Origin of the sequence: Streptomyces sediminimaris (genome assembly GCF_047049295.1) — a bacterium.
GTDB lineage: Bacteria > Actinomycetota > Actinomycetes > Streptomycetales > Streptomycetaceae > Streptomyces > Streptomyces sediminimaris.
Window position 1 is genome coordinate 1 of record NZ_JBJWOT010000005.1, and the last position, 40,467, is coordinate 40,467.

Annotated in this window: 13 protein-coding genes and 1 pseudogene; 5 read left to right on the forward strand and 9 right to left on the reverse strand. The window is 74.6% G+C overall.

Translation table 11 applies throughout. From position 1 onward, the window contains the following. The 5 genes and pseudogenes from ACJ9NR_RS41630 to ACJ9NR_RS41650 form a co-directional block, all read right to left on the reverse strand. On the reverse strand, positions 1-1,506 hold a 1,506-nt coding region (locus ACJ9NR_RS41630), incomplete at its 3' end, for a beta-ketoacyl synthase N-terminal-like domain-containing protein (protein ID WP_412513011.1). Between the two features lie 271 nt (positions 1,507-1,777). Then, a pseudogene (locus ACJ9NR_RS41635) lies at positions 1,778-24,433 on the reverse strand (type I polyketide synthase); the annotation flags it as partial. 104 nt (positions 24,434-24,537) lie between these two features. Beyond that, entirely contained in the window at positions 24,538-25,176 is a 639-nt protein-coding gene (locus ACJ9NR_RS41640) for a 4'-phosphopantetheinyl transferase family protein (RefSeq protein WP_412494779.1), read from the reverse strand. A 76-nt stretch (positions 25,177-25,252) separates the two neighbouring features. Beyond that, positions 25,253-25,843: a malonic semialdehyde reductase gene (locus tag ACJ9NR_RS41645; RefSeq protein WP_412494778.1), complete on the reverse strand. Its 591-nt coding sequence runs from the start codon at positions 25,841-25,843 to the stop codon at positions 25,253-25,255. 369 nt (positions 25,844-26,212) lie between these two features. Further along, positions 26,213-29,065 (reverse strand): helix-turn-helix transcriptional regulator, encoded by a 2,853-nt coding sequence (locus ACJ9NR_RS41650; protein ID WP_412494777.1) that lies wholly within the window; start codon positions 29,063-29,065, stop codon positions 26,213-26,215. A gap of 159 nt (positions 29,066-29,224) precedes the next feature. On the opposite strand from ACJ9NR_RS41650, the gene ACJ9NR_RS41655 reads away from it, so the two are divergent. Further along, positions 29,225-30,751, forward strand: a complete 1,527-nt coding sequence (locus tag ACJ9NR_RS41655; RefSeq protein WP_412494776.1) for a 4-hydroxyphenylacetate 3-hydroxylase family protein — start codon at positions 29,225-29,227, stop codon at positions 30,749-30,751. Positions 30,752-30,783: 32 nt separating this feature from the next. Here ACJ9NR_RS41655 and ACJ9NR_RS41660 read toward each other — a convergent pair whose 3' ends face one another. From ACJ9NR_RS41660 to ACJ9NR_RS41675, 4 genes are all read right to left on the reverse strand, one after another. Next, positions 30,784-33,003, reverse strand: coding sequence for a winged helix-turn-helix domain-containing protein (locus tag ACJ9NR_RS41660; RefSeq protein ID WP_412494775.1), 2,220 nt, complete (start codon positions 33,001-33,003; stop codon positions 30,784-30,786). Positions 33,004-33,137: 134 nt separating this feature from the next. After that, positions 33,138-33,632 (reverse strand): flavin reductase family protein, encoded by a 495-nt coding sequence (locus ACJ9NR_RS41665; RefSeq protein WP_412513012.1) that lies wholly within the window; start codon positions 33,630-33,632, stop codon positions 33,138-33,140. 122 nt (positions 33,633-33,754) lie between these two features. Then, the gene (locus ACJ9NR_RS41670) at positions 33,755-34,624 is read right to left on the reverse strand and encodes a dioxygenase family protein (protein WP_412494774.1); all 870 of its coding nucleotides are present in this window, start codon (positions 34,622-34,624) and stop codon (positions 33,755-33,757) included. Between the two features lie 70 nt (positions 34,625-34,694). Further along, complete coding sequence (locus ACJ9NR_RS41675; RefSeq protein ID WP_412494773.1) at positions 34,695-35,750, reverse strand: maleylacetate reductase; 1,056 nt, start codon at positions 35,748-35,750, stop codon at positions 34,695-34,697. A gap of 372 nt (positions 35,751-36,122) precedes the next feature. On the opposite strand from ACJ9NR_RS41675, the gene ACJ9NR_RS41680 reads away from it, so the two are divergent. From ACJ9NR_RS41680 to ACJ9NR_RS41695, 4 genes are all read left to right on the forward strand, one after another. Further along, the gene (locus tag ACJ9NR_RS41680) at positions 36,123-36,878 is read left to right on the forward strand and encodes a CoA transferase subunit A (protein WP_412491223.1); all 756 of its coding nucleotides are present in this window, start codon (positions 36,123-36,125) and stop codon (positions 36,876-36,878) included. After that, positions 36,878-37,522: a CoA transferase subunit B gene (locus ACJ9NR_RS41685; protein WP_412491224.1), complete on the forward strand. Its 645-nt coding sequence runs from the start codon at positions 36,878-36,880 to the stop codon at positions 37,520-37,522. The genes ACJ9NR_RS41680 and ACJ9NR_RS41685 overlap by 1 nt, the downstream gene beginning before the upstream one ends. Then, on the forward strand, positions 37,519-38,721 hold the full coding sequence (locus ACJ9NR_RS41690; RefSeq protein ID WP_412494829.1) for a thiolase family protein: 1,203 nt from the start codon (positions 37,519-37,521) through the stop codon (positions 38,719-38,721). The genes ACJ9NR_RS41685 and ACJ9NR_RS41690 overlap by 4 nt, the downstream gene beginning before the upstream one ends. Positions 38,722-39,548: 827 nt before the next feature. Continuing rightward, the gene (locus ACJ9NR_RS41695; protein ID WP_412494830.1) at positions 39,549-40,208 is read left to right on the forward strand and encodes a double zinc ribbon domain-containing protein; all 660 of its coding nucleotides are present in this window, start codon (positions 39,549-39,551) and stop codon (positions 40,206-40,208) included. Positions 40,209-40,467 lie beyond the last annotated feature (259 nt).

Below are 40,467 nucleotides of genomic sequence, written 5' to 3' on the forward strand. Positions count from 1 at the left end.
GACAGGGTTCGGAGGCGGCGTCGTGGCCACCTGGGACAGGAGATCGTCGGTCCTCTCGCGCAAGGCGTCGGCGGTACGCGCGGAGACCGGCCAGGGCGTGAGCACCGGTGTGGGCTCGGGCTCGGCCGGCCCGTCGGGCGTCTCTTCGGGCAGTTCGAGGACGACATGGGTGTTCGTGCCGCTCGCGCCGAAGGACGACACCGCGGCGCGGCGCGGCCGACCGGTCTGCGGCCAGTCCACCGCCTCGGTCAGCAGGGACACGGCGTCGTGGTCCCACTGGACGCGCGAGGAGGGGCTGTCGATGTGCAGGGTCTTCGGGGCGACGCCGTGGCGCATCGCCTCGACCATCTTGATGACCCCGGCCACGCCGGCGGCCGACTGCGTGTGGCCGATGTTCGACTTGATCGAGCCGAGCAGCAGCGGCGAGCGCCGGTTCCGCCCGTACGCGGCGAGCAGCGCGTGCGCCTCGATCGGGTCGCCGAGGCGGGTGGCGGTGCCGTGCGCCTCGACCACGTCGATGTCCTGGGCCGTCAGACCCGCGTTCGCGAGCGCCTGCCGGATCACCTTCTCCTGCGCCGGGCCGCTGGGCGCGGTCAACCCGTTCGAGGCGCCGTCCGCGTTGATCGCCGAGCCCCGTACCACCGCGAGCACCCGGTGGCCGTTGCGGCGCGCGTCGGACAGGCGCTCGAGCACCAGAACCCCGGCTCCCTCGGCCCAGCCGGTGCCGTTCGCCGACTCGGCGAACGCGCGGCAGCGCCCGTCGGGCGAGAGCGCGCCCTGGATCGCGAACTCGACGATCCCGGCCGGGGTCGCCATCACCGTCACGCCGCCGGCGAGCGCCAGCGAGCACTCGCCACCACGCAGGGCCTGAGCGGCCAGATGCAGCGCCACCAGCGAGGAGGAGCAGCCGGTGTCCACCGACAGGGTGGGGCCGTTCAGGCCGAAGGTGTAGGCGAGCCGGCCGGAGAGCAGGCTGCCGGACTGCGCGGTCTGCCACTCCACGCCCAGCGTCGGCGCCCGGTAGTCGCCGGTGCCGCCACCGACGAACACGCCGGTCCTGCCGCCGCGCAGCGTGGCCGGGACGATGCCGGCCCGTTCCAGGGCCTCCCAGGCCACCTCGAGCAGGATCCGCTGCTGCGGGTCGATGACCAGGGCGTCGGCCGGGGCGATGCGGAAGAACGCCGGGTCGAAGCCGGCGGCGTCGTCGAGGAAGCCGCCCTGCGTCGGTACGCGGCGCCCGGCCGGCCCGGTCTCGAAGCGGTCGAGACCGGCCAGGTCCCAGCCGCGGTCGCCCGGCAGCGGGCCGACCGCGTCCCGGCCGTCCGCGACCAGCCGCCACAGCTCCTCCGGCGAGCGCACCCCGCCGGGGAAGCGGCAGGCCATCCCCACGATCGCGATGGGCTCGGTGGCCGCGTCGGTGAGCCGGCGGTTGTGCTGACGCAAGGTCTCGACCTGCTTGAGCGCGGATCGCAGTGCCTCGACGACGGTGTCCTGAGAGGCGGTCATCTTGTGCCCTTCAACCGGATGTCTGGTCTGATGCGTTGTTCGCCGGGCCGTTCATCGCGGCCTGGACGAGGTCCTCGACGCTCATCGCGTCGACGTCGGCCGACGGCTCGTCCGCCGGTCCTGCCGCCTCGGGGGCGGCCGTGTCGGCCCGGCCGACCAGTCCGAGCAGTGGTTCCAGCACGCCGATCTCGCGCAGCCGATCGAGCGGGACCGAGGCCAGCAGCGCCCGCAGTTCGGTCTCGGCGTCGGCCGGGGGCAGCAGCAGGTCGAGCAGGTGCCCGGCGAGCGCCTGCGGGCTCGCGTGGTCGAACGCGAGCGTCACCGGCAGGCTCAGCCCGGTCGCGGTGGCCAACTGGTCGCGCAGGTCCACCGCGGTCAGCGAATCGAAGCCGAGGTCCTTGAAGGCACGGTCCGCCTCGATCGCGCCGATGTCGGCGTGGCCGAGGACGGCGGCGACGCGCTCGCAGACGAGGTCGGTCGCGGCGGCCAGCCGGTCCGCCGGGGCGGCCAGGGAGCGCAGCCGGTCGCGCAGTGCGCTCGCGGCGGACGCGTCGTCGCGCCGGGCCCGTTCGGCGGCGGTGAGCGCGGCCTGCGCCTCCGGCACACCGGACAGGAGCCGGCCCGGCCGGTTCGCGGTGTGCGCCGGTGCGAACCGGTCCCAGGCCACGTCCGCGACGACGAGCGCCGGAGGTCCGGCGGCCACGGCGCGCGCCAGCGCGGTCAGCGCCTGTGCGGCGGGCATCGGATTCAGGCCGTTGGCGCGCAGGTGCGCGGCCGAGGTGTCGGCGCCCTCCCACGGTCCCCAGGCGATCGATGTCGCCGCGCGCCCGGCGCGTCGGCGACGGGCGGCCAGGGCGTCGAGAGCCGCCGCGCAGGCGCTCTCCGCACCACGCCCGGCCGAGCCCCAGGTGCCGGTGCTCGAACCGGAGAGGACGAACGCTTCGACGGGCCGGTCGCCGAGCAGCTCGTCCAGCGTGACGGCGGCCGCCAGCGCGCCCGGGTCCACTCCGGCGACGAGGACCGCGGTCGGATCCCCGACGCTGTCCAGCGCCCGCGCGAGATCCGCCCGCAGCGTGGGATCGCAGGGTATGAAGTCGACGCTCTCGGGCAGGCCCGGGCCGGAGCCCGGTCCGGCCAGCACCACCCGGGCGCTTTCGCCGAGTCCGCGCAGCAGTGGTGCGCCGACCGCGTCGGCGTCGCCGACCACGAGCACCGTGCCGGACGGGACCCAGGCGGCGTCCGGTGCGACACCGGTGCGGGTGAGGCGCCGGGCCAGCAGGCCGGCGGGGCGCAGTGCGAGCTGGTCCTCGCCCGCGGCGCTGCCGATGAGCACGGCCGCGAGCAGGTCGGCTGTGGCGGTGTCCACACCGGACGGCAGGTCGATCAGCCCGCCCCAGCCGTCGGGGCTCTCCAACGCGCAGGTCAGGCCACGGCCCCATACGGCGGCCTGGTCCGGGTCGGGTGCCGCATCCGCCTCGTCGGTGGCGACCGCGGCCGACGTGACGAACCACAGGGGTGCACGGACACCGGCCCGGTCGAGCGCGGCGAGCAGCTCGGCGGGGTCGACGGCCGTCGCCTGCGCCAGTACGCCGGCGAATCCACGGTCTTGGCGGCCCGCCCGTTCGACGATGCGCTCGCCGAGACCGGGGCCCGCCGGCAGGGCCGCGACCGACGCGTCACCGGCCCAGTCCGGTGCGCCGCTGTCGGCGACGACGGCCAGCCAGGTCCCGCTCTCGGCCGGGGCCCGGCCGGGAACGCGTGTCCAGGAGGCGCGGTAGAACAAGTCGTCCGGGCCGCGGCGCGGTGCCGGGTCGGGCCAGTAGCGCTCACGCTGGAACGCGTACGTCGGAAGATCGAGGGCGGCCGTCCCCGTTCCGCCGAACAGGCCGCCCCAGTCGATGCCCACACCGCGCACGTGCAGCCGGGCGAGCGCCGCGGTGAGTGACGCTGCCTCGTCCTGCCCGTCGCGCACGGCGGCGACGGCCGCCTGGCTGTCGGACACGCACTCGGCGGTCATCGCCGAGAGCACGCCGGACGGGCCGAGTTCGAGGAAGGTGGCGATGCCCGCTCCGGTCAGGGCGCGTACGCCGTCGCCGAAGCGGACCGTCTCCCGGACGTGCCGCACCCAGTAGTCGGCCGAGCGGAGGTCGTCGGACCCCGCGAGGTCTCCGGTGAGGTTGGAGACCACGGGCAGCCGCGGCGGCCGGTACTCCAACTGCTCGGCCACTTGCCGGAATTCGTCGAGCATCGGCTCCATGAGCGAGGAGTGGAACGCGTGGCTGACCCGCAGCCGGCGGGTCCGGTGCCCCTGCTCGGCCAGGCGCGCCGCGGCGGCGAGCACCGGGCCCTCCGGGCCGGCCAGCACGATCGACGCGGGACCGTTGACGGCCGCGAGCGCCACCTCGTCGCCGAGCAGCCCGGCTGCCTCCTCTTCGCAGGCGCGGACCGCGACCATCGCCCCGCCGGACGGCAGCGCCGCCATCAGCCGGGCCCGGGCGCGCACCAGGGCGCAGGCGTCCGCCGTCGACAGCACGCCGGCGACGTGCGCGGCGGCCAGTTCGCCGATGGAGTGCCCGGCGACCGCGGCGGGCCGCACACCCCACGACTCCACCAGACGGAACAGCGCGACTTCGAAGGCGAACAGGGCCTGCTGGGCGTTGCCGGTGTCGGTCAGCGGCTGCGGGTCCTCGCCCCACATCACGGGGAGCAGGCCGGGGTCGAGGTGGGCGAGGATCTCGTCGAGCGCCTCGGCGAACCGCGGGTGACGGGCATACAGGTCCCGCCCCATGCCGAGGCGCTGGGCGCCCTGGCCGGTGAACAGCACGGCCAGGTCGCCGGCTTGTACGACACCGCGCACCGGCTCGGCCTGGTCGCCGGCGCCGGTCAGCAGCACCGCGCGATGCGGCAGCGCGGCCCGGCCGGTGGCCAGAGCCCGCCCCACGGCGTGCGGCGAGAGTTCGGGCCGTGCGGCGGCGAAGGCACCGAGCCGCTCGATCTGCGCGTCGAGCGCGGCGGAGCTGCGAGCCGAGACGAGCCAGGGCACGGGCACGGGCAGGGGTGCGGTGGGCGGTTCGGCGGGCCCGGCGGCCCCGGCAGCCTCGGTCGCCGAGGGTTCTGCGGGTTCTACGGGTTCCGCGGGTGGTTCCTCGACGATGACGTGCGCGTTGGTGCCGCTGATCCCGAACGCCGAGACCCCGGCGCGGCGCGGCCGGAGCCCGGCGCGTGGCCAGTCGCGGGCCGCGGTGAGCAGTTCGACCGCGCCGGACGACCAGTCGACGTGCGGCGAGGCCTCGTCGGCGTGCAGGGTCCGCGGAAGTGTGTCGTGCTGCGTCGCGAGCACCATCTTGATGACGCCCGCGACGCCCGCCGCGCCCTGGGTGTGGCCGAGGTTCGACTTGACCGCGCCGAGCATCAGCGGTGCGTCCCGGTCCTGGCCGTAGGTGGCCAGGAGGGCGTTCGCCTCGATCGGGTCGCCCAGCGCGGTGCCGGTGCCGTGCGCCTCGACGACATCGACGTCCGAGGCCGCGAGGCCGGCGTCGGCGAGCGCGGCGCGGATGACCCGCTGCTGCGCCGAGCCGTTCGGGGCGGTGAGCCCGTTGGACGCGCCGTCGGCGTTGACCGCCGAGCCGCGCAGCAGGGCGAGCACGCGGTGGCCGTGCCGGCGCGCGTCGGAGAGCCGTTCCAGCACCAGCAGCCCGACGCCCTCCGACCAGGAGGTGCCGTCCGCGCCGGACCCGAAGGCCTTGCACCGGCCGTCCGGGGCGAGTCCGCCCTGCAGGCTGAACTCGACGAAGGAATCAGGGGTCGACATCACCGACACGCCGCCGGCGAGGGCGAGCGTGCACTCCCCGCCGCGCAGTGCCCGGGCGGCCATGTGCAGGGCGACCAGTGACGCCGAGCACGCGGTGTCCACCGTGACGGCGGGGCCTTCCAGGCCGAAGGTGTAGGCGATCCGGCCGGACATCACGCTCGCGGTGTTGCCGGTGGCGACGTGGCCGGCGCCGATCTGCCCGGCGGGATCGGCGGTCGCGGCGGCGGCTCGCCGCAGTGCGCCCACGTAGTCCTGGCCGTTGGTGCCGATGAACACGCCGGCCGTGGTGCCGCGCAAGGACTGCGGGTCCACCCCGGCGTGTTCCAGCGCCTCCCACGAGGTCTCCAGCAGCAGGCGCTGCTGCGGGTCCATGACCATGGCCTCGCGCGGTGAGATGCCGAAGAACGCGGCGTCGAACTCGCCCGCCCCGGCCAGGAATCCGCCCGCCCGGGTCGCGCTGCGCCCGGCCAGTTCCCCGAGGTCCCAGCCTCGGTCGGCGGGGAACTCGCCGATCGCCTCGCGCCCTTCGGCGAGCAGCCGCCAGAAGTCCTCCGGTGTCGCTATCCCGCCGGGGAAGCGGCAGCCGATGCCGACGACGGCGACGGGATCGTCCGTCTGCGGCCGGAGCGCGACGGGTGCGGCGGGCGTAGCCTGCGCGGACCGGGCGCCGGACAGTTCGGCGAGCAGGTACGTGGCGAGGTCGCGCGGTGTCGGATGGTCGAACAGCAGGGACGCCGCCAGGCGCAGGCCGGTCGCGGCGGCCAGGCCATTGCGCAGTTCCAGGGTGGTCAGCGAGTCGAAGCCCAGGTCGCGGAAGGGCAGTTCGGCGTCCACGGCGAAGCCGCCGCCGTGGCCGAGCACGTGCGCGGCCCGGCTGCGGATCAGGTCGAGTAGGTGCCGCTCGCGCCGCTCGGGTTCGAGCGCGGCGAGGCGGAGTCGCAGCCCGTCCGGCTCGGTCTCCTCCGACCCGGCTGCATCCGCGGCGGCGCGGCGGGGTTCGGGCAGAGCAGCGAGCAGCGGCGCGGGTCGGCCGGCGCGCAGGACCTGGGCGTAGCGATCCCACTCGACGTCGAGTACGGCGATCCCGCTCTCGCCGGCACCGATCGCCTCACCCAGCAGGTCGAGGGCGGGCCCGCCGGCCAGTGGACGCATGCCGACCCGGCGCATGCGCTCGGCGCCGGTGTCCGTCGCGGCGGCCATTCCGCCCCCGGCCCACGGGCCCCAGGCGATCGCCGTCGCCGGCAGGCCCTGCGCGCGGCGCTGTTCGGCGAACGCGTCGAGGTAGGCGTTGGCGGCGGCGTAGTTGCCCTGGCCGGCGGTGCCGAGCACGCCGGCGACCGAGCTGAACACGACGAACGCGTCGAGGTCCTGGCCGAGGGTCAGCTCGTGCAGGTGCCGCAGGCCGTCCGCCTTCGGGCGCAGCACGGTGGCGAAGCGGTCCGGGGTCAGGGCGTCGACGACGCCGTCGTCGACGACCCCGGCCGCGTGGAACACGGCCGTCAGCGGTTCGTCGGCCGGGATCTCGGCCAGGACCGCGGCGAGCGCCTCGCGGTCGGCCACGTCGCACGCGGCGACCGTGACGTGCACGCCGAGCGCGGTGAGGTCGGCCACCAGGGTGCCGGCTCCGGGTGCCGATTCGCCCCGCCGCCCGGTCAGCACGAGACGCCTGGCGCCGTGGGAGCCGAGCCACCGTGCCACCTGGCCGCCGAGCGCGCCGGTTCCGCCGGTGACCAGGACGGTCCCGCTCGGCGCGTACGGCTCCTGCGGCCGGGGCGCGGCGGCGGGCACGAGCCGGCGGCCGAACGCGCCGGTGGCCCGCACGGCGACCTGGTCCTCCTCGCCGCCGCCTGTGAGGAGTGCGGCCACGAGGCCGTCCGCGGCCGACGCGGCGTCGCCGGGGCCGAGATCGAGCAAGCCGCCCCACAGCTCGGGCAGTTCGAGCGCCGCGGAACGGCCGAAGCCCCACAGCGCGGCCTGTTCCGGATCGGGCGCCTCGTCGTCGGCGGTGACACGGACCGCGCCCCGCGTCAGGCACCACAGCCGGGCCGCGCAGCCGCTGTCGGCCAGGCCCTGGACCGCTGCGGCGGTCCAGGCGAGCAGCTCCTGGGCCGGGCCGCCGGCGAGTGCCGCCAGCGAGACCACGCCGTCGGCGTCGGTGCCGTGCTCGCGGATGCGGTCGGCGACGGTCGCGCGGTCCGGGCCGTCCAGTTCCACCCGGACGGTGTCCGGGGGAAGCAGGTCGAGCACCGGGCCGAGTCCCCCGGCGGCCACCGTGGGCACCAGGGCGAGCCAGCGGCCGGGGCGCGCGGCACGCGCGGTGGCGGGGTGCCACGCGACCCGGTGGCGCAGGCCGTCGTCGCTCGATGAGGTGGCGGGTGTCTCCGGCCAGAACCGCCGACGCTGGAAGGGATAGGTCGGCAGGTCCACGGCCACGGCCGGGAAGCCGGTGAAGAAGCGCGGCCAGTCGACGCTGCCGCCCCGCACGTGCAGGCGGATCACCGCGTCGAGGAGCGTCGCAGCCTCGGGGCGTCCCGGGCGCACGAGCGGCACCGCCGATGTGCCGGGCTCGCCGTCGAGGATGCGGCCGACGAGTGCGGACAGCGCGCCGTCCGGGCCCAGCTCCACGAACGTCGACACGCCCTCCCGGGCGAGCCGGGCGATGCCGTCGGCGAACCGCACCGTCTGCCGCACTTGAGCGACCCAGTAGTCCGGCGAGGTGAGGTCGGCCGGCTCTCCGGTGACGGTGGACACGACCGGGATGCGCGGCGCCGAGTAGGTCAGGCCGGCGGCCACCTCGGCGAAGTCGGCGAGCATCGGGTCCATGCGCGGCGAGTGGAACGCGTGGCTGACGTGCAGCCGCTTGGTGCGGTGTCCGTGCTCGGACAGGCGCGCGGCGACCTGCAGAAGGGGCTCTTCGTCCCCCGCGATGACCACGGCGGACGGCGCGTTGACGGCGGCGACCGAGACGAGATGCGCCTGGCCGTCGAGTTCCGCCATGACGTCCGGCTCGGCGGCGTCGACGGCGATCATGACGCCGCCGGGCGGCAGCGCCTGCATGAGCCGTGCCCGGGCGCTCACCAGCGAGGCCGCGTCGGCGAGTGAGAGCACCCCGGCCACGTGCGCGGCGGCGATCTCCCCGATCGAGTGGCCGATCAGGTGGTCGGGTTCGGCGCCCCACGAGGCGAGCAGCCGGAAGAGCGCCACCTCGATCGCGAACAGGGCGGGCTGCGCGGATCCGGTCTCGGTGAGCGCCTGCGCGTCCTCGCCCCACATGACGTCGCGCAGGCCGGGGTCGAGGTGGGCCAGCACCTCGTCCATGGCGTCGGCGAACACGTCGAACCGCTGGTGGAGCTCGCGTCCCATGCCCAGCCGCTGGCTGCCCTGCCCGGCGAACAGGAACGCGGTGCGCCCGCGGCCGGCGCGGCCGCTCGTCAGTGCCGGATCGGGTTCGCCGTCCCGCAGCGCCGTCAGTCCCGCGAGCAGGCCGTCGCGGTCCTGTGCGGTGAATCCGGCCCGGTGCTCGAACGTCGAGCGGGACACCGCGAGTGCCCGCGCGAGCTCCGGCACGGGGAGCTCGGGCCGGTCGCCCAGCAGGGTCAGCAGTTCGCCGGCGCGTGCCCGCAGCGCCTGCGGGGCACGCGCGGACAGCAGGATCGGCAGCGCGCCGGGGTCGGACGGCGGCGTGGCCGGCGCCGGTGCGGCCGGGGCCTGCTCCATGACCACGTGCGCGTTCGTCCCGCTGAGCCCGAACGAGGAGACCGCCGCGCGGCGCGGGCGACCGGTCTCGGGCCACGCGGTGGTGTCGGTGACCAGGCTGATCGCGCCGCTGCTCCAGCCGACGTGGCTGGACGGGCGCTCCACGTGCAGGGTGCGCGGGACCGTGCCGTGCCGCAGCGCCTGCACCGTTTTGATCACCGAGGCGACGCCCGAGGCCATCTGCGTGTGGCCGATGTTGGACTTGACCGATCCCAGCAGCAGGGGGCGCTCGCGGTCCTGGCCGTACGTGGCGAGCAGTGCCTGCGCCTCGATGGGGTCGCCCAGTGCGGTGCCGGTGCCGTGCCCCTCGACGACGTCGACGTCGGACGGGGTCAGGTCGGCGGCGGCCAGCGCGGCGGTGATCACGCGCTCCTGGGAGGGTCCGTTCGGTGCGGTCAGCCCGTTGGACGCGCCGTCGGAGTTGATCGCGGAGCCGCGCAGCACCGCGAGGACCGGGTGACCGTTGCGCTGCGCGTCGGACAGCCGTTCCAGCAGGACGATGCCGACGCCCTCGGCCAGGGTCATCCCGTCGGCCGTGTCGGCGTACGCCTTGCAGCGGCCGTCGGGGGCCAGGGCGCGCTGCCGGCTGAACCCGATGAACGCGCCGGGAGTCGCCATGACGCTGACGCCGCCCGCCAGTGCGAGGCTGCTCTCGCCGGAGGCCAGCGACTGCGCCGCGAGATGCATCGCCACCAGCGAGGACGAGCACGCGGTGTCCAGCGTGACCGCCGGGCCTTCGAGCCCGAACAGGTAGGCGATGCGACCGGACAGGATGCTCGGCAGCGACCCGGTCACCTGGTGGCCCTCGGCGTTGTCCACGCCGGCCGCCGCGCTGACGGCGTAGTCCTGATAGCTCGCGCCGATGAACGTGCCGGTGCGGCTGCCGCGCAGGGTGTGCGGGTCGAGGCCGGCGCGTTCGAAGGCCTCCCAGGCGGTTTCCAGCAGCAGCCGCTGCTGCGGGTCCATGGACAGCGCCTCACGCGGCGAGATCCCGAAGAACGCGGCGTCGAAGTCGGCGACCTGGGAGAGGAATCCGCCCTGGGTGGAGTACGTCCGGCCGGGCCGGTCCGGGTCGGGGTCGTAGAGCGCGTCGACGCTCCAGCCGCGGTCCGCCGGGAAACCGGAGATCGCGTCGACGCCGTCGAGCAGCAACCGCCACAGCGCCTCGGGGGTGTCCGCGCCGCCCGGGTAACGGCAGGCCATGCCGATGACCGCCACCGGATCGTCCGCGACGGGCACCGTGCCCGCACCCGACGCGCCGTCGGCCGGCGCGGCCGTCCCGGCGGCGCCGCCGAGCCGCCGGTCCAGGAACCGGACCAGCGCGAGCGGGTTCGGGTGGTCGAAGACCACGGTCGCCGGCAGGGTCAGGCCCGTCAGCCGGGCGATGCGGTTGCGCAGGTCGACCGCGGTGACGGAGTCGAAGCCGGCGTCCCGGAAGGCGCGGCGCTCCGGCAGCGCGTGGCCGGAGTCGTGGCCGAGCACGGCGGTCGCCTCCGCGCGGACCAGGTCGAGCAGCCGCCGGGACCGCTCGGTGCCGCTCAGGGCGCGCAGCCGGGCGGCCAGGTCACCGCCGTCCTCTGCGGGTGTCTCGGCCGGCGCCTCGGCCAGTCTGCGCACGGCCGGGATCCGGTCGAACAGCGTGGTGGGCCGGGGCGCGCAGTAAACGGGGTGGTAGCGCTGCCAGTTGACGTCGGCGACGGCGAGCGCGACGTCGTCCGCTTCCAGGACGCCGCCGAGTGCGGTCAGGGCGCGCCGCGGCGTCATGAACTCCAGTCCGCTGCGCTGCAGCCGGTCGGGGTCGACACGGCCGGCCCGCAGGTCGTCCGACCAGATTCCCCAGCACACCGCGGTGGCCGGGCGGCCGGCGGCCCGGCGCTGTTCGGCGAGGGCATGCAGGTAGGCGTTGCCCGCGACGTACGCGGCGTGCCGGCCGCTGCCCCACAGCCCGGCCACGGAGGAGAACAGCACGAAGCGGTCGAGCCCCGGCCCGTCGAAGACCTCTTCGAGGACCGCGGCGCCGGCGACCTTGGCGTGCAGGACGCGGGCGAACGCGGTGAGATCGGTCTCGGCGATCGCGGCCAGTTCGATGGTCGCCGCGGCATGGATGACGGTGCGCACGGGCCGGCCGGCCTCGGCCAGCGTGTCGCGCAGCGCGGCGAGTGCCTCGGGCTCGGTGACGTCGCAGGCCACCGTCTCGGCCTCGGCGCCGAGCGCGGCGAGTTCGGCGATCAGCTCGGTGGCGCCGGGGGCGTCGGGGCCGCGGCGGCTGATCAGCGTGAGCCGTGTGGCGCCGCGTTCGGCGAGCCAGCGGGCCACGTGCGGAGCCAGTGTGCCGGTGCCACCGGTGATCAGGACATTGCCCTCGGGCCGCCATGCGCCGTCTCCGCCGGGCAGGGGCGCGGGCGCGGGCACGATGCGGCGGGCCAGCAGGCCGCCGGGGCGCACCGCGAGCTGGTCCTCCCCGGTGCCGCCGGCCAGTGCGGTCGCCAGCCGGCGCGCGGCGTGCCGGTCCAGCGGGCCGGACAGGTCGACGACGCCGCCGATGCGCTCCGGGTGCTCCAGTGCCGCCGTTGCCATGAAACCGCCGGCCATGGCCTGCGCGGCGTCGGTGACCGGATCGCCCGGTCCGGTGGACACCGCGCCGGTCGTGACGCTCCACAGCGGAGCTGGGGCCTCGAGATCGCCGAGCGCCTGGACGAGCGTCAGCGTCAGGGCGAGGCCGGCGGGCAGGCCCGGCCGCGGATCGGGGCCGCTCGTGGCGGGGAGGGTGGAGACGATCCCGGCGGCGTCGCCGGCCGCGGCGCCGGACAGCCGGTCCGCGAGGACGGTGCGGTCGGTGCAGGACGCGTCGAGGCGGAGCCGGCGTATGTCCGCGCCGTGGGCCGCGAGCGCGTCGGCGACCGTGTCGGCTGCGTCGGTGCGCTCCTCGTCGGCGCAGACCACCAGCCAGGTGCCCGACAGGGAAGAGGACGTGCCGGCCGCGGATGCCGCAACGGGAACCCAGGCCGACCGGTAGCGCCAGGCGTCGAGCGTGGCCTGCTCACAGCGGCGGCGCCGCCAGGCGGTGAGCGCCGGGAGCACCGCGTCGAGCGCGGCGGGGTCGACGTCGAGGTCTTCGGCCAGGCCTGCCGGGTCGGCGGCGTCGAGCGCCGCCCAGGTGCCGTCGGGCTCGGCCTGGTCGGCGGCCGTCGGCAGCGGTGCCGGCGTCCGCCAGTAGGTGTGGTGCTCGAACGCGTAGGTGGGCAGCTCGATCCTGCGCGCCACGGTGCCGGTGAAGCAGCCGGACCAGTCGACGCCCACGCCGTGGACGAACGCCTCGGCGAAGGACTGGTGGACGCGTCGCAGCGAGCCGTGGCTGCGGCGCAGCGTGCCCGTCGCGACGACCGGCTCGCCCACGTCCTCGGCCGTCTGCTGCACCGCGAGGCTCAGCACCGGATGCGGGCTGACCTCGATGAAGGCCCGGTGCTCGGTGCCGAGCAGGGCGCGTACGGCGCTTTCGAACCGCACCGTCTGCTGCAGGTTCCGGTACCAGTAGTCGGCGTCCAGGGTGGTCGTGTCCAGCCAGTCGCCGGTGGTGGTGGAGAAGAACGGGACGGCGGCGGCCTGCGGCTCGATCCCGGCCAGGGCCTCGGCGAGCTCGTCGCGGAGCAGTTCGACGTGTGCCGAGTGCGAGGCGTAGTCCACGGCGATGCGCCGCACCCGGACCTCGTCGGCGTGGAGCCGGTCGATGAGCTCGTCCAGTGCGCCGGGGTCGCCGGAGACGACGGTCGAGCGGGGCGAGTTGACGGCCGCGATCGAGATCCCGTCGCCGATCAGCTCCGCCACCTGCCCGGCGGGCAGCCACACCGACGCCATCCCGCCCCGGCCGGCCAGCCGCGCCGCGATCGCCGCCGAGCGCAGCGCCACCACCCGCGCGCCGTCGGCCATCGACAGCGCGCCGCAGACCACGGCGGCGGCGATCTCGCCCTGGGAGTGTCCGAGCACCGCGTCCGGGCGCACGCCGGCCGACTCCCACAGCGCCGCGAGCGAGACCATCACCGCCCACGACACCGGCTGGACCACGTCCACCCGCTCCAGCGGCGGCGCGCCGTCCGCCTCCCGGACCACGTCCAGCAGCGACCAGTCGACCCAGGTGGACAGGGCGGCGGCGCACTCCGCCATGCGCGCGGCGAACACCGGCGATTCCTCGAGGAGCCGGGCGCCCATGCCGATCCACTGCGCGCCCTGCCCGGGGAAGACGAAGACCGTCCGGCCGGTGACGTCGGCGGTGCCTTCCACCACGACGGCTTCGGTCTCGCCGCCGTCCGCCGCCACCGCGGACAGCGCGCTCGCCTGTTCCTCGCGGTCCCGGACGAGGACGACGGCCCGGTGCTCGAGCAGCGAACGCCGCGTCAGCAGCGCGTGGCCGAGGTCGACCGGCTCCGCGGACGCGAGTGCGGCGAGCCGGTCGGCGTAGGCGCGCAGCGCGGTGGGCGTACGAGCGGACAGCACCAACGGGACGATCGCGGGGGCGGGCGCCGGCTCGGCCGGTGCCGGAAGGGGCGGCGGTTCGGGTGCCTCCTCCAGCAGCAGGTGCGCGTTGGTGCCGCTGATGCCGAACGAGGACACCCCGCAGACACGCGGACGCTCCCCCTCCGGCCACTCGACCGGGTCGGCGACGAGGCGAAGCGCGCCGGTGCCCCAGTCGACGTGGCTCGACGGCTGCTCGGCGTGCAGCGTGGGCGGGAGCGCGCGGTGCCGCATCGCCTGCACCATCTTGATGACCCCGGCGACGCCCGCGGCCGACTGCGTGTGGCCGAGGTTGGACTTGACCGAGCCGAGCCACAGCGGCCGCGCGGGATCACGATCGGCCCCGTACACCGCCTGCAGGGCGCCGGCCTCGATCGGGTCGCCGAGCGCGGTGCCGGTGCCGTGCGCCTCCACGGCGTCCACGTCGGCCGGCCGCAGCCCCGCGTTCGCCAGCGCCTGGCGCATCACACGCTGCTGTGACGGGCCGTTGGGCGCGGACAGGCCGTTGGACGCTCCGTCGGAGTTGACGGCCGAGCCGCGCAGGACGGCGAGCACCGGATGGCCGTGGCGCCGCGCGTCGGACAGCCGCTCGAGCACGAGCAGTCCGGCGCCCTCGGCCAGCGCCATCCCGTCCGCCTGCTCGGAGAAGGCCTTGGAGCGACCGTCGCGGGCGAGTGCGCGCTGCCGGCTGAAGGCGACGAACGAACCCGGACCGGCCATCACGGTCACCCCGCCGGCCAGGGCGAGCGAGGTCTCGCCGGTACGCAGCGACTGCGCGGCGAGGTGCAGGGCGACCAGCGACGACGAGCACGCCGTGTCGACGGTCACCGCCGGGCCCTCGAGCCCGAAGACGTAGGCGAGCCGGCCGGAGAGCACGCTGGGGATGGTGCCGGTGACGACGTGCCCCTCGCCGTCGTCGCCGCCTGCGCCGTAGTCCCCGGTGCTGCCGCCGATGAAGGTGCCGGTGGGGGTTCCGCGCAGCGCGGCCGGATCGATGCCGGCCCGCTCGAACGCCTCCCAGGCGATCTCGAGCAGCAGCCGCTGCTGCGGGTCCATGGCCACCGCCTCGCGCGGCGAGATGCCGAAGAAGGCGGCGTCGAACTGGGCGGCGCCGGTCAGGAAGCCGCCCTGGGTGCAGTAGGTGGCGCCCGGCCGGTCCGGGTCTGCGTCGATCAGGACCCGGCCGTCCCACTCCCGTTCCGGCGGGAAGGGGGTGATGGCGTCGACGCCGTCGGCCACCAGTCGCCACAGCTGCTCGGGGTCGTCGGCGCCGCCGGGGAACCGGCAGCTCATGGCGACGATCGCGATCGGGTCGTCGGAGGCGGCGAGGGTGGCGACGGCGGCGGTCGCGCCCGGCCCGGTGCCGAGCAGCTCGCCGCGCAGGTACGCGGCCAGGTCGGTGACGGTGGGGTGGTCGAAGACCATGGTGGTCGGCAGCGTGCGGCCGATCGTCCTGCCGAGCCGGGCGCGCAGCTCGACCGCGGTGAGCGAGTCGAAGCCGAGGTCGCGGAAGGCGCGCTGTTCGGGAACGGCGTCCGGGCTCGCATGGCCGAGTACCGCGGCGGCCTCGGCGCGCACCAGTCCGGCCAGGAGCCTGTGCTGGGCCGCCTCGTCCAGCGCCGCGAGCCGGGCGGCGTAGCCGGTGCCGGAGCCTTCCGGTTCCGGCACGGCGGGCCGCTCCTCGACCAGCTCGCGAAGCAGCGGGCTCGGTCGTGCCGCGGTGAACACGGGCACGTACCGGGACCAGTCCGCGTCGACGACCGTGACGGTCGGCTCACCGCTCACGAGGGCCGCGCGCAGTTCCTCGAGGGCGTCGGCGGGCGGCAGCGGCCGCAGCCCGCGCAGGGCGAGCTGCCGGCTCTCCTCGGCGCCGGAGGCCAGGCCGGCGCCGGCCCACGGTCCCCAGGCGATGGAGGTCGCCGCGAGCCCGCGCGCGTGCCGGTGTTCGGCCAGCGCGTCCAGGTAGGCGTTGGCCGCGCCGTAGCCCGCCTGCGCGCCGCTGCCGACGACGCCCGCGATCGAGCCGAAGAGCACGAACAGTTCGAGTTCGCGGTCGCCGAGCAGTTCGTGCAGGGCGGCGGCGCCCCCGGCCTTGGCCGCCATGTCCGCGGCGAGATCGGCCGGGGTGGTCTCGGCGAGCGGTCGCATGGTGCTGACACCGGCCGCGTGCACGACGCCGGCGAGCGGTCCGATGCGCTCCAGCAGGGCGGCCAGCGCCTCGCGGTCCGCGGCGTCGCAGGCCACGATGTCGATCTCGGTGCCGCGGGCGGCGATGTCGGCGCGCAGTTCCTCGGCGCCGGGCGCGTCCGGGCCGCGCCGGCTGCTCAGGACCAGTCGGGGCGCTCCGTGGTCGGCGAGCCATCGCGCCACCTCCGCTCCGAGCGCTCCGGTACCGCCGGTGATCAGGACCGTGCCGTGCACGGCCGGTTCGCCGGCCGGCGTCGCGGACCGGTGGCGCACCAGCCGCCGGCCGAGGGCCCCCCTCGCGCGCAGCGCGATCTGGTCTTCGTCGCCGGGGTGGGCGAGGGCGGCGGCGAGGCGGTCGGCCACGGCCTCGGACCCGCCCTCGGGCAGGTCGATCAGGCCGGCCCAGCGCCCGGGGTGTTCGAGCGCCGCGACCCGGCCGAACCCCCACACGGCCGCCTGCTGCGGATCGGTCAGCGGGTCGTGGTCGCCGGTGGACACCGCGCCGCGGGTGACCGCCCACAGCCGGGTGTCGTCGGGCAGTGCGCGCAGCACGTCCAGTACGCCGGAGGGACCGGCGGCGCCGGACGCGAGCACGCCGTCGAACTCGCCGAGCCCGGCCGGCTCGGTGGTGACGGCCTCGGCGGCCGAGTCGGCGTGGCGGACGTCGGCCCCGCGCACGCGCAGCGCGTCCGCCAGGTCGGCGTCGCCGACGACGAGCCACTTCCCGGTGAGCCGGGCGGTCGTCGCAACCGGCAGGGGCGCCCAGGTCACGCGGTAGCGACGCCCGTCGCCGTGGCGCGTGGAGACGGCGCCGCGCACGGGCCAGTAGGTCTCGTGCTGGAACGCGTAGGTGGGAAGCTCCACGAGCCGGGCGCGGGTGCCGGCGTAGTACGAGCGCCAGTCGATCTCCACACCGGTCACGTGCAGTCTGCTCAGCGCGGCGAGCGCGGCCTGGGCGTCGTCGGAGTCGGCGCGCAGCAGCGGGATCAGCGCCACGTCGCCGTTGCCGTTGCCGCCGTCGCCGGCGTCGTCGCCGTTGCCGCCGTCGTCCAGGTCGGCGATCGTCTCGGCGGCCATCGCGCTGAGCACGCCGTCCGGGCCCAGTTCGACGAAGGTCCTGGTGCCCAGCTCGCGCAGGGCGCCGACGGCATCGGCGAACCGCACCGGGCGGCGCACGTGCTCCACCCAGTACTCCGGGTCGCACAGCTCCTCGTCGGCGAGCGCGCCGGTCACCGTGGACACGAAGCGCAGCCTGGGCGATCGGTAGGTTAGGCCCCGCGCCACCGCGCGGAACTCCTCCAGCATCGGGTTCATCAGCTCGGAGTGGAAGGCGTGGCTGGTCCGCAGGCGGCGGCTCTTGGGGAAGCGGGCGGCGAACGCGGTGACCGCGGCCTCGTCGCCGGAGACGACGACGGACCTCGGTCCGTTCACCGCGGCGAGGCCGACGCCGTCGCCGAGCAGCGCGGCCGCCTCCGCCTCGCTCGCGCGGACGGCGACCATCGCCCCGCCGGCCGGCAGGGCCTGCATCAGCCGCCCGCGCGCGGTCACCAGCGTCGCGGCGTCGGGCAGCGAGAGCACGCCGGCGACGTGCGCGGCCGCGATCTCGCCCACTGAGTGCCCGGCGACGGCGCCGGGCCGCACGCCCCACGACGACTGCAGCCGGAACAGCGCGACCTGGAGGGCGAAGAGCGCGGGCTGGGCCCACTCGGTGCGCTCGAGCGCGTCCGGGTCCTCGCCCCACATCACCTCCCGCAGCGCCGGGTCGAGGTGGCCGAGGACCTCGTCCATCGCCTCGGCGAACACCGGATACCGCGCGGCGAGCCCCCGTCCCGCGCCGATCCGCTGGCTGCCCTGGCCGCTGAACAGGAACGCGCGCGGACCGGCCGCGGCCTCCGCCGTGAACAGCGCGGGATCGGGACGGCCGTCGGCGAGCGCGGCCAGGGCCCGGTGCAGCGTCCCGGCGTCGCCGGCCGCCACGGCGGCCCGGTGCGCGAAGGCGGTACGGCTCACGGCGGACGAGTACGCGAGGTCGGCGAGGGGCTCGCCGGGCGGCACGCACAGCAGCCGGGCGGCCTGAGCCCGCAGCGCCGCCTCCGTGCGCCCGGAGACGAGAACCGGCCCGGAGACCGCCGGCGTGCGGTCCGCCTCGGCCGGCGCGTCCTCGGGGTCCGGGTCCGGCCGCTCGAGGATCAGGTGCGCGTTGGTGCCGCTGAATCCGAACGACGACACGGCCGCCCGGCGGGCGCGCCCGGTCCGCGGCCACTCGGTCGGCTCGGTGACGAGGCGGACGGCTCCGTCCTGCCAGTCCACCTTCGACGAGGCCGTTTCCGCGTGCAGCGTGCGCGGCACGGTGCCGTGGCGCATCGCCTCGACCATCTTGATCACTCCGGCGACGCCCGCGGCGGCCTGCGTGTGGCCGAGGTTGGACTTCACCGAGCCGAGCAGCAGCGGCGAACGCCGGTCCTGACCGTAGGTGGCCAGCAGGGCCCGGGCCTCGATCGGGTCGCCGAGCGTGGTGCCGGTGCCGTGCCCCTCGACCACGTCGATGTCCGCGGTGCCCAGCCCGGCCGTGGCCAGCGCCTGCCGGATCACACGCTGCTGCGCGTTGCCGTTCGGGGCGGTCAGCCCGTTCGAGGCGCCGTCCGCGTTGACCGCGCAGCCGCGGACCACGGCCAGGATCCGGTGGCCGTTGCGCAGCGCGTCCGAGCGCCGCTCCAGTACGAGCATCCCCGCGCCCTCGGCCCAGGCGACGCCGTCCGCCCCGTCCCCGTAGGACTTGCAGCGTCCGTCCGGGGACAGGCCGCGCTGGCGGGAGAACTCCACGAAGGCCGCCGGGGTGGACATCACGGTGGCGCCGCCGGCCAGCGCGAGCGTGCACTCGCCCGCGCGCAGTGCCTGCATCGCCCAGTGCATGGCGACCAGCGAGGAGGAGCAGGCGGTGTCCACGCTGACCGCAGGACCCTCCAGGCCCAGCACGTAGGAGATGCGGCCCGAGGCGATGCTCGCGGAGCTTCCGGTGCCGGCGAACCCCTCGAACTCGGGTCCGTCGAGCACCGTGCCGTAGTCGCCGTACATGATGCCGGTGAACACCCCGGTCCGGCTGCCGCGCAGGCCGGCCGGGTCGATGCCGGCCCGCTCCAGCGCCTCCCAGCTGGTCTCCAGCAGCAGCCGCTGCTGTGCGTCGGTGGCCACCGCCTCGCGCGGGCTCATCCCGAAGAACTCCGGGTCGAAGCGGGCGGCGTCGTGCAGAAAGCCGCCGGAGCGGGTGTAGGAGGTGCCGGAATGCGCCGGGTCGGGATGGTAGAGCGTCTCGAGGTCCCAGCCGCGGTCGGCGGGGAAGCCGGTGATCGCGTCCAGGCCCTCGTCGACGAGCCGCCACAGGTCCTCGGGCGATTGCACGCCGCCCGGGTAGCGGCAGCCCATGCCGACGACGACGATCGGGTCCGTGTCGCCCGCGCCGCTCCCGCGGACCGCCGGTGGTTCCGTCGCCGGCGCGGCGCCGGGCGTCCCGGCCGTCAGGTGCGCGGCGAGCGCGGCCACGGTCGGATGGTCGAAGACCAGGGTGGCGGCCAGCCGCAGGCCGGTCGCGACGGACAGCCGGTTGCGCAGTTCGACGGCGGTCAACGAGTCGAACCCGAGGTCGGCCAGCGCACGGTTCGGGTCGATTCCGCGGCCGTCGTGATGGCCGAGGACGGCGGCGATCTGCTCGCGCACCAGGTCGAGGGCCGCGTCCTGCCGTGCGGCGGGGTCGAGCCGGCGCAGCCGCCCGGCGAAGCCGCCCGCCGCGATCGGACCTGCGGCTGCGGACCGTCGCGGCGCCCTGATCAGCCCGCGAAGCACCGGCGGCACGGCCGGGGCTGTGCGCAGGGCGCCCAGATCGAAGCGGACGGCGGCGAGCACCGGGGGCTCGGCACCGGCGGCGGCGTCGAACAGTTCGAGCCCCCGGTCCGGCGTGAGGGGCGGTGTTCCGCGCAGCGTCAGCCGCCGCGCGTCGCTCGCGTCGATGGCCGCTGTCATGCCGCCGCTCGCCGCCCACGGTCCCCAGGCGACGGAGACGGCGGGCAGTCCCGCGGCCCGCCGGGTGGCGGCCAGCGCGTCGAGGAAGGCGTTGCCCGCGGCGTAGTTGCCCTGGCCCGCGGTGCCGATCAGTCCGGCGGCCGACGAGAAGAGCACGAAGGCGTCGAGGTCGAGGTGCGCGGTGAGCTCGTGCAGGTTCCAGGCGGCGTCGGCCTTCGGGCGCAGCACGTTCGCCAGCCGGGCCGGGGTGAGCGCGGTGACCACGCCGTCGTCGAGCACGCCGGCCGCGTGCACCACGGCGGTCACCGGGTGCGCGGCCGCGACCGAGGCCAGCGCCTGGGCCAGCGCGGCGCGGTCGGCGGCGTCGCAGGCCACGGCTTCGACGCTCGCGCCGAGTTCGGTGAGCTCGCCGACCAGCGCGGCGGCCTCGGGTGCGGCGGCGCCGCGCCGGCTGAGCAGCAGCAGGTGGCGCACGCCGCGAGCGCGTACGAGGTGGCGGGCGACGAGCGCGCCGAGGCCGCTGGTGCCGCCGGTGACCACCACGGTGCCGTCGCCGTTCCACGCGCCGGCGCTCTCCTGCCGCGGCATCCGGGCCAGGCGGGCGGCGAGCGGAAGGCCGGCCCGGACGGCGATCTGTGCCTCGCCGGTGCCGAGCGCCGCCCGGACGGCCTGCTCCGTGCCCGCCGCGGACGGGTCGAGATCGAGGAGCATGAAGCGGTCCGGGTGCTCGGCCTGTGCGCTGCGGACGAGTCCGCACACCGCGGCGGCCGCCGCGTCGGTGCCGTCGGTCGCGCCCCGGGTGACGAACACGAACCGGCTGCCGGCGAACCGGTCCTCGGCGAGCCGGCGCCGGATGTGGTCCAACGCGGCCGAGGTCAGCGTCAGCGCGGCGGCGGCCGGGTGGGACGCCTCGCCGTCGTGCACGGAGATCAGCACATGGTCGGGCACCGGCCCGTCGTCGAAGGCGTCCAGGCCGGGCCGGAGGTCCACCGAGAGCAGCCCGGCCAGCCCGAACGGGTCGGGCCCGACCACCGCCACCGCGCCGGAGGCGGCGAGCGTGTCCGGCACGGGGGTCCAGTCCAGGCGGTACAGGTCGTGCTCGGCGGACGGGGCCGCGGTGCCGGCCGGTGCCGCGCGCAGCAGGAGCGAATCGACCCTCGCGACCGGCGCGCCCGTCGGGTCGGCCAGGTCGAGGGTGATCCGATCGCCGCGCACCGCGCAGCGGACCCGGAGCGTCTGCGCTCCGGTGGCGTACAGACGCACCCCGGTCCAGGCGAAGGGCAGCGCCGGTGCGGCCCGCTCCTCCGGCTCGGCGAGATGGGCGATGTGCAGCGCGGCGTCGAGCAGTGCCGGGTGCAGACCGAACGCCGAGGAGTCGCCGGCCGCCGCCGGCAGCTCGACCTCGGCGAGCAGTTCCTCGTCCGTGCGCCAGGCCGAGCGCAGTCCCCGGAACGCCGGGCCGTAGGCGAACCCGGCGGCGGCGACGCCGTCGTAGAAGCCGGAGAGGTCGAGGGGTTCCGCGTCGGCGGTCGGCCAGGTGTCCCCGGGCGGCGACGGGTGCGTGTGCGCTTCGGCCAGCGTGCCGGCGGCGCATTTCGTCCATGCGTCGTCGTCCGAGCCCTCCGGCCGCGCGTGGATCTCCAGCGGGCGGGCCCGGGCCGCCTCGGGGGCGCCGACCCACACCTGGATCTGTACCGCGCCGTCGGCGGGGAGGGTCAGCGGCGCGGTGATCGTCAGCTCGGCCAGCTCGTCGCAGCCGACCTCGTCACCGGCGCGCAGCGCCAGTTCCACCAGCGCCGAGCCGGGCAGCAGCACCGTACCGCCGACGACGTGGTCGGCGAGCCAGGGCTGCGCCTGCACCGACAGCCGCCCGGTGAGCAGCGCGCCGTCGGAGCCGGCCAGCGATACCGCCGCCGCGAGCAGCGGATGGTTGGCCGCTCCGAGCCCGGCCGCGCGCGGATCCCCGGCGGCGGCCGCTCCGGCGCGCGGCCAGTAGCGGCGGCGGTCGAACGGATAGGTCGGCAGCTCCACCGCCGAGGCGGTGGTGCCCGCGAACCAGTCGGTCCAGCGGACCGGGACGCCGCGCGCGTCGAGTTGTGCGACGGTGGTGGTGATGCTCTCGACCTCGTCGGTCCCCGGCCGCAGCGCCGGCAGGGCGGTGAGTTCCGCGTCGACGCCGGCGGCGAGCGCGCTCAGCGAGGTGTCCGGGCCGAGTTCCAGGAGTGTGCGCACGCCGTGCTCGCGCAGCCAGCCGACCGCGTCGCCGAAACGGACCGTGGCGCGGACCTGCTCCACCCAGTAGTCGGGGGTGGCCCACCGGTCGGGCATCGGCGACCCGGTGACGGTGGACACGACGGGGCGCAACGCCTCGCGCGGCGTCAGCCCCTCGGCCACGGCGCGGAACTCCTCCAGCATCGGGGCCATGCGCGGGGAGTGGAACGCGTGCGAGACGTGCAGCCGCCTGATCCGCCTGCCCCGCGCGGCGAGTTGACCGCCGATCGCGTCGACCGCGTCCTCGTCCCCGGACACGACCACGGACGCGGGCCCGTTGACGGCCGCGAGCGCCGCACGGTCGCCGTACTCGGCGAGCAGCGGCCGTACCTCGTCCTCGGCGGCGGCGACCGAGAGCATCGCGCCACCGGCCGGCAGCGCCTGCATGAGCCGGCCGCGCGCGGTCACGAGCGCGGCCGCGTCGGCGAGCGAGAGGACGCCCGCGACATGCGCGGCGGTGATCTCGCCGACCGAGTGGCCGACGAGGAAGTCCGGGACGATGCCCCAGGACTCGATGAGCCGGTAGAGCGCCGTCTCGATCGCGAACAGGGCGGGCTGCGCCCATTCGGTCGCGTTCAGCGCCTCGGCGTCCTCGCCCAGCATCACGTCCCGCAGCGCCGGGTCGAGATGGGTCAGCACCTCGTCGAACGCCGCCGCGAACACCGGGAAGCGCGCGTACAGCCCGCGGCCGGCGCGCAGCCGCTGTGAGCCCTGTCCGGCGAACAGCACCGCGCAGCGGGGCCGGCCGCGCACCACCGCGTCGGCGGGCCGGCCCTCGGCGAGGGCGGCGAGACCGGCCCGCGCCGCCATGCGGTCGGCGGCGACGACCACACCGCGATACGGGAACCGGGACCGGGTGGTGAGCAGCGAGTACGCGAGGTCGGCGGGTTCGGCGTCCACGGCGAGCAGTTCGGCGGCGAGGGCGCGCAGCGATTCCGCGGACCGGGCGGAGACCAGGATCGGCGCCGGTCCCCCGTACGGCACGCCGGCCGGCTCGCCGGACGCGTCCGGGTCGGCCGGCTCGGTCGGTGCCTCCTCCAGGACGGCGTGCGCGTTGGTGCCGCTCAGGCCGAACGAGGACACTCCCGCCCGGCGCGGCTCCTCGGCCGCCGGCCACGCGACCGGCTCGGTCAGCAGGCTTATGGTTCCCGCGGACCAGTCGACCTTCGACGACGGCCGGTCCACATGCAGCGTGCGCGGCAGCACGCCGTGCCGCAGCGCCATCACCATCTTGATGACGCCTGCGACACCGGCCGCGGCCTGGGAGTGGCCGAAGTTCGACTTGATCGAACCGAGGTGCAGCGGTCGGTCCGCGGGGCGGTTGCGGCCGTACGTGGCGATCAGGGCGCCGGCCTCGACCGGGTCGCCGAGCGGGGTGCCGGTGCCGTGCGCCTCGACGGCGTCGATCTGGTCCGTCGACAGGCGCGCGTCGAGCAGCGCCTGTTCGATGACCCGCTCCTGGGACGGGCCGTTGGGGGCGGTCAGGCCGTTGGAGGCGCCGTCGGAGTTGACCGCGGTGCCGCGCACCAGCGCCAGCACCCGGTGCCCGTTGCGCCGCGCGTCCGAGAGCCGCTCCAGCAGCAGCATGCCGGCGCCCTCGGCCCAGCCGGTGCCGTCCGCCGAGTCGGCGAAGGAGCGGCACAGGCCATCGGCCGCGAGACCGCCCTGCTTGCTGAACTCGACCAGCGTCATCGGGCTCGGCATCACGGTCACGCCGCCGGCGAGCGCCAGTGCGCACTCCCCGGCCCGCAGCGCGCGCAACGCCAGGTGCAGCGCGACCAGCGAGGAGGAACAGGCGGTGTCGACGGTGAGCACCGGGCCGACCAGCCCGAGCACGTAGGCGATCCGGCCGGAGACGACGCTCGAGGCGTTGCCGGTGAGCGCGAAGCCCTCGACGTTCTCACCCGGCCCCGGCTGGTAGTCCTGCGGGATCGCGCCGACGAACACGCCGGTCCGGCTGCCCTTGAGCGTCGTCGGGTCGAGACCGGCCCGCTCGATCGCCTCCCAGGTCGTCTCCAGTACGACGCGCTGCTGCGGATCCATCGCCAGCGCCTCGCGCGGTGAGATGCCGAAGAAGTCGGCATCGAACATCGGCGCGTCGTGCAGGAAGCCGCCGGCGTGCGTGGCCGAGCCGCCGAGCGCGTCCAGGTACCAGCCGCGGTCGGTGGGCAGTCCGGACACCCCGTCGCGGCCCTCGGCCACCAGGTCCCAGAGGTCCTCCGGCGAGGCGACGCCGCCCGGGTAGCGGCAGCCCATCCCGACGATCGCGATGGGCTCGTGGGCCGCCGCCTCGACCTCCTGCAGGCGCTGCCGGGTCCGCTGCAGGTCGGCGCCGGCGCGCTTGAGGTAGTCGCGCAGCCGCTGCTCCGTGTCCATGGGACGCCCCTTCCGTGTTCGTGGTGCGCGACACCGTGCAGCCGAGTGTGTCGAGCGGCCGCGCGGGAAATCCCCAGTAAGCGGGGAGCGGGAAAGCAGAGGGTTCAGCGGGCCGGCACGGTGATCGCCGTGACGAGGAGCCCGCGCGCGGCCAGCCACCGGCCGTGGAAGCCGGGCAGCGGCCCGGGGACGAGCAGCCGCGCGGTGAACGAGCCGTCCGGCTCGACCTCGATCAGCGCCTGCGTGAAGTCGAGCGGGCGCCGGGTGAGGGGGAACCATGCCTTGTACACCGCCTCCTTGGCGCTGAACAGCAGCCGGTCCCAGGACGGGCCGGGACGGGCCGCGGCCAGGGCGCGCACCATCGCGGCCTCCTCGTCCAGCGCGATCACCTCGAGCACGCCGGCGGGCAGCGGAGCGTCCGGCTCGGCGTCGATGCCGATGGCGCGCACGTCGCGGCGCAGGCCGAGCGCGGCGGCACGGTAGCCCTCGCAGTGCGTCAGGCTGCCCACCACGCCGTCCGGCCAGCTCGGCGCGCCGCGCTCCTGCGAGAGGATCGGGCCGGGCGGCAGGCCGAGCCGGCCCAGCGCGCGGCGGGCGCAGGCGCGTCCCGTGGCGAACTCACGCCGCCGCCCGTCCACCGCGCGGGCGACCAGCGCGGCTTCCTGCGGGTACAGCGGCGCGTCGTCGATGTCGCCGAACTCCTCGGCACTGACCAGGGGCAGCGGCATCAGCAGACTGAGCATGCTCCACTACTCCCACACCCGGACGCGGCAAAGCCCTAGTAGTGCGTGCTGCCTGTGCGCTCATGGCGGCATGTCGTCAGACGGTACTGACCACTTGGTCGTAGGCGAGGCGTGGGGAACGCGCGAACCACGCGTTCTCACCCGGTTTGCCGATGTTGACGACGACGAGGACCGAATGGTCGCCGTCGGCGAAGAACTCCTTCTCGACTCCCCCGGCGTCGAAGCCGGTCATCGGTCCGGCGGCCAGGCCGGCGGCGCGGACACCGATGATGAAGTAGCCGACCTGCAAAAGCGCGTTGAGCCTTGCCGACTCCTCGCGTATGGCACGCTCGGCGAAAAGGTTGCGGGCTCCTGGAAGGTGCGGGAACTGGCTGGGCAACTCCTCGTGGAACTCGTTGTCGGCGGCGAGGATCGCCACCAGCGGGGCACCCGCGGTCTTCTTCCGGTTTCCCTCGCTGAGGTGCGGGACCAGGCGCGTGCGCGCCTCAACGGAGCGGACCAGCACGATGCGCAGCGGCTGCTGGTTCATGGAGGTGGGCCCGTACTTGACCAGGTCGTATACGGCCTCGATCAGGTCCTCGGGTACGGGCTCGTCGGTGAAGGCGTTGGCGGTCCGTGCCTCCCGGAACAGCAGGTCCTGGGCCGCGGGATCGAGTGCAAGGGGCATGACGCACCTCTCGGGGACGGGGGTCTGGGAGCGATCGGTCACGGGGTGGGCCGGGCGGCGGTCTTGGGCACTGGCACCCGGCAGGTGGGTGCACCGAGGCCGGGGTCCCTGCGGCCCGTTCCCGCAGCGGCGGCTCCGGGTCAGCGGCAGGCCGGTCGGAGCGGCGCGGGGTGCCATGAGCGCAGGGGAGGCGGCCCGCTTCCGGGTGCCGTCCAGACCCGGCCGTTCCGGTGTCATGCGGACTGTCGAGGGTGACGGAGCCGCCGTCGGTGGGCCGCACCGTCACAACCAGGTTCACAGCCGGCGCGGGGGCCGGGCATCGCCCATTCAAGGGATTCCGGCCGCCGCGTCCCGCGGCGGCCCGACGGTTCAGACGCCGCCGTCGCCGCTGATGCCCCGCTCGATCGCCAGCCGGGTCAGCTCGACCCGCGAGTTGATGCCGAGCTTCGTGAAGATGTGCTTCATGTGGGTGTTGACGGTGTGCACGGACACATAGAGCCGGTCGGCCATGGCCCGGTTGGTGAGGCCCTCGACGACGAGCGGGATGAGTTTGCGCTCGGACTCGGTCAGCTCCTCCCACCCCTGGCGGTCACCGGGGTGGGTGCGCGCGGGTGCCGTACGCACACCGAGGCGCCGCAGGCGACGCCTGATCCGCTCCTGGTCGCGACCGGCTCCCGAGGCCGCCGCCAAGTGGGCCGCCTCCTCGAAGTGGGCGATCGCGGAGACGGTGTCGCCGGATGAGGCCATGAGTTGCCCGAGGTCCTCACAGGCCGACGCCAGCGCGCCCGGCCTGCCCGTGCTCCGGTAGCCGGTGACGGCGGACGCCAGGGCGCGGGAGTCCTGCTGGAGCAGACCGTCCACGTGGGCGCTCACCGCCCCGGCGATCTGCCGGCTCACGGCCTCTTCGGACAGGCCTCGGACCACGTCGGCCACACACTCGCCGAGCGACCGGTCCCCGCCGCGCAGTGCGATGCGTACGATCGCGGGCCAGTGAGAGGGGGGCAGCGCGAGCAGTCGCGTCGGCTCCTGGCGTACGAAGCTGCCGGCGAGGACGGCCGCTGCTTCGCCGTCCTCGCCCTCGGCGTCCGCCAGGCAGGCGCCCGCGACGGCCAGCCAGGGGCCGTAGCGCCGGCTGCCCGTGCCGGAGCCGGCTGCCGCGGCCCGGAGGTGGGCCCCGGCCTTGAGCAGATCGCCGCGTCGTGTCTCCACCAGGGCCAGCACCGACCGGGCCTGCGGTGTGGGCGGAGTGATCTCGAGCTCCTGAGCGACCATGAGGCCGGCCTCGGCTTCCACGGCGGCGTCGTCCAGCGCTCCCTGCTCGAGCAGCGCGCAGGCGCGGGCGGCGTGCCAGTGGGGCAGGGACCAGCCGAGGCCCAGCGCCTCCGCCTCGCGCTGGCCCGCCCGCAGCACTCGTTCGGTCTCCGCCAGCCGGTCGGTGGCGGTGAGCACGGTGGCGAGCCACAGGGCGGGAATCCGCGGGGGCCGCAGGTAGAGCGCGGCGGCCTGGGCACCGGCGCGCCGGGTGGCCTGCTCCGCTCGTTCCAGGGCGCGGCTCAGGTGGCCGCGGTAGAAGGAGATCTGGGACTGGAACACCATGGCACTGACCACGACGGCCGGGTCCTCGCTGCGGTAGGAGGCCTCGACCAGGCCCGGGCCGGTCTCCTCGGCGGCGGTGATGTCCCCCAGGTAGACGTGGCCCGTCGCCTTGGTCTTGAGCAGCCGGACGCGAAGGTCGGACGGCAGGTCAGGCAGGTCGAGCGCCTTGGACAGATGTGTCATCGCGGCGGCGTCGTCGCCCGCCGCCTGGTGGATCTCGGCGGCCACCAGGCGCAGTCGTGCCTCCCGCAGCGGCTCAAGGCCCTCCGGCAGCGTGGCGTCGACGAGGTCGAGTGCCTCGTGGACACGGCGGGTGCGGCCGAGGTACTCGGCGGCGTCGGTCAGCAGGACGATGCGGCGCGGGTCGTGCGCAGGCAGCAGGCCGGCGACCCGCTGGGCGAGATCCGCGGCCGCGTCGGGGGCCGACGACGACATCTCCCGTACGGCGGTTACCAGGGTGCTCACGGCGTCCTCGTCGACCGGACCACCGGACATCACCACGTGCCAGGCCACCTCCGCCGGGCGTGCTCCGCTCCCGCTCAGGCATTCGGCCGCGTCCCGGTGCAAGGCGGTCCGCACGGCCAGGGGCAGGTTGTCGTGGACCGCCTGCCGCGTGAGGACGTGACGGAAGGCCAGCCGCGGGCCGTCGCCCGAGAGCAGACCGCAGTTGAGGGCGGCTTCGACGCCCGCCAGGAGGCTGCCGACCGGCCGGCCCAGCATCCGGGCGGCCGTGCCGAGGTGGAACTCACGGCCGAGGACGGAACCGACCTGCAGGAGGTGCACGGCGTCTTCGGGCAGCCGTTCGACGCGCGCGGCCACACTGCGCCGGAAGCTGAGGGGAATGCTCTGGCGCAGCAGGCTCCCCTCGCCCGTCTCGGTCCTGGCGACGCCGGTGTCGGCGAAGGCGCGTGCCAGCTCGCTCGCGAGGAACGGGTTGCCCGCCACGCCCCGCAGGAGTCGGGCGAAGCCGGGGGACGGCGCCGCACCGAGGATGTCGGCGGCGATCTGCCGCAACTCCCGCTGCGGCAGGGGGCCGAGGGTCAGCCATCGGGCGCCGAGGCGTTCGAGGTCCTCCCGGACCCGTGCCACGGTCGGCCGCTCGGTGTCCGACCGTACCGCCAGTGCCCACAGGATGCGGGAGGCGGCCAGTCGTCCGGGCAGGGTGCGCAGTGCGAAGAGCGTGGCGGGATCCGCCCACTGGGCATCGTCCACGAGCACGGCCACCGGGGCGCGCTGGGCCCGGTCCTCCAAGGCGTCGGCGATGCTGTCCAGCAGCCAGAGCCGCTGATCGTCGGCAGCCGCGAGGGCGCGGTGGGAACCCCCGGAGGACTGCAGGGCGGACTGCAGGGCGGCTCCCGCGGCGTACTGGTCGAGTTCGTCGGCCCGTACCGAGACCACGTCGAACCCGGACCGGCGGGCCATCCGGTCCAGTTCCGCCAGCAGCCGGCTCTTGCCCACGCCCGCCGCGCCCTCCACCACGACACAGGCGCCCCGACCGCCGCTTACCGCGTCCAGTGCCTCCAGGGCGGCTGCGATCTCGGCGTCGCGTCCCCGCAGGATCGGCGCGGTCGTGGTCCGGCTCCCGCGCTCACCGGCGTCGGCGCCCGCGGGGTCAGTGCTGTGCATGGGGCCCAGCATGGCTCACGGCGTCGGCGGCCCTCAACGACCGGTCGTGGTGATCGCCGCTTTCACCCGGGTGATTGTCGCCTGCCGGCCGTTGTCTCACCCTGTCGCGGCGCATGCTCCCCGTCATCCAGATCTCTTGCCCCTGGAGAGGAGCACGATGTGCGTACAGGCAAGGAATACCTCGCAGCGCTGAACGACGGCCGCAGGGTGTGGGTGGGTGACGAGCTGGTCGACAACGTGGCCGTACACCCGAAGACCCGGGCATACGCCCGGAGTCTCGCGGCCTTCTACGACCTTCACCACCGTCCGGACCTGCAGGACGTCACGACGTTCGTGGACGAGGACGGCGTGCGGCGGTCCATGACGTGGTTCCAGCACCGCTCGAAGGACGACCTGCGGCGCAAGCGGCGGTACCTCGAGACGGTGCAGCGGGAACTGGGCGGCGGCGCGATCCCGCGCACACCGGACGTCAACAACTACGTCCTGCTGACCTACGTCGACGACCCTGAGCCGTGGAGCAGCCAGTCCGTCGGAACCGACGGAAGGGACCTGACCGCGGGCATCCTCGACTTCTGGAACATGGCGCGGGACGGCGACCTCAACGCGCCGCCGGCCTTCGTCGACCCCCAGTCGGACCGCTCACGCGACTCCGCCCAGGCCGAGTCCCCCGCCCTGCGGGTGGTCAGCACCTCGGACGAGGGCATCATCGTGCGGGGCGTCAAGGCCATCAGCACCGGCGCGGCCTTCGGCGACTGGATCCACATCGGCGTCTTCTACCGCCCCGGCATCGTCGCGGAACAGATCATCTACGGGGCGGTGAAGCCCAGCACCCCCGGGGTCACCATCATCTGCCGCGAGAGCAACGTCCGCGACGGCGAGGCGGTGGAGCACCCCCTCGCCTCGCAGGGTGACGAACTGGACAGCATCATCGTGTTCGAGGACGTCCTCATCCCCTGGAACCGCGTTTTCCACATCGGCAACCCCCAGCACGCCTCGCTGTATCCGCAGCGCGTCTTCGACTGGCTGCACTACCACTCGCTGGTGCGCGCGATGGTCAAGGCGGAGCTGATGCTCGGCCTGGCCCTGCTGATCACCGAGCACATCGGCACCTATCAGCTGCCGCCGGTCCAGGCCCGCATCGCGCGGTTCGCCGGCTTCCACCAGTCGCTCAAGGCGCACGTGGTCGGTTCGGAGGACCAAGGGTTCTTCACGCCCGGCGGCATCTTCAAGGCCAACGTCCTGATGTTCGACTTCGGGCGGGCGTACTACATCGAGCACATCACCGAAATGGTGCACGAGCTCATCGACCTGGCCGGCCGGGCCGCGCTCATCTACCCCACCGAGCGACAGTGGCAGCAGCCCGAACTGCGCCCGTGGCTGGAGGCACTGCAGACCGGACCGGTCGGCAGGCCGCACGACCGGCTGAAGATCAGCCGGGTGATCCGCGACATGTTCCTGTCCGACTGGGGCGACCGGATCGGCGTGTTCGAGAACTTCAACGGCACGCCCCTGCTGGCCATCCGCACGCTCACCATGAAGCGGGCCGAGATGTCTCCGTCCGGCGCCATGGCCGACCTCGCCCGCAAGGTCTGCGGCATCGAGAACGCCGGCGCCGGGGAGGAGACCGCCTACCAGTCCCAGGCGACCTACGCCCGACGCCAGGACGCCTCGCGCCAGAACGCCTGAAGCATCCCGGGAGCCGACGGCCGGGGCGCGGGTCACAGCACACCGCACTGCCGGGCCCTGGCCACCGCCTCGCTCCTGTCGTGTGCGCCGAGCTTGCGGAAGATCGCACGTACCTGTGTCTTCACGGTGTTGTGGGACACGTACAGCTCGGCGGCGATCTCACGCAGCGTCAGCGTGCCGCACAGGGCGCGCAGCACGCGCCGCTCCCCCGCCGACAGATCCTGCGGCCGGGGAGCGGCGGGCGGGGCCGGGCTGCGCGGCCCGGACCGGGCGAGCAGGCCCGCCAGGATGCCGGGCGACTCGCACCGGGCCGCCGCTCGCTGGGCCGCATCCCGGGCCTTGTGGACGGCGTCCGTGTCGCCCCGGGCGCGTTCCAGCACCGACCGTGTGAAGTGCCCCAGGGCACACACGTGCGGTTCTCCGTCCGCCCGGGGCGAGCCCGCCAGGGCCGCGTCCATCGCGTCGAGCATCCGTCCCGCCTCCTCGACCTTCCCGTCCCGCAGGTACACCCCGGCCCGGCCGACGTAGGCGGGCACCGCGACGAAGTGGCGGTCCAGGCCCACGGCCGTGATCTCCGCCAGCGCCTCGTCACCCAGAACGCGTGCGAGGTCGGCATGCCCGGCCAGGAGCGCGCACAGCGTACGAAGACCCAGCGCGCGTACGAGCGCCAGAGCATGGCCCGCGGCGTGCGCGTCGCGGGTCGCCTCACCGAGCAGTTCCTCCGCCTCCCCCAACCGGCCGGTCCACAGCAGGGCGGCGCCCCGTGCCGTGCAGAGCAGGGCACGCCAGGAGGTCAGCGGCAGCGTGCCTGCGGCGGCGGACGCGCCGATGCGGTCGGCAGCCAGCACCTGCCCCTTCAGGCAGCAGGCCATGGCCTGGGCGACGTCCGCCGCGGCGTCGACGGTGCTGCCCTCGCCGACCGTCTGTGGTCCCGTCCGCCGCAGGCGCGCCACCTCCAGCCAGCGGCAGGCCGTCTCGGGAGCGCCTGCGGCGAGGGCCGCCATCGCCGAGACGACACACAGTCGCGCGTCGCCGGCCACCGTGCGGTGCGGCAGCAGCTCCAGCCACTGCGCGACCTGTTCGCCGCGTCCCGCCGACAGGGTCTCCTCCCAGGCGCCGAGGACCGACGCTACGGCCGCGGACTCATCGCCGCCCAGCATCCAGTGCCGTACCGCCTCGGTCGTTCGGCCCTGCCGGGAGTACCACTGGGCCGCCGACCGGTGCAGCGCTGCGACCCGGTCCGCTCCCTGGGAGGCGAGCAGGCCGGCCAGCAACGACGACAGGGCCCGGTGGCGCCGGTACGTGGGTGGCTCGGCGGCCACGGGCACGAGCAGCTGGACGGTGCGGGACAGTTCCCGCAGCAGCGTCACCGCCCGGTCCCCGGCGAGAGCCCGGCACGGCCCGGCACTCAGCTCCTGAAGCACGCTGGTGCGCAGCAGGAAGCGACGCTGTTCGGTGGTGAGCCGGTCGAAGACCTCACCGGCCAGATACTCGGTGACCGCCCGCCCACCGCGGGCCATGGACTCCTCGGTGCCGGCCTCGTCCGCGCCGCGGGCCAGGGCGCGCCCCATGATGCACAGCCCCGCCGCCCAGCCCTCGGTCGCCTCGTACACCGCGGCCGAGGCCGTCGCGCTCGGGACGGCCCCGGCCAGGGAGGTGAGCAGAGCGCCGGCTTCCCCGGGGGTGAAGGCGAGGTCGCCCTGGTCGAGTTCGGCGATCAGGGCCCGGGCCCGCAGGGCCGGGAACGGCCTGCCGGGAACGTGCCGGGTCGACACGACGACGCGCAAGCCGGGCGGCAGCCGGGTCAGGAAGTCCGCCAGGCTGCCGGCTGCGTCGGGGTCCGTGATGCATTCCAGTCCGTCGAGGATCAGTGTGAGCGGTTCGGCCGCGCCGAGGCCGCTCACCAGGGCCGGCAGGGTCTCGCCGAGCCGTGCGGCGACCGCCCACTCGCCGTCGTCGAGCCGGACCGGCAGTTCCGGTCGTGCCCGGTGCAGCGTGTGCAGGATGCCCGCCCAGAGCCGGTCGGGCGCGTTGTCGTGGGTGTCCAGACTGAGCCAGGCGCATGCGCCGCGGGCTCGCGCTCCGCGCGACCACTCGGTCAGCAGCGCCGTCTTGCCCGCACCGGCGGGCGCGGAGAGCACCAGCACGGGCTCGGTCGCCTCGTCGAGCCGGCGCAGCAGACGCGGCCGGGTCAGCAGATGCGGCGGCTGGGGCTGAGGTTGCAGTTTGAAAGCGGGCACGGAACTGGTCATGGCACTTCCCGTGGAGTGGGTCCAGACGAGCGCAGCCCCCGACGTTCACGGGCTCGCCTCGCAGGGGCCGGACGTCGGGGGCGGATGGGGGACGGTGGCACGGTGGGCGGCAACTCCCCTGAGACGCTTGGTCGTCAGGGCCGGTGCGTGGCCCGCAGAGCGCCGAAGCCACCGGCGAAGTGGACCAGCGGCCGGCAGTCCACCCGGTGTGAGCAATGGCGGACGTCCCCCACGAAGATGGTGTGGTCGCCGCCCGGGAGCGCCTCGGCGACATCGCACACGACAGCCGCGATGGCGGCCTTCAGTACCGGCACGCCGTGGTCGTCGGTGGTCTCGACGCCCGCGAACTTGTCCGGTTTGGAGACGGCGAAGTTCCGCGCCAGGTGCTCGGCGTCCTCACCGAGGACGTTGACCGCGAAGCGGCCGTGCTCCGCGATCGCGGTCCGGGTGAAGAGGTGGTTGCCGATACAGACGAGCAGTTGGAGCGGGGTCAGGGACAGCGCGGACACGGCGCTCGCGGTCATGCCGATGGGCGTGCTTCCGGAGCGTGTGGTGATCACGCTGACACCTGTGGCGAGCCGGCTCATGGTGGCTCGGAAATCGACGGTCGTTTCGAGGGTTTCGGTCATCGGGAGACCTCCAGGAAGACGGGAAGGGCGCGATCGGATGCGTGGGAGGTGGTTGGCTCACGGCCGCGGACGGGGGCTCGGCTACGAGCCGTCCGAGCGGCGCGCGGGCCGGGCCACCGGGCTCAGCCCGCGGGCAGCGGTTCGAGCACGAAGGTGCGGCGCAGCAGGGTGTACGGCACCTCCGTCAGGCCGTGGCAGGGGCCCGCGTCGGCGGCGTAGGTCTCGTAGGGCTCCACCAGCGATTCCTTGACACCGAACACCGGGTCCGTGTCCAGGTACGGGTCGTCGGCGGGGAAGAGCATCGTGGTCACCCGCTGGAACCCCGGGGCCTCGATCAGCAGGTGGACGTGGGCGGGACGCATCAGCGACCTGTCGGTCGCGCTCATGAGTTCGCCCACCGGGCCGTCACCGGGGATCGGATAGCTGGAGGGCCGGATGGAGCGGAAACCGAAGTGCCCCGACTCGTCGGTCCGCAACAGCGCCCGCATGGCCGGGCCGGTCCGGCCGGACACCTCCATGTCGTAGTGACCGTCCGCGTCGCTGTGCCAGACGTCCACCGCGGCGGCGGGCACGGGTGCCCCGTCGCGGTCCACGACCTCTCCCTCGAAGAACAACGGCGTGCCTGGCAGGCCCCCCGAGATGTCGGCGCCGTCGGCGTGCCGCGGCCTGTCCTCCCTGAAATAGGGCCCGAGGACGCTGTTCTGGGTGGCCTTGGCCGGGCGCCGGTTGCCGAGGGCGTCGACCAGCATGGTGACGCCCAGCACGTCGGACAGCAGGATGAACTCCTGGCGGGTCGGTGTGCAGGTGTGCCCCGTGCGGGTCAGGAAGTCCACCCCTGCCGCCCATTCGTCCTCCGTCAGCTCGACGTCACGGACGAAGTCGTGAAGGTGTCGCACGAGTGACCCGAGGATCTCCGCGAGGCGGGGGTCCTTGGTCTCCCGCATGGTCGAGATCACGGCCGGGGTGATGCCGTCGCTGGTCAGATCACGCATGGCGCGCTCCTGTGGTGAGGGGGTGTTCGATGGTCCGGCGCGGGCACGGTTCGCCGCGGCCCGGTGGCGGTCACGGCGTCTCGCCGGCCCAGGCCCGGGCCAGGAAGGCGCGGACAGCGGTCCGGTCGACGGGGCGGGGGTTCCAGTAGCCGTTGCGCACGACGAGCTCGGCTGCCTGCTCGATCCCCGATTCGGGCATGCCGAGGTCCCGCAGGGCCGTGGGTGCGCCCAGTCGTCCGGCGAACCGGAACAGGGCCTTCGCGGGGTCGTCCCCCGGCAGCGTCTGGGACAGGCGCGTCATGGCCGCGCCCGCGGCCGGGGCGTTGTAGGCGATGACGTGCGGAAGGACGACCGCGTGGGTCTGCGCGTGCGGAAGCCCGAAGGCGCCGCCCAGTACATGGCACACCTTGTGGTGCAGCGCCATGCCCACGGTGCCCAGGCAGGTGCCGGCCAGCCACGCCCCGTAGAGCGCGTCGGCCCGTGCGTCCGTGTCGTCCGGGCGTCGCACGACGACGGGAAGGGACCCGACGAGGGCGTCGAGCGCTTCGCCCGCCATCAGGACGGCGACCGGGTCCCGGTCCTCGGCGTACAGGGCCTCCACCGCGTGTGCCATGGCGTTGAGTCCGCTCACCACCGAAATCGCCGGCGGAAGCGTGCGGGTCAGGTCGACGTCGTACACGACCGTCCTGAGCAGCACTTCGGGCAGGCGCCGGGTCGTCTTGCTCCGGCCGGCGGTCTCCCCGAGGATCGGGGTCATCTCCGAACCGGCATAGGTGGTGGGCAGCGCCAGCTGCGGCAGGCCGGTCCGCGCGGCGATCGCCTTGCCCAGGCCGATCGTCGATCCGCCGCCGACGGCGAGCACCGCGTCCGCTCGGACGTTCCGGGCGTGGGAGACCGCCTTCTCGGTCACCTCGACGGGGGTGTGCGGCGCCGCCGCGGTGAAGGTGCCCGCGGCCGCGGCACCCAGCAGATCGGCCGTCCGCGCCGCCTGGTCCGCCTGGTCCGGTGTCGACAGGACCAGCACGCGCCGGCATCCCAGAGCATCGGCCTCGTCGGGAATTCGGCGGCGCGTGCCACTCCCGAAAACCACTTTGGTGATCTGCCCCCGATGCACGAATGTCTTCATGATGATGTCCCAGGTGCTGCGTGCCTTAATGGTGGAAAGAAGCGTCGCCACGAAAATGCCGAACGTCAACGGAATCTGTGAGAAACAACGGTGTCCGGCGCGGGAATCCCTTGTTCACGCGACGGACACGACGGGGTCGTCCCAGGTATCGCCTGCGAAATCACCCATCTAAGGGATGCGGGAGCACCGCATGGCGTTGGAGTCTGGATACCGGCACAGGCGAATGGGACGCATATACGCGGGTGCGTCCGGACGGCACCCGCCTTTCCGCGATGTTCGGAGGCCGGTGCAGGGCTCGACCGAATTCTTGCCCATTATCCCGCGGACACGGCAGCCCGTGGGCGCGCACGGCGAAAGGCAGAGTGGAAAGAGATGGACAAGGTGGTCGCCACAGCCGCTGATGCGGTGGCGGATGTGCCGGAGGGCGCGTCGCTGGCGGTGGGCGGGTTCGGGTTGAGCGGGGTGCCGAACGTGCTGATCCAGGCCCTGTTCGAACGGGGTGTCTGCGGGCTGCGCGTGGTCTCCAACAACTGCGGGGCGATGGAGACGGGTCTGGCGGTGCTGCTGGCGGCCGGCCGGATCGCGCGGGTGACGGGGAGCTACATCGGGGCGAACAAGGAGTTCGCGCGGCAGTACCTCGCGGGCGAGCTGGAGGTGGAGCTGATCCCGCAGGGCACGCTGGCGGAGCGGCTGCGGGCCGGCGGCGCGGGCATTCCCGCCTTCTACACCCCGGCGGGCGTGGGCACCCAGGTGGCCGAGGGCGGGCTGCCGTGGCGCTACGACGGCGAGGGCGGCGTGGCGCTGGCCTCGCCGCCGAAGGAGGTCCGCGAGTTCGACGGCACCGAGTACGTCCTGGAGCGGGGCATCCGCACGGACTTCGCGCTCGTCCGGGCCGCCCGGGGCGACCGGCACGGGAACCTGGTGTTCAACAAGTCCACCCGGAACTTCAACCCGCTCGCCGCCATGGCGGGCAAGGTCACCGTCGCGGAGGTGGAGGAGCTGGTGGAGCCGGGTGGGATCGACCCGGACGCGGTGCACCTGCCGGGGATCTTCGTGCAGCGGGTGGTCGCGCTGAGCGCGGAGCAGGCAGGGGCGAAGAAGATCGAGCGGCGGACGGTGAGCGGCTGATGGCCTGGAGCCGTGAGGAGATGGCCGCGCGGGCCGCGCGGGAGCTGGAGGACGGCCAGTACGTGAACCTCGGCATCGGGTTGCCGACGCTGATCCCCAACCATCTGCCGGCCGGGGTGGAGGTGGTCCTGGAGTCGGAGAACGGCATCCTGGGCACCGGCCCGTACCCGGCCGAGGACGCCGTCGACCCGGACCTGATCAACGCCGGGAAGGAGACGGTCACCGTCCTGCCCGGGGCGTCCTTCTTCGACTCGGCGCTGTCGTTCGCGATGATCCGGGGCGGGCACATCGACGTGGCCGTCCTGGGCGCCATGCAGGTCTCGGCCGGCGGCGACCTGGCGAACTGGGCCGTTCCCGGCAAGCTCGTCACCGGGATCGGCGGCGCGATGGACCTGGTGCACGGGGCACGCCGGGTGATCGTGGTGATGACCCACCGCGCCAAGGACGGCAGCCCGAAGATCCTGCAGGAGTGCGCGCTGCCGCTGACCGGCAAGGGGTGCGTCAACCGCGTCATCACCGACCTCGCCGTGATCGACGTGACGCCCGGCGCACTGGTGCTGACCGAGCTCGCCCCGGGAGTGAGTGTCGAGGACGTGGTCGCCGCGACCGGCGCCGAGCTGACTGTCGCAAAGGAGCTGCTGTGAACACGGTCTACCTCGTCGACGCCGTGCGTACCCCGTTCGGCCGGTACAACGGCGCCCTGGCGGCGGTGCGCCCGGACGACCTGGCCGCCCACGTCATCCGCGAACTCCTCGCCCGCACCCCCGCACTGGACCCGGCCCGCATCGAGGACGTCTACTTCGGCAACGCCAACGGCGCGGGCGAGGAGAACCGCAACGTCGGCCGCATGGCCGCCCTGCTGGCCGGACTGCCGACCTCGGTGCCCGGCGTCACGGTCAACCGGCTGTGCGCCTCCGGCCTGGAGGCGGTCATCCAGGCCGCCCGGGCCATCGCGGCCGGCGACGCCCACATCGCCGTGGCCGGCGGCGTGGAGTCGATGACCCGCGCCCCCTACGTGCTGCCCAAGCCGGACCGGCCCTTCCCCGCCGCACACACCGAGCTGTACTCCACCACGCTGGGCTGGCGCATGGTCAACCCGAGGATGGACCCGCAGTGGACCATCCCCCTCGGCGAATCGGCCGAACTCATCGCCGAGAAGCACAAGATCAGCCGCGAGCAGCAGGACGAATTCGCCCTCGCCTCCCACCAAAAGGCCGCACGGGCCGAGTCCGCGGGCCTGCTGGGGGCCGAAGTCGCCCCCGTGCGGGTCCCCGGCCGCAAGAGCCGTCCCACCCCGTTCGCCGCCGACGAGTCCATCCGTCCGAATGCCTCACTGACCGAGATGACCGCGCTCAGACCCGCCTTCCGCACCGAGGGCGGCACGGTCACCGCCGGAAACGCCTCCCCCCTCAACGACGGTGCCGCTGCCCTGCTGCTGGCGGACGGGGAAGGCCTGAAGGCGACGGGCCGTGAACCCCTCGCCCGCGTCGGTGCCACCGCGGTGTCCGCGATCGACCCGCACTACTTCGGGCTCGCCCCGGTCGAGGCCGTCAACCGGGCCCTGGCCAAGGCCGGTCGGACCTTCACCGATCTCGACGTACTCGAGCTGAACGAGGCATTCGCCGCGCAGGTCCTCGGATGCCTCGCCGAGTGGCCCGAGTTCGATCCCGCCGTCCTCAATCCCCGGGGCGGGGCGATCGCCCTCGGCCACCCCCTCGGCGCCTCCGGCGCCCGCCTCGCAGGGACCGTCGCCCACCAGCTCGCCGCCCGCGGCTCCGGCACCGGCGTCGCCACCCTGTGCATCGGCGTCGGCCAGGCCCTCGCCCTCGTACTCGAACGGTGACCGGCGGAAGGCGCACAAGTGCGGGAGCGAGACGACGCAACCGCCTTCGGACGCAGAGGTGGAGACCGGCTGGCGGGTCACGCCCCGCGAGGGACAGCGGTGGCGAACACCACCGAATCCGCCAACGGTGTCCTTGGCGGGACGCCATCGGCTGCCGGCGCCGCCCGGGGCTGCGCGACGAGATCACCCATGGCGCCCGGGAACGGCCGCTCATCCGGCCACCGCACGAACTTGAGCACACCGCGGCGAACTGACGCGCGCAACCTTCGACACGGTGATCTACGAGCACCCGGCACGACACGCACCGCGATCGACGACGAAAGGCGGCATGGCAGGAACGACATCGCCGCTGCCAGACCGGAAGGCCGTCGGCGCCAGCCGATGCCCGGAGTCACAGACGCTACGTGACGACCGGGACCGTCTGCCGCCTTTCCCCCTGCCACACGAGGGCGTTACGGCATGGCCGAGTTCGCCTTCGAGTTCGGCCAGGCCAGATTATCCGTGCAGCGGGTTCCCGCGCCGGGCATGCCGACGCCAACAAGGCGAGGGGGCATCACGGAAACCGTCGGCACGGAAACCGTCGGCGCCGGGCGCGAGTCGGCTGAGGCTCGCGGGAAACGCGCCGCCCCGCGCGACCCTGGCAGAGGCCGTGTACACCGCGCGGCACAGCCGCCGGTCGATCCGGACGCCACCTGAGCGGCCTGTCACCCCGCTCGGGCCGGGACAGGTCCGTGATGGGCCGGTTGCCTGACCGATGGCCAGAACCAGTACCCTTCCGCATGCGTCGTAGGGCAGTGTGCCGACGGCCTGAACTGTGGGGGGACCACGTGAGCGGTGAGATCTACTTCAGCAACAACTACCGCGACCTGTGCGAACGCAGCGGAACCGGGGCGGGTTTCCAGTTCGAGTTCTCGTGCTCCCGCTGCTACGACACCTGGCGTTCACCGTTCGAGCCGTACACGGGTGAGCGAGCGGCCACCTGGCTCGGCAAGGGGGTCGACATGGCCTGGAGCCTGCTCGGCCGCGCCGGCACCGGACTGACGTCCGCGGCCGACGGACTTGCGGGGGCCGGCTGGGGGCGGGCCCGTGACGTTGCCTTCGAGCGCGCGATCAGCAATGCGCAGGGACATTTCAACCGCTGCGCGCGCTGTACCGACTACGTCTGCGGACGGTGCTGGAACGCGGCGCAGGGGCTGTGCCTGCACTGCGCCCCGGACACCGCGGCCGAGGCCCTGGCGGCCCAGCAGCGCGGCCTGAACGACATGGCCGCTCAGCGGTCCTACGCCGCGGGGCAGCAGGCCGGGCAGAACTACGATCCCACCAGGCCCCGCCAGCTGGTCTGCCCCCAGTGCCGCACCGAGACCCGCGGAGCCGCCTTCTGCTCCGGCTGCGGCTATCACCTCGCCCAGTCCCCCCAGTGCGCCTCCTGCTCCGGCGTCGTCCCGGACGGCGCGGCATTCTGCCCGGGGTGCGGCACCCGGCGCTGACGCGGTCCGCGGCCGCGCACGGCTGGTCTCGACGCTTGTGCGCGGCAGTGGACCGCCGGCGAGACGGAGTTGGTCAGGTAGGTGGCGTCGCTGGAACGGTCGCCGCCGATCACCAGGGTCAGGCCGCTGCCGGCCGGCGACGCCTGGTCGTCGGACCGGCTCGCGGGGCTCTTCGACACAGGCTTCGGCTCCGTGGGTTTCCCTCGGCGCCGCCGGTCTGCTATCGGACGGCCTCCCGGGAGGTCACCCTCGTGTCCGG

Bases quoted from the DNA above. Each gene is read 5' to 3' on its own strand.
- ACJ9NR_RS41665 (WP_412513012.1), bottom strand. From the start codon at position 33,632: ATGACCGAAACCCTCGAAACGACCGTCGATTTCCGAGCCACCATGAGC.
- ACJ9NR_RS41675 (WP_412494773.1), bottom strand. From the start codon at position 35,750: ATGAAGACATTCGTGCATCGGGGGCAGATCACCAAAGTGGTTTTCGGG.
- ACJ9NR_RS41645 (WP_412494778.1), bottom strand. From the start codon at position 25,843: ATGCCCCTTGCACTCGATCCCGCGGCCCAGGACCTGCTGTTCCGGGAG.
- ACJ9NR_RS41680 (WP_412491223.1), top strand. From the start codon at position 36,123: ATGGACAAGGTGGTCGCCACAGCCGCTGATGCGGTGGCGGATGTGCCG.
- ACJ9NR_RS41640 (WP_412494779.1), bottom strand. From the start codon at position 25,176: ATGCTCAGTCTGCTGATGCCGCTGCCCCTGGTCAGTGCCGAGGAGTTC.
- ACJ9NR_RS41670 (WP_412494774.1), bottom strand. From the start codon at position 34,624: ATGCGTGATCTGACCAGCGACGGCATCACCCCGGCCGTGATCTCGACC.
- ACJ9NR_RS41685 (WP_412491224.1), top strand. From the start codon at position 36,878: ATGGCCTGGAGCCGTGAGGAGATGGCCGCGCGGGCCGCGCGGGAGCTG.
- ACJ9NR_RS41650 (WP_412494777.1), bottom strand. From the start codon at position 29,065: ATGCACAGCACTGACCCCGCGGGCGCCGACGCCGGTGAGCGCGGGAGC.
- ACJ9NR_RS41660 (WP_412494775.1), bottom strand. From the start codon at position 33,003: ATGACCAGTTCCGTGCCCGCTTTCAAACTGCAACCTCAGCCCCAGCCG.